This is a genomic window from Clostridioides sp. ZZV14-6153, from assembly GCF_020657855.1.
Classification (GTDB): Bacteria; Bacillota; Clostridia; order Peptostreptococcales; family Peptostreptococcaceae; genus Clostridioides.
Window position 1 is genome coordinate 1 of the sequence record NZ_JAGWCZ010000006.1, and the last position, 57,671, is coordinate 57,671.

Annotated in this window: 44 protein-coding genes, 1 tRNA gene and 3 riboswitches (1 of these 48 running past the window's edge); of the genes, 37 read left to right on the forward strand and 8 right to left on the reverse strand. The window is 27.6% G+C overall.

Annotation, left to right across the window (positions count from 1 at the left end):
* Nucleotides 1-123: 123 nt before the first annotated feature.
* The 4 genes from KGF46_RS09150 (at nucleotide 124) to KGF46_RS09165 (ending at nucleotide 6,633) form a co-directional block, all read left to right on the forward strand.
* Nucleotides 124-1,248: a metal-dependent hydrolase family protein gene (locus tag KGF46_RS09150; protein WP_227830477.1), complete on the forward strand. Its 1,125-nt coding sequence runs from the start codon at nucleotides 124-126 to the stop codon at nucleotides 1,246-1,248.
* Nucleotides 1,249-1,529: 281 nt separating this feature from the next.
* Nucleotides 1,530-2,324, forward strand: coding sequence for an ABC transporter ATP-binding protein (locus tag KGF46_RS09155; protein WP_227830478.1), 795 nt, complete (start codon nucleotides 1,530-1,532; stop codon nucleotides 2,322-2,324).
* Nucleotides 2,325-4,397, forward strand: coding sequence for an ABC transporter permease subunit/CPBP intramembrane protease (locus tag KGF46_RS09160; protein ID WP_227841875.1), 2,073 nt, complete (start codon nucleotides 2,325-2,327; stop codon nucleotides 4,395-4,397). It abuts the gene before it with no gap.
* Nucleotides 4,398-5,088: 691 nt separating this feature from the next.
* A complete protein-coding gene (locus KGF46_RS09165) occupies nucleotides 5,089-6,633 on the forward strand; it encodes a bifunctional diguanylate cyclase/phosphodiesterase (protein WP_227841388.1) in 1,545 nt (514 codons plus the stop codon).
* A gap of 191 nt (nucleotides 6,634-6,824) precedes the next feature.
* Here the strand turns inward: KGF46_RS09165 and KGF46_RS09170 are convergent, their stop codons facing one another.
* Nucleotides 6,825-7,784: a helix-turn-helix transcriptional regulator gene (locus tag KGF46_RS09170; protein ID WP_227829748.1), complete on the reverse strand. Its 960-nt coding sequence runs from the start codon at nucleotides 7,782-7,784 to the stop codon at nucleotides 6,825-6,827.
* 108 nt (nucleotides 7,785-7,892) lie between these two features.
* On the opposite strand from KGF46_RS09170, the gene KGF46_RS09175 reads away from it, so the two are divergent.
* The 9 genes from KGF46_RS09175 (at nucleotide 7,893) to KGF46_RS09215 (ending at nucleotide 17,712) form a co-directional block, all read left to right on the forward strand.
* Nucleotides 7,893-8,345, forward strand: coding sequence for a DUF6194 family protein (locus tag KGF46_RS09175; RefSeq protein ID WP_227829747.1), 453 nt, complete (start codon nucleotides 7,893-7,895; stop codon nucleotides 8,343-8,345).
* Between the two features lie 392 nt (nucleotides 8,346-8,737).
* Nucleotides 8,738-9,106 (forward strand): GntR family transcriptional regulator, encoded by a 369-nt coding sequence (locus KGF46_RS09180; RefSeq protein WP_227829746.1) that lies wholly within the window; start codon nucleotides 8,738-8,740, stop codon nucleotides 9,104-9,106.
* A gap of 1 nt (nucleotide 9,107) precedes the next feature.
* Complete coding sequence (locus KGF46_RS09185) at nucleotides 9,108-9,833, forward strand: ABC transporter ATP-binding protein (protein ID WP_227829745.1); 726 nt, start codon at nucleotides 9,108-9,110, stop codon at nucleotides 9,831-9,833.
* Nucleotides 9,827-10,591 (forward strand): ABC transporter permease, encoded by a 765-nt coding sequence (locus KGF46_RS09190; RefSeq protein ID WP_227841873.1) that lies wholly within the window; start codon nucleotides 9,827-9,829, stop codon nucleotides 10,589-10,591. The genes KGF46_RS09185 and KGF46_RS09190 overlap by 7 nt, the downstream gene beginning before the upstream one ends.
* 258 nt (nucleotides 10,592-10,849) lie before the next feature.
* The gene (locus KGF46_RS09195) at nucleotides 10,850-12,100 is read left to right on the forward strand and encodes an MFS transporter (protein WP_227861943.1); all 1,251 of its coding nucleotides are present in this window, start codon (nucleotides 10,850-10,852) and stop codon (nucleotides 12,098-12,100) included.
* A 184-nt stretch (nucleotides 12,101-12,284) separates the two neighbouring features.
* Nucleotides 12,285-13,169, forward strand: coding sequence for a mechanosensitive ion channel family protein (locus tag KGF46_RS09200; protein WP_227829742.1), 885 nt, complete (start codon nucleotides 12,285-12,287; stop codon nucleotides 13,167-13,169).
* 448 nt (nucleotides 13,170-13,617) lie between these two features.
* Nucleotides 13,618-14,235, forward strand: coding sequence for a PepSY domain-containing protein (locus KGF46_RS09205; RefSeq protein ID WP_227841871.1), 618 nt, complete (start codon nucleotides 13,618-13,620; stop codon nucleotides 14,233-14,235).
* A gap of 107 nt (nucleotides 14,236-14,342) precedes the next feature.
* Nucleotides 14,343-16,874, forward strand: a complete 2,532-nt coding sequence (locus KGF46_RS09210; RefSeq protein ID WP_227861944.1) for an FAD-dependent oxidoreductase — start codon at nucleotides 14,343-14,345, stop codon at nucleotides 16,872-16,874.
* 217 nt (nucleotides 16,875-17,091) lie between these two features.
* Complete coding sequence (locus tag KGF46_RS09215) at nucleotides 17,092-17,712, forward strand: TVP38/TMEM64 family protein (RefSeq protein WP_227829739.1); 621 nt, start codon at nucleotides 17,092-17,094, stop codon at nucleotides 17,710-17,712.
* 127 nt (nucleotides 17,713-17,839) lie between these two features.
* Here the strand turns inward: KGF46_RS09215 and KGF46_RS09220 are convergent, their stop codons facing one another.
* Nucleotides 17,840-18,409, reverse strand: a complete 570-nt coding sequence (locus KGF46_RS09220; protein ID WP_413841334.1) for a metal-dependent hydrolase — start codon at nucleotides 18,407-18,409, stop codon at nucleotides 17,840-17,842.
* A 79-nt stretch (nucleotides 18,410-18,488) separates the two neighbouring features.
* A complete protein-coding gene (locus KGF46_RS09225; RefSeq protein WP_285891640.1) occupies nucleotides 18,489-19,193 on the reverse strand; it encodes a superoxide dismutase in 705 nt (234 codons plus the stop codon).
* Nucleotides 19,194-19,364: 171 nt separating this feature from the next.
* Between KGF46_RS09225 and asnB the strand changes: the two genes are divergently transcribed.
* Nucleotides 19,365-21,248: an asparagine synthase (glutamine-hydrolyzing) gene (asnB, locus tag KGF46_RS09230; protein WP_227861945.1), complete on the forward strand. Its 1,884-nt coding sequence runs from the start codon at nucleotides 19,365-19,367 to the stop codon at nucleotides 21,246-21,248.
* Nucleotides 21,249-21,321: 73 nt separating this feature from the next.
* On the opposite strand, the gene KGF46_RS09235 is transcribed toward asnB, so the two are convergent.
* Nucleotides 21,322-22,758 carry a trypsin-like peptidase domain-containing protein gene (locus KGF46_RS09235; protein WP_227850443.1) on the reverse strand — a complete coding sequence of 479 codons (1,437 nt, stop codon included), beginning with the start codon at nucleotides 22,756-22,758 and terminating at the stop codon, nucleotides 21,322-21,324.
* 328 nt (nucleotides 22,759-23,086) lie between these two features.
* On the opposite strand from KGF46_RS09235, the gene KGF46_RS09240 reads away from it, so the two are divergent.
* The 10 genes from KGF46_RS09240 (at nucleotide 23,087) to KGF46_RS09285 (ending at nucleotide 34,842) form a co-directional block, all read left to right on the forward strand.
* Nucleotides 23,087-23,665 (forward strand): TerD family protein, encoded by a 579-nt coding sequence (locus KGF46_RS09240; protein ID WP_227829735.1) that lies wholly within the window; start codon nucleotides 23,087-23,089, stop codon nucleotides 23,663-23,665.
* A 34-nt stretch (nucleotides 23,666-23,699) separates the two neighbouring features.
* On the forward strand, nucleotides 23,700-24,278 hold the full coding sequence (locus tag KGF46_RS09245) for a TerD family protein (protein WP_227829734.1): 579 nt from the start codon (nucleotides 23,700-23,702) through the stop codon (nucleotides 24,276-24,278).
* Nucleotides 24,279-24,363: 85 nt separating this feature from the next.
* Entirely contained in the window at nucleotides 24,364-24,993 is a 630-nt protein-coding gene (locus tag KGF46_RS09250; RefSeq protein ID WP_227829733.1) for a TerD family protein, read from the forward strand.
* Nucleotides 24,983-27,742 carry a calcium-translocating P-type ATPase, PMCA-type gene (locus KGF46_RS09255; RefSeq protein WP_227861946.1) on the forward strand — a complete coding sequence of 920 codons (2,760 nt, stop codon included), beginning with the start codon at nucleotides 24,983-24,985 and terminating at the stop codon, nucleotides 27,740-27,742. Before KGF46_RS09250 ends, KGF46_RS09255 begins: the two co-directional genes overlap by 11 nt.
* Before the next feature lie 86 nt (nucleotides 27,743-27,828).
* On the forward strand, nucleotides 27,829-29,391 hold the full coding sequence (locus tag KGF46_RS09260) for a YceG family protein (RefSeq protein ID WP_227829731.1): 1,563 nt from the start codon (nucleotides 27,829-27,831) through the stop codon (nucleotides 29,389-29,391).
* A complete protein-coding gene (locus KGF46_RS09265) occupies nucleotides 29,392-30,528 on the forward strand; it encodes a toxic anion resistance protein (protein WP_227838856.1) in 1,137 nt (378 codons plus the stop codon). It abuts the gene before it with no gap.
* A 60-nt stretch (nucleotides 30,529-30,588) separates the two neighbouring features.
* Entirely contained in the window at nucleotides 30,589-31,665 is a 1,077-nt protein-coding gene (locus KGF46_RS09270) for an HpcH/HpaI aldolase/citrate lyase family protein (protein ID WP_227829729.1), read from the forward strand.
* A complete protein-coding gene (locus KGF46_RS09275) occupies nucleotides 31,643-32,881 on the forward strand; it encodes a phosphoribosyltransferase family protein (RefSeq protein ID WP_227841868.1) in 1,239 nt (412 codons plus the stop codon). The genes KGF46_RS09270 and KGF46_RS09275 overlap by 23 nt, the downstream gene beginning before the upstream one ends.
* A 53-nt stretch (nucleotides 32,882-32,934) precedes the next feature.
* On the forward strand, nucleotides 32,935-34,023 hold the full coding sequence (locus tag KGF46_RS09280) for a cysteine protease StiP family protein (protein WP_227829727.1): 1,089 nt from the start codon (nucleotides 32,935-32,937) through the stop codon (nucleotides 34,021-34,023).
* A gap of 27 nt (nucleotides 34,024-34,050) precedes the next feature.
* Nucleotides 34,051-34,842, forward strand: coding sequence for an HAD hydrolase family protein (locus tag KGF46_RS09285; protein WP_227829726.1), 792 nt, complete (start codon nucleotides 34,051-34,053; stop codon nucleotides 34,840-34,842).
* Between the two features lie 100 nt (nucleotides 34,843-34,942).
* Here KGF46_RS09285 and KGF46_RS09290 read toward each other — a convergent pair whose 3' ends face one another.
* A complete protein-coding gene (locus KGF46_RS09290) occupies nucleotides 34,943-35,497 on the reverse strand; it encodes a cupin domain-containing protein (protein WP_227829725.1) in 555 nt (184 codons plus the stop codon).
* A 196-nt stretch (nucleotides 35,498-35,693) separates the two neighbouring features.
* Between KGF46_RS09290 and KGF46_RS09295 the strand changes: the two genes are divergently transcribed.
* From KGF46_RS09295 to KGF46_RS09325, 7 genes are all read left to right on the forward strand, one after another.
* Nucleotides 35,694-36,896 (forward strand): DUF819 domain-containing protein, encoded by a 1,203-nt coding sequence (locus KGF46_RS09295; RefSeq protein WP_227829724.1) that lies wholly within the window; start codon nucleotides 35,694-35,696, stop codon nucleotides 36,894-36,896.
* A 59-nt stretch (nucleotides 36,897-36,955) separates the two neighbouring features.
* The gene (locus tag KGF46_RS09300; RefSeq protein ID WP_227854698.1) at nucleotides 36,956-37,939 is read left to right on the forward strand and encodes a dipeptidase; all 984 of its coding nucleotides are present in this window, start codon (nucleotides 36,956-36,958) and stop codon (nucleotides 37,937-37,939) included.
* A 239-nt stretch (nucleotides 37,940-38,178) separates the two neighbouring features.
* Nucleotides 38,179-39,132 (forward strand): ABC transporter permease, encoded by a 954-nt coding sequence (locus KGF46_RS09305; RefSeq protein WP_227829722.1) that lies wholly within the window; start codon nucleotides 38,179-38,181, stop codon nucleotides 39,130-39,132.
* Entirely contained in the window at nucleotides 39,122-40,078 is a 957-nt protein-coding gene (locus tag KGF46_RS09310) for an iron chelate uptake ABC transporter family permease subunit (RefSeq protein WP_227829721.1), read from the forward strand. Before KGF46_RS09305 ends, KGF46_RS09310 begins: the two co-directional genes overlap by 11 nt.
* On the forward strand, nucleotides 40,075-40,830 hold the full coding sequence (locus KGF46_RS09315) for an ABC transporter ATP-binding protein (protein WP_227829720.1): 756 nt from the start codon (nucleotides 40,075-40,077) through the stop codon (nucleotides 40,828-40,830). Before KGF46_RS09310 ends, KGF46_RS09315 begins: the two co-directional genes overlap by 4 nt.
* An 84-nt stretch (nucleotides 40,831-40,914) precedes the next feature.
* On the forward strand, nucleotides 40,915-41,883 hold the full coding sequence (locus KGF46_RS09320) for a siderophore ABC transporter substrate-binding protein (protein ID WP_227856701.1): 969 nt from the start codon (nucleotides 40,915-40,917) through the stop codon (nucleotides 41,881-41,883).
* 1,411 nt (nucleotides 41,884-43,294) lie between these two features.
* Nucleotides 43,295-45,154, forward strand: coding sequence for a putative bifunctional diguanylate cyclase/phosphodiesterase (locus tag KGF46_RS09325; RefSeq protein ID WP_227838845.1), 1,860 nt, complete (start codon nucleotides 43,295-43,297; stop codon nucleotides 45,152-45,154).
* Nucleotides 45,155-45,397: 243 nt separating this feature from the next.
* On the opposite strand, the gene KGF46_RS09330 is transcribed toward KGF46_RS09325, so the two are convergent.
* The 3 genes from KGF46_RS09330 to KGF46_RS09340 form a co-directional block, all read right to left on the reverse strand.
* On the reverse strand, nucleotides 45,398-45,997 hold the full coding sequence (locus KGF46_RS09330; protein ID WP_227829717.1) for a TerD family protein: 600 nt from the start codon (nucleotides 45,995-45,997) through the stop codon (nucleotides 45,398-45,400).
* 102 nt (nucleotides 45,998-46,099) lie between these two features.
* Complete coding sequence (locus tag KGF46_RS09335) at nucleotides 46,100-46,897, reverse strand: MetQ/NlpA family ABC transporter substrate-binding protein (RefSeq protein ID WP_227841860.1); 798 nt, start codon at nucleotides 46,895-46,897, stop codon at nucleotides 46,100-46,102.
* Nucleotides 46,898-47,010: 113 nt separating this feature from the next.
* Nucleotides 47,011-47,116, reverse strand: a riboswitch (SAM riboswitch).
* A gap of 90 nt (nucleotides 47,117-47,206) precedes the next feature.
* Nucleotides 47,207-48,193, reverse strand: coding sequence for a lipoate--protein ligase (locus tag KGF46_RS09340; RefSeq protein ID WP_227841859.1), 987 nt, complete (start codon nucleotides 48,191-48,193; stop codon nucleotides 47,207-47,209).
* Between the two features lie 168 nt (nucleotides 48,194-48,361).
* Nucleotides 48,362-48,538, forward strand: a riboswitch (Lysine riboswitch).
* 144 nt (nucleotides 48,539-48,682) lie between these two features.
* Between KGF46_RS09340 and KGF46_RS09345 the strand changes: the two genes are divergently transcribed.
* The 6 genes from KGF46_RS09345 to KGF46_RS09375 all read left to right on the forward strand — a co-directional run.
* Nucleotides 48,683-50,413 carry a Na+/H+ antiporter NhaC family protein gene (locus tag KGF46_RS09345; protein WP_227829714.1) on the forward strand — a complete coding sequence of 577 codons (1,731 nt, stop codon included), beginning with the start codon at nucleotides 48,683-48,685 and terminating at the stop codon, nucleotides 50,411-50,413.
* Nucleotides 50,414-50,524: 111 nt separating this feature from the next.
* A tRNA-Leu gene (locus tag KGF46_RS09350) sits at nucleotides 50,525-50,605 on the forward strand.
* 700 nt (nucleotides 50,606-51,305) lie between these two features.
* A riboswitch (glycine riboswitch) is annotated at nucleotides 51,306-51,410 on the forward strand.
* Between the two features lie 206 nt (nucleotides 51,411-51,616).
* Complete coding sequence (gene gcvPA / locus KGF46_RS20055; protein ID WP_255287808.1) at nucleotides 51,617-54,091, forward strand: aminomethyl-transferring glycine dehydrogenase subunit GcvPA; 2,475 nt, start codon at nucleotides 51,617-51,619, stop codon at nucleotides 54,089-54,091.
* A complete protein-coding gene (gene gcvPB, locus KGF46_RS09365) occupies nucleotides 54,091-55,548 on the forward strand; it encodes an aminomethyl-transferring glycine dehydrogenase subunit GcvPB (protein ID WP_227829713.1) in 1,458 nt (485 codons plus the stop codon). The genes gcvPA and gcvPB overlap by 1 nt, the downstream gene beginning before the upstream one ends.
* A 168-nt stretch (nucleotides 55,549-55,716) precedes the next feature.
* Nucleotides 55,717-56,664, forward strand: a complete 948-nt coding sequence (locus KGF46_RS09370; protein ID WP_227841857.1) for a DMT family transporter — start codon at nucleotides 55,717-55,719, stop codon at nucleotides 56,662-56,664.
* 236 nt (nucleotides 56,665-56,900) lie between these two features.
* Nucleotides 56,901-57,671: the beginning of an HAD-IC family P-type ATPase gene (locus tag KGF46_RS09375; RefSeq protein WP_227829711.1), read on the forward strand. Its footprint extends 1,587 nt past the window's final position; 771 of the gene's 2,358 nt are visible here — the first part of the coding sequence; it begins with the start codon at nucleotides 56,901-56,903; its stop codon lies beyond the right edge, outside the window.

Sequence of the window (57,671 nt, forward strand, 5' to 3'; positions counted from 1 at the left end):
CCGTAGGAACTACGGGGATAGCCTGTGGAGAATTGGTAAGACATATTTTAGTATGCAAAATTCTATGAAGCAGGAACTCTGTGACTTTAGTCATAGGAGGTTCAGGGAACAGGAAATAGTATTATGAAGGATAAAGGTATAATTATTGATGAAGATACTATACTTGAAATTGAAAATATAAGAGAAGATTTAAGTGGATATGATGTATATGATTACCTAGATAAAACTGTTATGCCAGGAATTATGAATTGTCATGTGCATTTGACAATGGAGCCAGTAGGAAATCCAAAAGTTTATTATGAGAACGTATCTGATGTAGAGCTTGTGGTAAATACAATAAAACAACTTGATGCATATTTAGATTCAGGAGTAACATATATTAGAAGTCTAGGTTGTCCAAAATATGTGGATGTGCAGCTTAAAAATCTTATAGACAAAGGGTCTATAGATGGTCCTGGTATAGTTACTTCAGGTCCAGTTATATGTATGACAGGAGGACATGGATACTATTTTGGTATTGAAAGTGATGGAGTAGATGAATGTAGAAAATCAGCTAGAACAGTTTTAAAAAATGGAGTAGATTGTGTAAAGATAATGGCTACTGGAGGTGTAACAACTGATGGTGTTGAGCCAGGTTCACCACAATTGACTTTAGAAGAAATGAAGGCTGCTATAGATGAAGCTATAAAAGCAGGGAAAATAACTGCTACACATGCACAAGGAAGAACTGGTATAAAAAATGCAGTGCTTGCAGGAATCACTTCTATAGAACATGGTGTTTATTTAGATGATGAAATAATTGATTTGATGCTTGAAAGAGGAACATATCTAGTTCCAACAGTTGCTGCACCATATTTTATTTTAAATGCAGGAAAAGAAAGTGGAATAACTGAGGCTACTCTTAGAAAGTGCGAAATTGTTGCTATTCCACATAAAGAATCATTCTTAAAAGCGTACAAAAAAGGAATTAAAATTGCAGTTGGTTCTGATGCAGGAACTTCTTATAATGAACATGGAAAGACATATTATGAAATGAAGTTAATGTCAGATTATGGTATGGATAATATGGATGTAATAGTAGCAGCTACAAAAACTGCATCTGAACTTTTAAGAATTGATAAAAATTATGGAACTTTAGAAAAAGGAAAGAAAGCAGATGTGATAGTTGTAAATGGCAATCCTATAGATAATATAGATGTAATGTCAGATGTTTTAGCAGTATTTAAACTTGGTAAAAAAGTTAGATAATAAAATAAAAGAGAAATTAGAAAAAAGTGTCTGAAAGATTTTTAAATGATTAGAGACACTTTTTTTATTGATAATATTTATTAATACTTTAAAAATTAATATGTTATTTTATATCTATTAGTTAATACATATTATAAAAGAATAAAAAGTAATAATTTGTCATGTAAATAGATATGTTTTTATAAATAAGATATTTTAAAATAAAAAATAGTATATAAAAAAGGTTTATATGTTATATTTATATAAATATATCTATAAATAAGAAAGGAGCAAATTGGTAAATGATAGAGGTAGATAAGTTATGTAAATCTTTTACAAGAGTTATAAAAGATGATAAAAATAAAAGTTCAATAAAAAAATTAAAGAAAATTAAAACTAAAAAAGAAGACTTTCTTGCTGTAAATAATGTTTCTTTTAGTGTTGAAGAAGGTGAGATAGTCGGAATATTAGGACCAAATGGTGCTGGAAAGACAACTTTACTTAGAATGCTAGGAGGAATATTAACACCAACATCAGGAAATATAAGTGTTTCTGGATATGATTATTCAATAGATAAAAATTCAGCAAAAAAAGAAATAGGATATCTATCTGGAAATACAAAGCTATATGGAAGACTTTCTCCTAGAGAACTTTTAACAACTTTTGGAAGTTTATATGAAATGACAAAAGAAGAAATAGAAGAGTCGATTAAAAATGTTGTAAAAGTAATGGATATGAATGAATTTATAGACAATAGAATTGAAAATCTATCAACTGGTCAGACACAGCGAACATCTATAGCTCGTTGTTTAATACATTCCCCAAAAGTGTATATTTTTGATGAACCAACATTAGGTCTTGACGTTTTGAGTAGTGCATCTATAATAGACTTTATGAAAAACGAAAAGTTAATAGGAAAAACCGTACTTTATTCAACTCATTATATGGAAGAAGCAGAAATTTTATGTGATAAGATTTTAATGATTCATAATGGAAAAATAATTGCATCAGGAACACCGAAAAGTTTAAAAGAAGAATCGGGAGTAAATAATCTGAGAGATGTGTTTATAAATCTTTCTAGAATGGAGGAGGTTTAGATGAGAAGTAAAATTGTAAAATACATATTCAAAAAAGAAATGTTAGACATACTAAGAGACAAAAAGACCTTATTTATGATGATTGTTATACCACTTCTTTTATATCCTTTGCTTATGTTGTTGATGATTCAAGTAATGAATATGTCTGCAAATAGTATGAATAGTAAAGATATTAATATAGCTTTTGATAGTACACCTAATAAAGTGCTTGTATCAATGATTGAAGAGGAGAATAATTTAGAGGGCGATACTGGGACTAATAAAGATACTACAAATGATAAAGGCAAAATAAAAATATTAAGTGTTGATAATTATAAGAAGTCTTTAGAAGAAAATAAAATTGATGCTTACATAAAAATAGAAGAAAAGCAATCATCTACGAGTTATAAAATATATATGAATTCATCTCAGGAAAATTCGTCTAACTCTGTAAAAAGAATTGAAACTGTTTTAGATAAATACAAGAGATTTACTATAGAGAATACTTTATCTGAAAAAGGACTGGATGTACAAAGTACATTAGAACCTATAAAGTACAGTACTATAGATGTTGCAAAAACAGAAGAAGTAGCAGGCTACTTCTTAGGACAGATATTGCCATTTATATTAATAATAGGAGTTTTGCTTGGTTCAATATATCCAGCAATAGATGTTATGGCTGGAGAAAAGGAAAGAGGTACACTAGAAACTTTATTTACACTCCCAATATCAAATTTAGAATTAGTCATGGGAAAATATATGGCTGTTTCCCTTAGTGCAATAGTAACAGCAATTTTAAATATTTTATCTATGGGCTTAACGATGGCATTTATTTTAGTGAGTGGGGGTCTTAGTAGCCAGTTTGGTTTTGGAAATTTTAATTATGGAGATTTAATTTTACCAATTGCTACTACTTTAATATGTGTATGTCTGTTTTCAATGGTAGTTGCAGCAATAAGTATGTGTGTATGTTCACTAGCAAAAAGCTTTAAAGATGCTCAAAACTATATAACTCCTCTTATGTTGGTTATTATGATACCATCTTATGTTTCTATGATACCAAATATAGTATTGGATAGAGTAACAGCTGTAATACCTGTGGTAAATATATCATTACTTATAAAAAGTGTATTATCTTTTAAAAGTGATTTAAATCTGATAGCACTAGTTTTAACATCGAATATAGCTTTTGTTATATTGGCAATTATACTTCTGTCTAAAATGTTTAATTCTGAAGAAATACTTTTTGGAAATAGTAAGAGTTTTTCTTTCTTGGAGAAAAGATGTAATATAAAAAAAGGGTCTATACCAACTGTGAGTGATGGGATTATTTTGTATGCAGTAGGATTAGTTCTTTTAATTTATGCTGGTTCTTTGGTTCAAATTAAATTTGGAACAGCAGGTATTGTAATGACACAAGTTATGATAATTGCTTTACCACTAATATTTGCATATTATATCAAAGCTGATTTTAGAGAAGTATTTAGTATAAAGATTCCAACATTAAAACATCTCTTAGGAGGAGTTGTTCTTTGGATTGGTGGATACATCATTATTATGATTATAACTCAGTTAATTTTATTTTTATTTCCTCAAAATATGGAAGTGGCTGAGAGTTTAAATAAATCTCTGTTTATGAAGGATAAATTTTTATTGAATTTATTGATAATAGGATTATTACCAGCTATATGTGAAGAAATATTTTTTAGAGGTTTTATATTTTCTGCATTTAGTAAATCAAAAAATGGAGTTAAGTCTGTAAAGTTAGCAATAATCTGTAGTGGAGTATTGTTTGGTATTATGCATATGGATTTTATAAGAATAATTCCAACATCAATATTAGGAATCATATTTGCATACAGTGTATATAAGTCGGGCTCTATATTTGTATCAATGTTATTACATTTCTTAAATAATAGTGTAGCAGTTATAGTAAATCATTATGCAACAGGAAATATAGCTAATTTATATAAGTTTATTGAGGTTGATTTTTCAAATTTAAATATGTTTAAATTTGTTTTAATTCTTGTAATAAGTTTTATATTGGTTATATTAGGAAGGAGACTTTTATATAGAAAAGATTTAAAAAATTAAATATAAATTTCTTAAATATATTGAGATAATAAATAACACTAAAATATATAAGTATTACTTTATTTATATATACTTTAGTGTTATTTTATTTATTTCTTCATTATATAAACTCTTTATAAATTCATTTATATAATATTTTAATTATATAAATGAATTTATAAAGAGTTTATATTTAAAAAATGACCTTAAAAAATTAAGTGAAAGTAACATATTAAAAAATTCAAATTAAATATTATTCAATTTAGTTTGTTATGAAAATTAAGTGTTGATTTGTGGAAATGAATAGAAGAAGAAAAATAGAATAGAATTTTAAAGGTAAATATGTTGCAAATACTGTATTTTAATAAAAAGTAGTCATTTCTTGTAAAATGGATAGTTTATATTTACTTTAAAATTTGTAAAATTTTGTTATACTATATATATAGAATATGTTATATTAGTTGTCTTTCCTATTGATTTATACATTTCATATCGGTATAATAGAAAATAAATTGGATTATTTTGGCATATAATTATTGATAAAAAGTCAATCTTTTTATATGAATTTTCTGAAAAGTTTTATTTTTATATTATAATTATATTGATTTTTACTAAAAACTATCCATTTTACAAGAAATGGAAACTTTTGGAATGTGTTTATTTGCTAGTGGTTTATAATCAAATAGAGGTGCTTTAATGGGAGGAAATTTTTATGAGGAAATTACAAAAAAAATTAATGGTTTTTTTATTTATTTGTATAATTTTACAAGTTAAATATACAACACCAGTCTATTCTTTACATAAGCTTTATAAAAATAACTCCATAAATAACTTTGAATTCAACTTATTTAATAAACAATTTATTAGCTACTATGCATTGCAGATAATATTTACTATGACGATAATATGTCTAGTACTTATTTTTTATATAGTATATGATAAATTAAGTTTAAGAGTTAAATTACAAAATATCGTGTATACAGATGGTCTTACAGGAGCAAGTACTATGGATAAATTTGTAATTGATGCTAAAAAAATATTAAGCAAAAACACTCAAGAGAAATATGCGTTATTATATATAGATATTGATAAATTTAAGTATATAAATGATTTGTTCGGATATGAAGTGGGAAATAAAATTTTATGTAGTTTAACAAATATTATTAAACATAATATATTTGAAGAAGAAATATTTGCAAGGATATCTGCTGATAATTTCACAATAATTATGAAATATAGAGAAGAAGAAGATATAATAAATAGATTAGAATGTATATTTAAAGAATTGGATTTATTTAATAATAATCAGGAAGAAAAATATAAATTGGTTTTAAGCTGTGGAATATACTTTATACTTCCAGAAGATAAAGATATCAACCCAATAATAGATAGAGCTAATATACCTCATAAAATGGCAAAAGGAGGACATAAAAGTTCATATGCATTTTATGACAACAAGATTCATGATCAAGAAATAAAAGAAAAAGAGATGGAAAATACAATGTTCTCAAGCTTAGAAAATAAAGAGTTCATAGTATATTTGCAACCTAAAATAGAACTAAATACAGGAGAAATACAAGGTTCGGAAGCACTTGTACGATGGAAAAATCGTGATAAGGGATTAATTCCTCCAAGTGAGTTTATACCATTTTTTGAGAAAAATGGTTTTATAATAAATTTAGATTTATATGTACTAGAAGAAGTTTGTATACAGCTTAGAAAATGGATTGATGCAGGTATAAACCCAGTAACTATTTCAGTTAATGTCTCAAGAATCCATTTATATTGCAATAATTTTATAGAAACCTATAAAAATATAATTGATAAGTACAATATACCTGCAAAATATATAGAACTTGAATTAACTGAGAGTATTATATTTGATAATTTTGATATTTTAATTGATATAATGAATAATTTAAAAGAGATAGGCTTTTTAATATCTATGGATGATTTTGGTTCAGGGTATTCATCATTAAATATGTTAAAAGAAATTCCTATGGATATCTTAAAACTTGACCAAAAATTTATCATGGAAACATATAATAGTAAGAGAAGTAAAATAATTGTTACTAAAGTTGTAGAGATGGCAAAGGAATTGGGGATGAAAGTAATATCTGAAGGTGTAGAGACAGAAGCACAGTTTAAACTTTTGAAGGAAGTCAAATGTGATATGGCACAAGGATATCTATTTGGAAAACCAATGCCAATTGAAGAATTTGAAAAATTGATTGCATACACTTCAGCAAAAGAATAATCAATTTACTTTATAAAAAATAAATAAGTTATATTAAAAATGAACTCTAATCTAGTGTTCATTTTTTATGTGGATTTTTATACATCTATTTATTAAAATATGTAAACATTAACAAATATAAATATAGTCTTACCTCATATAGATTAACTAAAACACTAGAATGTAGTATCTATTGGTGGCATCTATTGAAATTACATTTCAGTATTTATTTTGCAGTAATGATTGTATAATTCCTGAACTTTTGATTTTATCAATGTTTTAAGCTCAATTGGTTCTAGTACTGTGGCCTCTTTTCCAAATGACAAGAAATATTCAGCTACCCAGTTTAGTGTTGTTTTTGAGATATACATATCTATGTAGCCACCATTAGGAAAAATAGTCAATCCTTTTGCTAATAGAAATTCTGTCTCACAGCGTTTTACTCCTATATCTGTTAGTTGAATTTTAATATGATAATCTTTAGCAACTTCTAAATTTTCAAGATATTCATGTATTGAATTTGGAATACTGTATTTTGAACTTGTTATATTTTCTATATTTACAATCTTTTCAATTCTGTCTACACGAAATTCACGGATAGATTTTGACTTTAAGCAATACGCTGGACAGTACCAAAGACCATTCATTGCATATAAACCAACAGGGATAATAGTTCGGATACTTTGGTTTTTATTTGATGAATATTGAACTGTAAGAGCAGAATTATTTGTAATTATGTTAAATAGTTCTTTCAACAAAGGAGAAGAGCAATGTCTATCTGGTGTCCAGAATACAATTTTATTTTGTATTTGAGTAATATTATGCTGTACATCTGCTGGTAGACAATTTAAAAACTTCTTTAATACAGAGACTCTCTCTTGTTCAAATGGCAAATCACTATAAAAAGCTAATGATTGATAGGCAAAAAATATTGCTTTTGCTTCACTTTCTGAAAAGGTAATTGGTGGTAGTATACGTTCTTTTAACATATGATAACCACCTGTTGCCCCTGTTTCTGAATATAGAGGGAATCCCATGCTTTCTAAAGCTTGTAAATCCCTAAGTATCGTTCGTTTTGATACACAAAATTCTTCAGACAATTCTCTCAAGGTAAAATTTCTTTTTGCATTTATAGTTATTATCAATTCAATTAAGCGCTCAGCCTTTGACATTTTTCTACTCCTTTTTTTATAATAGTGACAATTATTGTCACCATTATATGATAGGATATTATCATGTTGAAAGCAATATAAATATTATAGAAAGGATGGATATTTAATATGAAAGTTGATGATATATTCAATTACTGTGTATCAAATTTAGATGATGTTGTTTTAACAGACAATTGGGGGGAAAGAGGTATATTTTATAATCCTAATGGTATTTTAAAGAAAGGAGTATATGTTCTTACTATCAAAGAAAAAGATGGTGAAAATGACAAAAGTTCATCACTCAACCGAAGTAATGTTTATCGTGTGAATGTATGCTTGAAAAAGGAAACATTTATTAAAATGTTCGATTATATTCCAAAGCGTCCAGAGGCTGGGCAAATTGTGAAAATGGACTTTGATTTTAAAAAAATGGATACAATTATGCCTCATCCTGTTTACGCATGGATGGGATGGGTATGTGTCTTAAATCCTTCAGAAAAAACATTTAAAGAATTAAAAGTAATGATACAAGAGTCATACGATTTTGCTAAGGAAAAATTTGCTAAAAGGATAAAAAAGTAATAGCATGTGAACATAATTATAATAAAGGCTACCAAGACCTAAAAATACAATTATATTTTTTCACTTCATATATTCTTATAGATTCACATAAAATTTGGTAGCCTTGAATGAAAATCTCTAAACCAGACAAGAGAAAAATAAATACCAAATGAAATATCAAAAAACATAGTGATTAAGGAAATTTCTTGTATTATACCTATTCAAACCTGAAGATTTTGAGATTTAATAATAGGTTTTAAAATGCTATTTTTTATAAAAACTATATTTAAATGAAAAAGCTTGTAGATATTTATAATTTTATCTAAAAATAGTTGACATATGAGCTGTATTATTATATTATTGTATTAGGTTATTAATACAATAATATGATAACACAATGAGGAGGCATGAATATGGAATGGGAACTTGATAATAACAAACCTATATATATACAATTAGTAGAACATCTAAAGTTAAAAATAGTTTCAGGGGAAATAAAAATAGGTTCTAAATTAGAAACAGTAAGAGCACTTGCAGAGGATGCTGAAGTTAATCCAAATACAATGCAAAAAGCTTTAACAGAACTGGAAAGACAAGGATTGGTTTATAGCCAAAGAACAAAAGGAAGATTTGTAACAGATGATAAGGAAAAAATAAAAGCTATGAAAGAGGAAATAGCCAATGTTGAAATAAACACATTAAAAGAAACTTTAGTAAAACTTGGATATGACAAAGATGAAATGTTAAAACTTATAACAGAAAATTTGAAAGGGGAATTATAAAATGGATAAAAATATAAATAATGTTTCTCAAAATGACATAGTTGAATTTAAAGGTGTAAATAAAAGCTATGGAACTAAAAAAGTTTTAAAGAATGTTGAATTGAATATACCAAAAGGAAAAATAGTTGGCTTGTTAGGTCCTAATGGAAGTGGTAAAAGTACAATGATTAAATTGATGAATGGATTGTTACAACCTGATGATGGTGAAATTATGATAAATGGAATGAAGCCATCTATAGAAACAAAAAAAATAGTATCATACTTACCAGAAAGAACTTATTTAAACGACTGGATGAAGGTATCAGACTTACTTAAATTTTTCTATGATTTTTATAGTGATTTTGATGTTAGAAGAGCAAATGAAATGATTAAGAGTTTAGATATTGATGTAAATGAAAAATTAAAAACAATGTCTAAAGGAACTAAAGAAAAAGTACAACTTATTCTAGTCATGTCAAGAAAAGCAAATATATACATTTTAGATGAACCTATTGGAGGTGTTGACCCAGCTGCAAGGTCATATATACTTAAGACTATACTAAAAAACTATTCTGAGGATAGTACTTTGTTGATTGCAACTCATTTAATAAGTGAGATAGAGAATATATGTGATGAAGTAATATTTATATCTAAAGGTGAGATAGTATTACAAGGAGATGTTGAAGCAATAAGAGAGGAAAAAGGTAAATCTATAGATGCATTATTTAGGGAGGAATTCAAATGTTAGGAAAACTATTAAAATATGAATTAAAGGCAAGTGGAAGAACGTTTATACCATTATATATAGCTATAATAGTAGTGGCTATATTAAACGGAATATTTATGAAGATTGATATATTCCAAATACAAGGAATAGGAATACTTGTACTTACAAGTCTTTTTATGGCACTAGGTGTTTTAACTATTGTAGTTACAATTCAAAGATTTAGAAAAAATCTTTTGGGAGATGAAGGTTATTTAATGTTTACTCTTCCTGTTAATACTAGTTCGCTTATATTATCCAAATGTATAACAGCACTTATATATGCGGTACTTAGTTTTATAGTTGCAGTAGTTACATTTTCAGTACTAATGTTTTTTAGTGCTTCTGGAATTGAATTTGCTGAGATTTTAGATTTTTTTAATAATGTTTTTAAATTGGGATTTGAAAACTTTTTAGATATTTTCTTGTTATTATTAACAATGCTTATTTCATATACTTCATTCATTTTATTGCTATACACAGCAATTTCAATGGGGCAATTACCAAGATTTAATAAACATAGAAATGTATCCGCATTTGTTTCTTTTATAATTATAAATATGATAATATCAACTGTTGGTAATACAATTGAAAGATTTTTACCAAGAGAAAATACTAATATGATTTATCATTTATATCAAAGCTCTCATTTTATGTTTGCTATACTTGGTAGTATTATACTTTTAGTAATATTATTTGTTGCTACAAAATATATACTAGATAGAAATTTAAATTTAGAATAGATATTTTTATAAAGAGCCATCTTTTAGAGCTACCCTAAAAGATGGCTCTTGTTTACTTTAATAAGTAACCAATTGAGTATTATGTAAACAGGAATAAATTCTTATATATGGTTAAATGTGTATGTGTATTATATAATAGAAATGAATGCTAAAAATTTTGATAAATAATTACAAAATTATTATAAGCAAATACTGCAAATAGAAAGTCTACAAACAGAGTAATAAAAGTTAAAACTACATGGATTTGAGGGAGAAAATATGAAAAGTTATACAAAGACTAAATGGAGTGTTTGGGGCATAATTACATTTTCATTTATTTTAGTCTTATTTTTAAGGATGTCAACTGCTGTTGTCTCAGATAATTTAGCAAAAGAGTTAGGGTTTAATTCTATACAAATATCAAATATAGCATCATTTTGCCTTTACTCATATGCATTTATGCAAATACCAGCAGGTATATTAATTGATAAATATGGAGCAAGAAAAATTAGTAGTATTGGAATAATAACAGCGAGTGTAGGTTCTATATTATTTGGATTAATACAAAATATAGAATTAGCATATATTTCTCGTATAGTTGTAGGAGCAGGAACATCAGTAATACTACTTTGTATCTTAAAAATTCAAGGTAGATGGTTTGATAAATCAGAGTTTGCTTCTGCAACAGCTAAGTTCTCATTTGTTGGAAATGTGGGAGGAGTTCTTGCTACTTTTCCGCTAGTATTTTTATCTGAATTTATTGGTTGGAGAAATTCATTTTTATTAATAGGTATAATAGGTGTTTTAATTGGATGTTGTATGTATATTATTGTTAGAGATACACCAAGAGAATATGGATTTAATGTAAATGTTGATATTTATGAAGAATCAGAAAAAATTAGTATTATTGAGGGGATTAAGTCTGTTATAGTCAACAAGTCAACATGGTATAATTCAATAATAATGTTTTCTTTTGTAGGTTTAACAAGTGCATTTACAAGTCTTTGGGGAGTAAGATACATAATGGACGTTTATGGAGTTAGCAAGAGTTTTTCTGCATTTATAGTATCATTTTTTACATATGGATTTATATTTGGCTCAATAATTATGGATTTTATGTTTGCAAAAATAAAGTCTAGCAAGTTTAACATAATAAAATATGGTGCAATGATAGACTTATTTATATGGATAATAATTGTAATTGTTTTCAAAGTAAAACCACCAATAATGTTTTTACCAGTAGCATTTTTTATAATGGGGTGTATAGTCATGTCACATTTACAAGTATTTAATGATGCTAAATATAAGAATAAAGAGATTTATTCTGGATTAGCAACTAGTGTTATTAATACCTTTGAATTTATAGGAAGCGGTATTATTAATTTAATCATAGCTATATCTTTACAAATAAATTTCTACAATACAGTTGATGGATACAAAAGAGGATTTATTATATTTATAGTATTAAGTATTATAACTATAATAGCATCTCATATTGGTGTAAAAAATGATGATTTTAAAACTAAGTAGCATTTTCGGAGTGACTTAGCATAAAGTTCTGTAAATAATAGAGGGTTTGGATTTAGAAAAAAGAGCTAACTGGAATATAAATCTTGTTTACTATGATTAAATGATATTGTATCATATTAAATAGAAAAATAAGAACTTTAAACTATAATATTGGTTCTAAAATATAAAGTAAGGAGTTTTTTCTATGGATACAACAAAAATAGATGATATAAGTAAGTTAGATTTAAATAATCTAGATATTAATAAAATGGACATGGGCGGTTTGATGGAAAGCCTTTTGGAATGGGCAACTACAAGTGGAGTAAAACTTATAATAGGTCTACTTATACTTTCCATTGGATTTAAAATAATAAAAAAAATTGTAAACCATGTCATGACAGTTCTTGGTAAAAGAGATGTTGATTTAACGTTAAGAAAGTTTTTGAAATCTCTTCTTTTAAGTGTACTTAAAGTTGCTGTTATAATAGTTGTTCTTGAATACTGGGGTATGAGTTTATCTAGTTTTGCTGCTGTAATAGCTTCAGCAGGGGTAGCGATAGGTTTGGCACTGCAAGGTAGTTTATCAAATTTTGCTGGAGGATTTATTATACTTCTGATTAGACCATTTAAAGTAGGAGATTACATAGAAGCAGCAGGTCATGGAGGAACAGTTGAGCAAATAGGTCTTTTTTATACACAATTAGCTACTCCAGATAATAAACAGATACTTATACCAAATGGTTCTGTATCAAATGATAGTTTGATAAATTATTCTGCAAAAAATACTAGAAGGGTTGATTTGGTTTTTAGTGTAGGATATGAAGATGATATATTACATGTTAGAAGAGTCTTAAAAGAAATTGTAAACAAACATAAATTAATAATAAATGAACCAGAACCATTTATAGGAATAGTTGAACATGGAGATAATGCAATTAAATTTGCAATTAGGGCTTGGTGTAAGACAGAAGACTATTGGACAATTTACCTGGATTTATTAGAAGAGGTTAAAGTTAGATTTGATGAAGAAGGAATTACAATACCATATCCTAAAATGGATTTAACAGTCAGAGAACTAAATAAAATTTAAGTTTTTAATTATATAAAAGGGATGCTTTAAATAGCATCCCTTTCAGTTGTATTTACTTTATGTAGATTTTTTATATTTATGTTTAATTAATAATGATTTTTACTATCTTATAGATTTAAATTTTAAAATTCTGGTATAATAAATTATATTATATAGATTTTAAAAATATTTCATCTTTGAGCGATATATTCAACATTTCTATTCTTAAGAATAATTATGATTTATAAACAGGTATTATATTAGAACTTTAAAAATTTATACTCATATCTTATTATTTAGGTTAATTTTCATATAAGTAATATTAAAATAGATTTTTAGCTTCTTAAGTATAGATTGTAAAGCCTTGAAACTATTAAAATAAAGTAAGAAGTATCTGCAATATAAAAGGGTAAATAAAGGATTTAAAGGGTATAATATAGAATAAATTAATTATTTAAGGAGGATTTTTATGTGTAAAAAACTATATTTATTAGTAGCAAGTATACTTATTGCAGGTTTATTAACTGCATGTAGTGGAAATTCAAATTCAGGACAAGCGCCTCAAAATGGTGACACAAAAAAAGAAGCAAATGCATCAAATAGTGATTTAAAAGATGGCAAAATGGATGAAAGTTTAATGGAGCAAGATTTCAAAGTACCTTACACAGATGCAATAAATATATTTAAAGACAAATATAAGGATGCTGATATAGTAGATTTAAGTCTTGAAAGTGATTTAAATAAATATGTTTATACGGTTGAAGGTGTAGATGATAACAATGAGTATAAGATGAAAATAGATGCTAATACAAAGGATGTATTACAAGATAAAACTGAAAAATTGGATTCAGAAGATTTAAATGGTAAAGCTAGAGAAGAAAAATTAGATTTAAATGATATAATAACACCTCAAAAAGCTATGGAAATTGCATTAAAAGAACAAGATGGAATAGTAAAAGAATGGAGTTTAGATAAAGATTTAGATGCTACTTTTTATAAAATAAGAATAGATAAAGAAAAAAATGAATATGACATAAAGGTAGATTCTAAAAAAGGAACTATACTGGAGGTAGAAAAAGAAGATTAAAAGTTTTAAGTTGCTTTTAAAATAAATTCTTTTTTAAATAAAATTTGTTTAAAATATAACAAATAGGGTATAAAAAGGTTAAATAATTATTTTAGGAGGAGTACGGTATGTCATTAAAATCACTGAAAATAAAAGAAAATTTATATTGGGTAGGTTCGCTCGACCCTGATTTAAGAGTATTTGACATAATTATGTATACACCTTATGGAACAACTTATAATTCATATGTTTTAAAAGGAACAGAAAAAACAGTTTTATTTGAGACAGTGAAGGATAAACATTTTGACAAATATATTGAAAGATTAAATGATTTAAATATAGATTTTGAAAAAATTGACTATATTGTGGTAAGTCATACTGAACCAGACCATGCAGGAAGCGTTGAAAAACTTTTAGATTTAGCAAAAAATGCAAAAGTAGTAGCTTCAGAAACTGCCATTAAGTATCTAAAGGAAATCGTAAACAAAGATTTTGAATATATTGCAGTTGCAGATGGAGATGTGCTATCAATAGGTGATAAAACTTTAGAATTCTTCTCTGTACCTATGCTTCATTGGCCAGATACTATATACACATATATAAAAGAGGATAAAACCCTTGTAACATGTGATTCATTTGGAAGTCATTATAGTAATGATAAGATAGTAAACACTCTTAATGAAGATGAAGAAAAGGATTACTTAGATGCTTTAAGATATTATTATGATTGTATAATGGGACCATTTAAACCATCTATGGTAACTGCTATAGAAAAGATAAAAGATTTAGATATAGACACAGTGTGTCCAGGTCATGGACCAGTATTGACTGAAAATCCTAGAAAAATTATAGACCTTTATTATAATTGGAGTGTAAATGAACAAGTAAAATTAGAAAAAGAAGTTACAATTTGTTATGTTTCTGCACATGGATATACAAAAATCATGGCAGAAGCTATAAAATCATATATTGAAAAAAATAGCAATTATAAAGTGAATTTATTTGATGTAATAGAACATAAGCAAGAAGAAATTCTAGCTAAAATAGCAGTATCACAAGGTGTATTATTTGGAACACCAACAATATTAGGAGATGCGTTAAAACCTATATGGGATATATTAGTATATTTAAATCCAGTTCTTCATGGTGGAAAAGTTGCATCAGTATTTGGTTCATATGGATGGAGTGGAGAAGGTATAGAAAATGCTATGGAGAGAATCAATCAGCTTAGAATGACAACAGTGAAACCATTTGCTGTTAACTTTAAACCATCAGGAGAAGAAGTTGACAAATTATATGCTTATACAGGAAAATTCTTAGATAAGTTAAACTCTACTTTTGGAAGTAAAAAGAAAACTAAAAAGTTTAAATGTGTAATTTGTAACGAAGTATTTGAAGGAGATAGTGCTCCTAGTATATGCCCTGTATGTGGAGCTAAAGAGGACCAATTTATAGAAGTTGAAGAAGATGAGGTTACTTTTAGAAAAGATACTGATGAATATTTTGTTATAGTAGGAAATGGTGCAGCTGGTTTCTATGCAGCAGATGCTATAAGAAAAAGAAATAAGACTTGTAAGATAACTATGATTTCTAATGAGGAGGAGTTAACTTACTACAGACCTGCACTTTCTGATGGTATAAATGAAGAACTTAATTCTGATTTCTATATGGAAGATAAAGCTTGGTATGACGAAAACAATATAGTAGTAATATTAGGAACAAATGTAGATAAATTAGATGAAGCAAATAAAACTATTGTAGTAAATGATGGTGCTATTAAATTTGATAAGCTTGTAATAGCTACAGGAAGTAGAAACTTCATACCACCAATTAAAGGTCATGATTTAGAAAATGTATTTACACTTAGAAATATAAAAGACTTATATAATGTAAAAGAAGCATTAGAGAAGTCTAAGAAAGTTGTAGTAATTGGTGGAGGACTATTAGGTCTTGAAGCAGCATGGGAATTCAAATTAAAAGGCTTAGAAGTAGTAGTAGTTGAAGCAATGGATGGTATATTATCAAAACAACTTGATAAAGAAGGAAGTAAAATACTAGAACAATGTGTAAGGGATACAGGCATAGATGTAAGATTAGGTGTGGCAGTTGATGGTATTGATGGTGATGGAAAGGCTCAAAAAGTTGTATTTAAAGATGGCAATAGTGTTGACTGTGATATGGTAGTCTTTTCAATTGGAGTGAGAGCAAATACTCAAATGGTTCAAGATACATCTGTAAAAATTGATAGAGGTATTGTTGTAGATAATACATTACAGACAACTGTTAAAGATATATATGCTTGTGGAGATGTTGCACAAGTAGGAAATACTAGTCTAGCAATATGGCCATCTTCAGTAGAAATGGGAAAAATAGCAGGAGCAAATGCAAGTGGAGATAGTTTGAAATTTGAAAGTGATGTATATCCAGTTTCATTAGATGCAATGAATGTTAAAGTATTTAGTATTGGTAATATACAAGATTTTGATAAAGAAATTTCATCAAAAGATGAAGGTAAAAGAGTATATAAAAAGTTATTTATGAAAGATGGTTCATTAGTAGGAGCTATACTTATAAATGATTTAAGTTGTACTGTTAAATTGATAAGATTGATATCTGAAAAAGGGGACTTTGAAGATATTATGAAGTCAGATATACTATAGTTTAAATATATCCAGATAAAAAGAAAAAGTCTTGAAATATGATAGATTCATATTTTAAGACTTTTTTGTTATAATATATAATAAAATAAATATACCTTAACTGTAAATTTACATAAATTATTTACTTTTGAATATTAGATTCCTTTTTGAAATTGGTATGTAATAGTAATATAGAGTATATAATAATAGTTAAAGTTAAAAAAAGGGGAAAAGCAATATGCAGTATATACAAGAATTACTTGATTTAACTCAAAACTATTGGGTGTTAGCCACAATAATTGGTTTATTAAGTGCATTTATAGAAAGCTTTATACCAGCCTTACCACTTGTGGCGATAGTTACAGCAAATGCTGCGATACAAGGGTTATTACTTGGGTGTTTGTTATCATGGATTGGCTCAGGGCTTGGGACAACCTCATTATTTTTATTAATAAGTAGATTTACTGATAGTAGACTTTTTAATAAGTTGAGAAATAGTAAAACTGAAAGAGCAATAAGTTGGATGGACAAACAGGGATTTAAACTGCTATTTATAGCATATGCTTGTCCATTTATGCCTGGATGTTTAGTTACTGTTGCATCAGCTTTTTGTAAAAAAGATATAAAAGATTTTGTTCCAGCAATGTTGGCAGGAAAATTTGTAATGTTTATAGTAATAAGTTATGTGGCAAGTGATATAGAAGGATTTATAACAAGCCCACTAAAGATAGCATCATTTATACTACTAGTATTTTTATCATGGAAAATTGGAAGTAAAGTTAATAAAAACCTTGAAAATCATAATTATGAATTTCATCATAAAAAACACGATAATGATAGAAATAACAAAAGAATTTAACTTGTCAAAAAAATAAAATTGTCTTAAAAGAATTAGATTTAAATAAATTTTAAATTTAAAAGTATTCTTTTAAGACAATTTTTTTAATTTATTAATTGATTTATAAATATATAGCTATAAAAATATATTAAAATAAAATGTAAAATTGATATCCGATTAAAAAAATAACTATGAAGTTTAAAAGTTTAGATATGAATTTTTCTGTTTTCGAGCTAGTTTTTATAGGGAGTAAGGAAATGTTTATAGTAATGGGAAAAAACAATTCGATACCTTCTTTCGTAATAAGGTCAAGACACATGTGAGAAAAATATCCTATTATAAATCCACTAGACAGACATGAAAAAACTATATTGTTGTTAGTAAAGATTGTTAGAGACTTAAAAAAACTACCAATGAGTAATAAGGCAAGAAGACTATGAGTAAACCCTCTGTGTCTAAACCTACTTCCAAATAACTTGTAAATTAATATAAACTTTTTGCTTATGTAAGAACCTCTCATATCTATATCTGGAAATAATGAACCTAAATATGCAAAATATATATAGACTATAATTAATACTATTTTATATGTAGTATCGTATTTGACTAAATATATATTATTTATAAAGGGGAGTATCAAAAGTGCTAATATATATCCTCCCCTTTCATGTGTTTCTTTTATCATATAAAAATCCTCCTGAATCGTCACTATAAACATAATATTGGTAAATTTAGACTATCTTTTATTATATTATATAGCAAACATAAGTTTTTTTCAAAAGGATTTTAATATTTAATTAATCTTGAGATTTTAAATTTTTGTAATTTTCTAAAGCTCCATTCCAATTAACTACATTAAACCAATTGTTAATATATTCATTTCTTCTGTTTTGATATTTTAAATAGTAAGCATGTTCCCAAACATCAAGACCTATGATAGGAGTCAAGTTTTTACTTACAGGACTATCTTGGTTTGGAGTAGTTATAATGGACAATTTACCATCTTTAGTAGCTACTAGCCAAGCCCAACCAGAACCAAAAACATCTAAAGCTGCTTTTTGGAATTCTTCTTTGAATTTTTCAAAAGAACCAAAATCTCTGTCAATAGCTGCTTTTAAAGATTCAGAAGGTATAGTTTTTTCAGGAGTCATTATATCAAAAAAGAATTTATGATTGTAAGCACCACCTGCATTATTTCTTACTGTTGTAGCAATATCTTTAGGTAAAGAATCTAAGTTTTGTAATAATTCACATAAAGAATAATTATAAAGCTCAGGATATTTTTCAAGAGCTGCATTTAACTTATCAACGTAAGCTTGATAATGTTTATCATGATGTAAAATCATAGTTTCTTTATCTATATAGGGCTCAAGTGCATCATAAGCATAAGGTAATGGTTTAACCTTAAACTTGTTATTTTCGGGTGTAAAAGCAAATAAAGTTATACACTGTGAAAGTATAAATAAAGACATAATAACTGGTATTAACATTTTTTTCTTCATAAAAATCACCTCCTAATATAGTATTTCTAGAAATTAAAAAATTATGAAAGATTAGCAGATAATTTATAAAAATTTGATAGTAATTTTTTTAAAATTGAATAAGTTTTGAAGGCAAAGACAAAACTATGAAATACAGGATAATACTAAAAAATAGGAAGGAAATTTGATAATATGTGTGGCAATATTTCAATTTATTATAAAGGAGATATATCTGGAAAAGAAGATATTAAATTTAAAATAAAAGAATCTGTAAATAATATAAATCATATAAGTCTTGATAGTAGAGAATACTTAAAAGGTGAGGAAAAAGAGTTTGATTTTAATAGATTTGATGTAATAGATGTTATACATGGAGTTAAACCATTTGAAAAAGATGGAAAGGTTATAGTTTTAAATGGTGAGATATATAATAGTTGTGAGATAAAAGAAGAATTGATTAAAAAAGGGTACAGCTTTTCTACAGATAGTGATATTGAAATCTTATTAACATCTTATATAGCATTTGGAAAAAATTGTGTACATAAGATAAAAGGGATGTTTAGCTTTATAATATATGATAAAAAAGATGAAAGTATATTTGGGGCAAGAGATTTATTTGGAATAAAACCACTTTACTATATAAATAAAGAAAAAGTGATAATCTTTGCATCAGAATATAAATTTATACTGGAGTATATTAAAAAACTAAACATAAATGAACGAAGTTTACAGAGTTATTTTTCGTTTCAATATGTTCTTCCTGAAGATACTATGATACAAGGGATAAGATTGATACCAGCAGGACATTTTTTTAGAGTGGAAAATGGAATACTATCTTTAAAGAGATATAATAAACTTGAATTTAGGAGTAGTACAAAATTTTTTTACAGTAAGAACCATTTAGGAAATAGAGATATAGGCGAAGAAGAAGTGAGAAATGTAGTAATAGATTCGGTAAGAAGACAGGTATCAGAAAATAAACCTGTTGGAACATTTTTGTCTGGTGGTATAGATTCATCAATTATAACATCTATAGCTTCACAAATTAATCCAAATATAAAGTCTTTTTCACTAGGTTTTAATGTTAAAGGATATAGTGAATTGGAAATAGCTAAAAAAACAGCTGATAAATTGGGCATAGAAAACATTCCACTTAACATAACACAAGATGACTATATAAAAGCATTGCCTAGTGTAATTTATTTTTTGGATGACCCTGTGGCAGACCCATCAGGAGTAGGTCTTTATTTTTTAATTAAAGAAGCTAGTAAATATGTTAAAATAGCGTTGTCTGGAGAAGGTGCTGATGAATTATTCGGAGGATACAATGTATACAAGGAATATAATAATGTGAAATCAGTTATAAACTCACCAGTGTATATTAGAGGTGTATTAAATAGAGTTTCAGAGCTTATGCCTAATATAAAAGGCAAAAATTATCTTTACAGAGCTACAACACCTTTAGAAAAGAGATATATAGGAAATGCGAAGATTTTTGAAAATAATGAAGTGAAAAGATTCTTTTTTAAATATAAGGAAAAGAATATACATGAGTATTTATTATCAAATTTATACAGAGAAGCGCAGAAAAATAATTACGATTATATAAGTAAAATGCAACATATAGATGTAAATACATGGCTTCAAGGTGATATACTTCAAAAAGTTGATAAATTCTCTGTAGCTGAGCATCTAGGACTTAGAGTACCTTTTTTAGATAAAGATGTATTTGATGTAGCAAAAAATTTAAGAGTTGAACAAAAAATAACAAAAAATAATACAAAAGTGCTACTTAGAGAGTCCTTTAAAGATATAGTACCAGAACATGTTATTCAGAGAAAAAAATTAGGATTTCCAACGCCAATAAGAGTTTGGTTAAAAGATGATTTAGGCGATGTTGTAAGAGATACTATTTCTAATGCAAATGTAGACGAGTTTATTGATAAAAAATATATAATAAAACTTTTAGATGAACATCTAAAAGGTCACAAAGATAATTCAAGAAAAATATGGACTATATTTACATTTTGTCTATGGTATCAATTGTTTATAGAGCATAAAAACATCAAATATTAATTTTTGCATGACATACAGAGGGCGAACATATATAATGTTCTCGCCCCCTCTATTGGCATGAAGCAAGAGCAAATTAGTTTATTATTTCGATAAAATTACTGGCAAATATTTTGACAAGATGACTTTCCACTGCTAGATTTAAGTTTTGTCCATCATCGTACCCAGCAGAAATTAATCCAAGTAAATTGCCAAACATATCTAAAAGAGCCCCTCCAGAACTACCACTAGAGATTGGAGCTGTAAATTGTATCATTTGAACTGTTTCAAAGTCACGAAAAGCAGAGATAATTCCATCTGAAACTGTATTGAAAAGACCTAAAGGGCTTCCAATCGCAACTATTTTTTGACCTCTTACAGGTTTTTTGCTGACCTTGACTGGTATCGCTTTACATTTTCTATCAACTTTTATTACAGCTAAATCATAATCTGAGTGGTACTTTATGATTTGATACGATGTATAAACTTTATCATCATTTTCAAATCTAACTAAAAATGAATAGCCTTCATTAACTACATGGAGATTTGTAAGTATATAACCTTCACTATTTATGACTACTCCAGAACCACTCTTGAATGGTTTATTTTCATTATCACACACAACAATCATAACAACAGAAGTTGATAATTTTGCGAGTTCTTCATATGTAAGTTCTATTTCTTTATCTTTTTTATTTTTTCCAGATGTAAAGCTTGTGTCAACAGAAGTTTGTTCAGATTGAGGTTTATTTATAGGCGTATAAGTTTTGTTATTATTGATATTCTTATTTATATCTGTATTTAATTTTTCTAAAGGTATATCTAGCATAGTTGGACTTTTTTTAGAAAGTTCAACTAAAGTAGAAAATCTAGAACATTCAGGATATAAATCAAGGATATCTTTATGAGGATTTATGTACAAAATATCACATCCAAGCTGTGATAAAAAATACAAGAAAAAAAGTTCCTGTCTTTTAATATTTCCAAAATACACTACTTTGGGTGAAACATCAATTTTGACTTTATTATAAAATAATTTGGGTAGAAAATAATCTATCCAACATAAAAGTTTAACAGCAAAGTTTTTAACAATAGAAGGTGTTGAATTTGGTGTGTTTTTAGAAAACAACTCTAATGTACTTTTAAATGCAATTTTTTTTGTCCAATCTAAGGTATCATTTTCTATTTTACAAGGAAATTCAATATTGTATAAGCTCCAACTGTTAAATTTAGCATCATTATAAGTATTGAAAGTATTGAGCATCTTATCTGTTTGGGATTTATCAAAATTTATATTTAAGTTGTTTAGCCTAATATAGGGAACAGTTGTATTATTAAAAAGATGAGTATCTATATTTTTGATGTTTTTTATGTATTTATCAATAGAATCTTCAATACCTATATATCGTGTAAAGTAGACTTCTTTAATATAAGAAGAACTCTTATTTGTATAAGACTTACTAGACATAAATTCATTTAAAGGCTCTTTTGAATTCTTTATTACAACTTTTAATGGTTTAATAGTACAAATCATATTTTTTCTCCTCTAATAAGATGATATAATCTATTATAAAACATCTTAAAACAATATAGTACAAGAATTTTGTAGTTTCAAAATAAAATGTATACTTGTAGATATAAATGATATATAATTACATATTAAACATAGATTTTATCTCTTTAAAAAAATATGTAAAATCTATGTAAAAAGTAAGAAATATAAACATTTTTTTAATTATATTTTAAAAATATCAACTAAGTTTTATTCACAAATGAATAAAAAATGTTATAATATGATTAAAGAAAAAGATAAATAATTAGCAAGATTTGTTTAGCTAAAATTAACAAGGGAGCGATAAATTATGGGTATAACATTATCAAAAGGCCAAAAGGTTGATTTAACTAAAGGAAACCCAGGGCTTAAAAATATTTTAGTAGGGTTAGGATGGGACACTAACAAGTATGATGGTGGATTTGACTTTGACTTAGATACAGCAGCATTTTTAACAGGAGTAAGTGGAAGTGTTACTAATGATGGAGATTTTGTATTTTACAACAATTTAAAGCATACTTCTGGAGCAGTTGAACATTTAGGTGATAATAGAACTGGTGAAGGTGATGGAGATGATGAGCAAATAGTTGTTGATTTATCTAAGATTCCTGGAGAAATAAGCAAAATTTCTTTTACAGTTACAATTCATGATGCAACAGAAAGAACACAAAATTTTGGGCAAGTAAGCAATTCTTATATAAGAATAGTAGATAAAGATACAAATGAAGAACTAATAAAGTATGAATTAGGTGAAGATTTTAGTATAGAGACAGCTATAGTAGTAGCCGAAATATATAAACACAATGGAGAATGGAAATTTAACGCACTAGGTTCTGGTTTTGAAGGTGGCCTTGCTGCTTTATGTGGAAACTTTGGAATAAACTTATAATTTTAAATATAATAAACTAGAGGGGGTATTTTCCATGGCTATAGTATTAAAAAAAGGACAAAAAATTGATTTAACTAAGGGAAATCCAGGTCTTAAAAATATTAAACTTGGATTAGGATGGGATACAAATTCATTCGATAGTGGTTATGATTACGATTTAGATGTCAGTGTTTTTATGGTAGGAGAATCTCAAAGAGTTGAAAGAGATGAAGATTTTATATTCTATAATAACTTAAAACATTCATCTGGAGCAGTTGAGCATTTAGGTGATAATAGAACTGGTGAAGGTGATGGAGATGACGAAGAAATATTAGTAAACTTAGATACAATGCCAAAGCATATACAAAAAATAGCTGTAACAGTTACAATATATGAAGCTGCTGAAAGAAAACAAAACTTTGGACAAGTAAGCAACTCATATATAAGAGTTTTAAATTCTGAAAATGACGAAGAAATATTAAGATATGACTTAGGCGAAGAATTTAGTATAGAGACTGCAATTACAGTATGTGAGATATATAAATATAATGGAGAATGGAAGTTTAGTGCAGTTGGAGCAGGATTTGAAGGTGGCTTAGAAGCACTTTGCAGAAACTATGGATTAAGTGTTTAGTATGAGTAACACAGTATATTAAATATAAGTAGCCTATACAAATAATGTATAGGTTATATTATATAAAATTTTATGGAGGTTTAGTATGTCGATTAATTTATCAAAAGGTGATAAAATAGATTTAAAAAAATCCAACCCTGGATTGAGTAGTATACTTGTGGGCTTAGGATGGGACCCTGTGCAACAATCAGGTGGAGGATTCCTTAAGTCTTTATTTGGCGGAGGACAAGCTGATATAGATTGCGATGCATCTGTATTTATGCTAAATCAGGAAGGAAAATTAAGTGGTATAAAAGACTTAATTTATTTTGGAAACTTAAAAAGTGCCTGTAAGTCAGTTTTACATACAGGAGATAACCTAACTGGTGAAGGTGTGGGTGATGATGAACAAATTCTAGTTAATTTAGATAAAGTTCCATCAAATATTCACAGATTATTATTTGTAGTAAATATATACAATTGTATAGACAGAAAACAACACTTTGGGATGATAAAAAATGCCTATATAAGAGTTGAGGACCAAAGTAATAAAAAGGAAATAGCGAAGTATAATTTATCTGATAATTATTCGGAAAAAACTACTCTTATAGTAGGGGCTATATATAGAAAAGATGGAAGTTGGCAGTTTAAAGCAATAGGTGAAGGAACAAAAGATGCGGGTCTTAAAGAAGTAATGCAAAATTTAGACAGGATTGAGTGTGTATATGGAATTTAATAATGATATCAAATATTATAATGTTGACAAAGAAGACGTAACTAAAGACTTATCTGTTAACCCTGACAGAGGTTTATCAAAATCAGAAGTCAAGACTAGAAGAGAAAAGTATGGTTTAAATGAATTTACACCAAAAGAGGAAGGAAGCTTTTGGGATGATTTAAAAGACAGTTTAAGTGAACCAATGATAGTTATTTTAATTATTGCAGCAGTAGTAAGTGCAGTAATTGGAGAAACTCATGATGCAATCGGGATTGTAGGAGCTATAGCAATAGGTATAGCAATAGGTATGATTACAGAAGGTCGTTCTAAGAAAGCAGCAGATGCTCTTTCTAAGATGACTGAAAATATTGAAGTTAAAGTACTAAGAGATGGAGAAATACATCAAATTTCTAAGAGTGAACTAGTACCAGGAGATATAGTATATATTGAAACTGGTGATATGGTACCTGCTGATGGTAGACTTATAGAAACTATAAATCTTAAAATTAGAGAAGATATGTTAACAGGCGAATCAGATGATGTATCTAAAAAATGTGATGTAGTAGTTCCAATGGAAGAAATAGAATCTAAAGGAGCACTAGTGGTACAAGAACCAATTCCTGCAAAACAAATAAATATGGTATTTGGTGGTACACTTGTTGCTTATGGTAGAGGAATATTAGTTGTAACTTCAATTGGAGATAGTAGTGAAATGGGTAAAATTGCTCAAAACTTATCAGACGCAGATGAGCAAACTCCACTTCAGATAAAGCTTGGAAATTTAGGTGGATTGATAGCTAAAGTTTCCAGTGCAGTAGCAGGATTATTATTTATATTCATGGTTTTCCAAATGGTAAGTAAGAATGTATTAAATGTTGATATGTCTGGAATTTTACCATTTTTAGAATCGATAGACCCTGTTAAAACAGCATTTACAGTATGTGTTGCATTAATAGTTGCAGCAGTTCCAGAAGGTCTGCCAACTATGATAAATATGACACTTGCAATAACTATGCAAAAAATGGCTAAGATAAATGCCTTAGTTACTAAAAAAGAAGCTTGTGAAACTATAGGTTCTGTTTCTGTAATATGTTCAGATAAAACCGGTACATTAACAGAAAATAGAATGACAGTAGAAGTTGCATATATTGATGGAAGATATATTGAGAGTTCAGAAGAAGAAATAAATAGTTATTTTGAAGAAAACTGTATGATAAACTCTACAGCTGATGTAGAGCATAATGATAGTGATGTTAAGTACCTGGGAAGTGCTACAGAATGTGCACTACTTCTATATTATAAAAATGTAGATTACAGACAAGTTAGAAAAGAATCTAATATAGTAGCTCAAAACCCTTTTACTTCTGATTCAAAGAGAATGACATCTGTTATAGGTCAAGATAATAATCATGTGTTGTTATCAAAAGGAGCACCAGAAGTCTTGCTTGAGCTATGTTCATATATCCAAAGAGGAAAAGACATAGTTCCAATAACTGAAGGTATAAAACATGAGATTTTAGAAGAAATAAAAAAATTACAAGTAAAATCAATGAGAACTTTAGGTTTTGCATATAAAGAAATCTCGCAAGCTGAAGAAGAAGCAGCAGTAACTGCTGAAAGTGATTCTATGAATGTGAGTGCAATGGAAAGTGAGTTAGTATTTAGTGGTTTTGTTGGTATAAGAGACCCACTTAGAAAAGATGTTATAGAATCTGTAAATACAGCAAATAAAGCTGGTGTTTCTGTAAAAATGCTTACAGGAGATAATATAAATACAGCAAGAGCTATAGGTGAAGAGTTAGGTCTATTAAAAGGAAATATGAGAGCAGTTGAAGCTTCATATATAGATACTTTAGATGATGAAGAACTAAAACAAGAAATACAAACTATTTCGATTGTTGCAAGAAGTAAGCCAGATAGTAAAATGAGAATAGTTTCAGCTCTTCAAAAGAGTGGAGATGTTGTTGCTGTAACAGGTGATGGTATAAATGATGCCCCAGCGCTTTCAAAGGCAGACGTTGGTATAGCAATGGGTATATCTGGTACAGAAGTATCAAAAAGTGCAGCAGATATAATTTTAACTGATGATAGCTTTAGTACTATTGTAAAAGGTATTAAATGGGGTAGAGGAATCTATGATAACTTCCAAAGATTTGTTCAATTCCAATTAACAGTAAATGTAATTGCATTTTTAGTGGCTATAATATCTCAGGTTATGGGACAAGAAATGCCATTTACAACAATACAATTGTTGTGGGTAAATATAATTATGGATGGTCCACCAGCACTAGCATTAGGTTTAGAGCCTGTTAGAGACCATGTGTTAAATAGAAAACCTGTTGATAGAAAAGCAAATATAATATCTAAGTCAATGGTATATACAATAGTATTAAATGCATTCTATATAACAGCAATACTAATGTTACAGTCTACATTTAACTTCTTAGGTGTTGATGAAGCTCATAAGGGAACTGTAATGTTTGCGTTATTTGCTTTTAGTGCATTATTTAATGCATTTAACTGTAGAGAATTTAGTGCAGATAGTATTTTCCCAAACTTTACACATAATAAACTAGCATTACAAATAATAGTTTTAACAGGTATTGCACAAGTAATATTTACTCAGTTATTCCAAGATTTCTTTAACTCTGTAGCTATGGATGTTATGACATGGGTAAAAGTTTTATGTGTTGCAGCAAGTGTGGTTGTAGTCAATGAAGTTGTAAAATGTGTAATAAGATTAGTAAAATCAAAGAAAACAGCTTAAAATAAATTTTATAAAAAATAACAAACTGGCTCAAAATATATATTTTGAGTCAGTTATCAATAAACAATTAAATTGGGAGGATAATTATGGGTGACTCAAAGGTATTTGAAAAAATATTCTCCAGCCAATCAGATAGAGGAAATTACACTCCTTCAAAGGGATATCTGAGTTATTTTATTTCATATATTGGTTTAGAAGATGAGATTTTGTATAATCTTGAAATATTTAAGACTAAGCAAAATATTGATAGTAGAAAAGATATTGCCTTATTTACTGATGCTATAGCAAATCCTAGTGATTTTGACATTATTAATTATTTTAAAAATGGACTTAAAAATTATAAAAACAGCACAGAAGATACAAATATAAGTATTTTAGGGTTTGAAGAAATAGATTATAAAATAAAGCAAGCAATAGATAGAGTATTAAAAGAGGAAGAAAAAGACTTTACTAATGATAGAGTTAAACAAAATTTTATAGTGAAAATAATGGCATGGATAAAGACTTATATTGGTGCCTTAGATATAAATAAAAATGATGCTCCAAAAATAATATTTTATGGAGACATAAAAAAGCATGAAGTTTATTTACTCTTAATATTGTACTTAGCAGGATTTGATATATTATACCTTAATCCAAACTCAAAGAGTAATATAAGTATCTTAAATTTAGAGAAATATAAGATAGAATTAGAAGAGGCTAATATAATAGAAGAAAATGTTTCTTTTGAAGATAGAGTTGTTTCAGGTGAAAAGATAGATAAAGGTTCTGTAAAAAAAGCTTTTACTGTTGGAGCAGAAGCATCAAAACGAATAAGTGAAGAATTGCTAAATGATTCTGGATTTATAAAACCTTGGCAACTTCAAGATAGAAAAATAAAAAGCTTGCTTTTAAGTTCAACTATTGATGAAATATCAATATATTGGAATCAGCCATTAAAATTGAGACCAGGATTTAAGTTTAATGATACTACAGTAGAAACTCCAGTTTTCTTTTCTAAAATCAATGGAATATATAATGATAAAAATGAATACATTAAGTTTTTAGATTTATTAAGAGATTCAGAAAGTTCAGCATTCATTGAATTTAATGGAGATATAGATAGATTTTCAAAAGAATTTACGAGAGAAGCTTTTAGCCTATCATTTGTATTAAATTCAAAAGGTATTATAGATAAAAATTCTGTTTTAAATAATAAAGAGTATTCTATTTCAACATTATCATTAAATCAACAAATTATGATTTTAGAAAAAGTGGAAGAACTTATAGAAGGTAACATGTTTTTAAATGGACTAAGTGGAGAGGATAAAATAAAAGGCTTATTCACAGTACTTCATATGGATAAAAAGCTTGTTCACATGATGAATAATTTCGATTACTCTCTCATAAATCCAAAGTTGGTTATATATATGTATAAGAGCATTGTGTTTGATAAAGAAGTTGTATTTCTAATGCTTTTACTTAGTAAAATTGGATTTGATATTATTATATTATCTCCAGGCGGAGAAAATAATATAGAAAATGTTATAAATAACCAATTGATTGATATACACAGGTTGGATAAAATGGTATATGACCTTAGATTGAACTTACTTGAAGATGAAATACCTTTACTTAAAAAAATTTTTGGCAAGAGGAGACGATTTTAAATGGGGATAAATATAAATAATTTTTCAAAAGATAATAATTCTGTAGAAACTGTTGAAAATTTACCTACGACTGTACAAGAAGAAAAATTTGATATAATGGAATATACAAATAATAAAAAAATTGAACTTAGAAAGTCTAAAGAGGTTGAGGCTTTAACTTCTCTTATAGAAGTAGAAAATCCAGATACAATTTTACAATTTGGTAGAAAAGCATCTGAAGGAGTAGCGAGAGTTTCTGATAGCCTATTAAACACGATAAAATTAAATAGAAATGAAGAAAATTCTAAAATGCTTGTTCACTTAACTAAAATAATGGATAAATTTGATTTAGATGATTTTCAAGAAACTAAGGAACCAAATTTTGTTCAAAAACTTTTCAAAAAAGCTAATAATGCCATTGAAATGATGTTTCAAAAGTATGAAACACTGGGAGGAGAAGTTGAAAAGATTCAAATTGAACTTGAACAATATGAAAGAGATATAGCACTTTCTAATAAGCAAATTGGTGCTATGTTAAATGAAAATTTTGACTTTTATAACGAACTTCAAAAATATATTGTTGCTGGAGAAATGGCAGTAGAAGAAATGGATAATGAAATATTACCATATTTCAAACAAAAATCAGAGACTAGTGGAGACCAAATGGATATTGTCAACTATCAAGAACTATTAAAAGTCTATGATATGTTAAATCAAAGAGTCTATGATTTAAGAATAGCAGAAAATATAGCTATTCAGACTATACCTATGCTTAGAGGTATGCAACATAATAACTATGGTTTAATTAGAAAAATCAATAGTGCATTTGTTGTAACTTTGCCAGTATTTAAACAATGTTTATCTCAAGCTATATTACTTAAAAAGCAAGAATTACAAGCAAAGTCTCTAAAAGCTCTTGATGATAAAACTAATGAATTATTGCTTAGAAATGCACAAAATGTAAGTTCTCAAAGTGCACAAATAGCTAGAATGGCTGGAACAAGCTCTGTGCAAATAGAGACATTAGAAAAAATGTACAATACAATTAAATCTGGTATAGATGAAACTCTGAGAATAGAAGAAAATAATAGAGTTACAATCAAGGATAATACAAAGAGATTAGAAGAATTAAATACAGCTATAATTTATAATAAGTAGTATATTAGGGGCTAATTTGGATAAAGTTGGCCCTTTCTATGTATATGAGGAGGCCACACATTGAAATATTTCGATTATATCTGCAAAGAGGATTTAGAGAAAATTTTTTTGAAAGTGCCAGAAGACTTTAATGCCAATACTGAAAAAGATGTACTGAAATATGCACTGGGTGCTTTTTTATACGTTCCAGCTACTCAATATAATATGATTTATAAGAGTATTATAGGTGATGTTAAGGGAGTTAGACCACTAGCTATTTGTTTAGAAGATGCTGTTGGGGCAAATGGAGAATCTGAGGCTATAGAAAATCTTAAATTGATTTTGAAAAATATTAGCAATGAAAATATAACTAATAAAGATGGAATACCATTAATTTTTGTGAGAATAAAAGATGTAGAGCAATTGCTAAGAATTAAAGAGATTATAATTAAAAACAATAATACTATAACAGGAATATTGATTCCTAAAGCAAATTCGAAGTTAATTGAAAACTGTATAGAAGTTTTGAATTCTATAGGTCTTCAAAATATGTATGTTATTCCAATAATAGAAACAAGAGAATTCATATATAAAGAAAATAAAGAATTAAGCTTCAGTAATTTATATAATACTATTTTAAGATATAAATCAAGAATACTTAGTATTAGAATAGGTCTAACTGATATATTAGGTATGTATGGTATAAGAAGAGATAAAAATTTTTCTATATATAATAATTTGATTTGTTCTTCGTTTATATTAGATGTAATTACATATCTTCAAAGACCAGAGATAGATATACCAATAAGTGGAGGTGTATCGGAATTTTTTGATATGACAAACGAAGAGATAAGAAAGAAGTATATAGAAGAAATACTATTGGATAAATTTCATGGATTAGTTGGAAAGACAGTAATTCATCCAATGCAAATTCAAATTGTACAAGCTTTATCTGCAGTATCATATGAAGATTTTACTGATGCTTTGGAGATACTTGATAGTGCAAATAGTAAATATGGTGTGAGTAAAGGCATATTAGGTGAGAGAATGAATGAAACTAATCCTCATTTTTTATGGGCTAAAAAAACATTAATTTTATCTAAAATATATGGTGTATTAAATAAAGGAGTAGACTATGAAGAATTGCTTAAATTTTAATTGTGAGATTGACATTGTTGATAATCCATTAAACTTAGATTTAAATGATTTTTTAGATATAGGAATAAGAAATAACAGTAAGAGACGTTTTTTATTTATATCAAAAAAACTTGGAAAACATTTAGCTTGTAAACCAAGTGAAATGGATAATTTAGGAAAGCTAATGGCCACGATTTATAATAAAAAAAATAAGGTAGCATCAAATGGGACTGTAATAGCTTTTGCCGAAACTGGTACAGCTGTTGGACATAGCTTTTTTGATTACTTATCTGGAGATTATGAATTTATTCATACCACTAGGGAGCAATTTGATGAGCTAGAAAATTTAGACTTTTTAGAAGAACACTCTCATGCAACAGACCAAAATTTATATTTTGAAATGCTAGATAACTTTAAATTTGGCGATGAAGTAATTTTGGTAGATGATGAAATTACTACAGCTAATACGTGTATGAATATAATTAGAAAGATTCAAAGTATTTATCCTAAAAAGAAATATACTATATGTTCTATACTTAATTGGGTAAGTGATGAAAATTTAAAAAAAATTAGTAGTCTGGAAAAAGAACTTGGATGTAAAATAGAATTTGTGTATTTATTTAAAGGAGACTTTAATTTTGATATAAATGAAGATATTGTTGCAAATTACAATGATAATTGTACTATTAGTCAATCAAGTATTATGAAGGATGATAAAATAAATTTAATAGTAAATCATGTCAATGTTGATTTAGAAGATTATATTGGAAATAAAAAATATATAAGATATACAGGTAGATTTGGAATTAACAAAAGAGAACAAATTAAATTAAAAGAAATTGTAAAAAGAGAAAGTAAAAAAATAGTTATAGAAAGTAAAGAATCTTTAAAAAAGAAAGCAGAAAAGGTTCTATTTTTAGGTACTGAAGAATTCATGTATATACCAATGTTATTTGCAAAAGAAAAAGAAAATCAATGTGATATATACTATCATTCAACAACTAGAAGTCCAATAATTAATATTGATAAAAACAATTATCCTATTAGAAGTAAGTTTAAATTAAAGAGTTTTTATAATTCTGACGTTCAAAATTATATTTACAACATAGATAGACATGATTTTTCTGAGTGTTATTTATTTGTTGAGTTAGATAAAAGCGAGAATTCTTATCTGGAATTTATTGATATAATTAAAAAAACAAGCATAAAAAAATTGACTATAGTATGTTGTAGCTAAAATGTTTTATCAAGATAAAATATATCACAGTTTTAAGGTAGGAGTTGAGTCATATGGGAGAATTTAGCACATATTCTAAAGATGATGTTGTCTTTTTATTAAAAGATATATCAAATTTAATTGAAGAAGAAGGAAACAAAGAGAGAGAGTTAAAAATACAAAGTGGCAGACATTATTCAGAAATGATACCAGTAGAGTATGAGGTTAGCGAAGATTATCTGAAATTATATCATGATAAACTAGAACAAAACAAGAATAAACTGGCATTTTCTATAGGTGTTATGTGTGAAAAGATAATTAAAAAAAATGGAAATGATGTTGTACTAGTTTCACTTGCTAGAGCTGGAACACCAATTGGTATTTTGGCAAAGAGATATCTAAGAAATAAGTATAATTTAAATTTACCTCACTATACAATATCTATAATAAGAGATAAAGGAATAGATATGAATGCAGTTGAATATATAATAAATAGTCATCCAAATTCAAACATACAATTTTTAGATGGATGGACTGGTAAGGGAACAATATCAAGAGAGCTAGAAAAAGCATGTGATGAGCTTAAATTTAAATTTAAAAAGAATTTTGATTCAACTCTTGCTGTATTAGCTGACCCTGCTGGATATTCTGGACTTTATGGAATTAGAGAAGACTTTTTAATACCAAGTGCATGTTTAAACTCAACTGTTTCTGGGCTAGTGAGTAGAACTGTGCTAAGAGACGATTTGATTGGTAAGGATGATTTTCATGGTGCTAAGTTTTATAACCACTTAAAGGATAAAGATGAGTCTATAAATTATATAGAAACTATAGAGGCATGTTTCAAAAACCAATTTGAAAATATATCTGATGAAGTTGAAAAATGGAAAAGTGATATTATAACTAAAGATGGTTATTTTGATGTTTTAAATATAAAGGAAAAGTACGATATAAAAGATATCAACTTTATCAAGCCAGGTGTAGGAGAAACAACAAGAGTTTTACTTAGGAGAGTTCCATATAAGATACTTGTTAAAGACTTAAATGATAAATCTTTAGAGCATATATTTATTTTGGCAAAAGAGAAAAATGTTGAAGTTGAAGAAATGAATTTAAAAGCTTACAAGTGTTGTGGCATAATAAAAAATATGAAAGATATTTAGAAAATATATTTGACAGGAGAATACTGAATGATTGTTTTTTCAGACTTAGACAGGAGTATTATTTACTCTGATAAATTTTTAAATACTGATAAGAGATATACAAATATAGAAATCTATAAAAAGAAAGAAATCTCTTATATATCTTTAAATACCATAAATTTAATAAAACAAATACAATATTATGGTATGTTTATACCAACTACCACTAGAACAATAGAACAGTTTAAGCGTATAGAATTTAATAAATATGGCATTTATTTTCCATGGAGTATAACTTCAAATGGAGGAGTTATACTTAAAGATAATGAAATATTGAAATCATGGAGTGAAAAGATAGACAAATTAAAATCTAACTATGAGCCTATTGAAAGCATGGTAGATAAATTTAAAACGTATTTGAATGTAGAAGGAATAACTAATTTTAAAGTTGCAGAGGATACATTTTTTTATATAGTTGTAGATTTTAAAAAATTTAATTTAGATTCAATTAGAGAGTATATAAATATATTGGAATCAAAAAATTGGAGATTGTATGTAAGTGGTAGAAAAATTTATTTTATACCAAAAGAAATCTCAAAAGAAAATGCTATCGAATACCTAACCAAAGAATTAGGAATAGAAAATTTTTATGCAATTGGGGATTCTATTATGGATTATGGAATGCTAGATATTTCAAATAAAGCTTATGTATTGAAGCATGGTGATATAAATAAAAATGAAAGAAAAAACACATTTATATCAAGTAAATTTGATGGAATGAGTGGAACTGAAGAAATACTATCTAAAATTTTAGATGAAAGTTGTCTACTTAATATATAACCAATAAACTAGAAAAGTCTGAAATAAATTAGGATAAAATTTATCATACTAATTTATTTCAGATTTTTATTAATTTATACTTAAACAAGAGTCTAATATATTAAAATGAAGGTGGAGTCATTGCCCAAACTGAAATACATTCATCATTATCACAGTTTTCATATATATGAGGTATAGTGCTGTTAAAATAAAAACTGTCCCCTTCCTCTAATATATACTCTTTATTACCAAGTGTTATTTTCATTTTTCCTTTTATTATGTACCCACATTCTTCTCCTTCATGTGTTACGAATTCGCTACTTTTTTTTGTATGTCCATTTAATGTAACAAGTATGAATTCTATTTTTTTTCCAATTAGATTAGGAACAAGAAGCTCATAAAATTTTGTAGAATCGTTAGTTACTATTTTCTTTCGATTGTTTTTCTTTACTACTATATTAGAATCATCCTTCCCAATATCATCAAAAAAATAGCCTATGTTTACATCAAGAGATTTTGCTATTTTCCACATTGCTATAATTGATGGAACAACCATATTACGTTCAATTTGACTTATTAAACCTGTACTTAAACCTGACTCTTTGGCTAAAGTAGCTATACTTATATTTTTAGATTTTCTAAGAGCTCTAATTTTGCTTCCAACATCTATGTCCATTAGATAAAAACCCCCTCAAACATGATTATAACATATATAGTTTCCAAAATTAATAAAATAAAATAAAAGTTATGTAATGCATGTATTTACATCGTTATATTGAATTTTCTGAAAAGATGAATTATAATAGTATTAATATTCAATATATTGAATATTAATATTGATATTTTAATTTAATGAAATGGAGGCGGTTGAGATGAGGAGTTTTGTAAGTCCTGATAATATTTGGGTATTATGGGCAATTGTAACTGGATGGGCAGCATTTAGTATTTATTTAGAGCAAAAGTATAGTTGGGCATCAAAAATATCAGGAGCAATAATAGCCCTTGTAGGGGCAATGTTATTATCAAATCTAAATATTATACCAGTAGAGTCTGTTGTATATGACCAAGTCTGGGGTTATGTTGTACCTTTAGCCATAGCTTTGTTGTTATATCAATGTAATATCAAAAAGATATGGAAAGAGAGTGGAAGATTACTTGTAATATTTCTTGTAGGTTCGATAGGAACTGTACTTGGAGCTATGATTGGATTCTTGGCATTAAAAAATGCAGTACCAGATTTAAATATTGTTGCAGCTATGATGACAGGTTCTTATATAGGTGGAAATGTAAACTTTGCAGCTATGTCAGGAGCATTTGATGCACCTGGGGAATTGGTATCAGCAACTGTTGTAGCAGATAATCTTTTGATGGCATTATATTTCTTTGTTTTAATAGCTATCCCATCTATTGGATTTTTTAGAAAACATTTTAAACATCCACATGTAGATGAGATGGAAAGCATAGGTGTAAATGAAGGCGAAACAATAGCAGCAAATTATTGGGGAAGAAAAGAAATATCTTTAAAAGATATAGCAATAGCCATTGGTAGTGCTTTTATAATAGTTGCAGTATCAGTAGAATTGTCAGGTTGGTTTAAATCTATAATACCAACGTCAAGTCCATTTTTAGCAATGTTAAATACTTTATTTGGCAATCAATATCTAATAATAACTACTTTAACTATGATATTTGCTACCTTTATGCCTAATTTCTTTAGTGATATAAAAGGAGCTCAAGAGCTGGGCACATTTTTAATCTACATTTTCTTTGTTGTAGTAGGTGTTCCTGCTTCAATCACATTAATAATTCAAAAATCTCCATTATTACTTTTATATTGTGGAATAATGGTACTTATAAACATGTTAGTTACATTTATAGTTGCCAAAATATTTAAGTTTACCTTGGAAGAAGCTATTCTTGCATCTAATGCAAATATTGGTGGACCTACAACAGCAGCAGCTATGGCAATATCAAAAGGGTGGTCTAAGTTAGTAGGGCCAATACTTATAGTTGGGACATTTGGATATATAGTTGGTAATTATTTTGGTCTTTTGGTAGGAAATATTTTAATATAAGTTTTATAAAAAGTGAAAAACAAACGTTTGAAAAAAACTTTATTTAATTGGAGGTTGTCATGATTTTTGATGGACATTCAGATACTTGGTCAGATGTAACGATAAGAAGGCTTAATGGAGAGAAAGATGTATTTAGAAGAATCCATCTTGAAAATTTTAAAAAAGCAAATATTGAAGGGGCTATTTTTGTAATATGGATAGACCCGCCATATGATAAAAAGCCGGAAAAGAGAGTTAAGCAGATAATAGAATGTGTAAAAGAAGAAATTGAAGATATGAAGGATATTGTAAATATAGTAAAAAAATATTCTGATATAAATAAAGGTCTAAATGAGAATAAAATAAATATTTTAATAGGTCTTGAAGGTTTAAGCCATGTTGGAAAAAATTTAGACTTAATCGAATATTATTATAAAGAAGTTGGAGCTAGACATGCATCATTAACTTGGAATGAACAGAATGAACTTGCTACAGGGTGTTTAGGAGATGAAAACAGAGGATTAACTGAAATAGGAAAAAAAGCAGTAGAGAAGTTAGAACAATTAGGTATGCTAATAGATGTATCACATCTAAATGAAAAATCATTTTGGGATTTGATGTCTGTTGTAAGTAAACCAGTTATAGCATCTCATTCTAATGTTAAAAATCTATGTGATGCAAAAAGAAATCTCACAGATAATCAATTAAAAGAAATTTCAAAAACAGGTGGATTAGTGGGAATAAATAGCTTTAGAGGATTTACCAATATTAATCCGAAAAAGCAAGATTTAATACACTTAGTTGACCATATAGATTATATGGTGAATCTTATAGGTATAGAGCATGTATCTTTTGGTTTTGATTTTAGTGATTATCTAGGAGAAGAGACTATAGGCTCTTTTACTGAAGAAAATTCCAAAAATCCAAGTGTAGATGGGCTTAAAAGTACATATGAAGCTAAGAATATAATAGTAGAGCTTGAAAAAAGAGGATATAAAAAGAGTGATATAAACTTAATATCTAGTGGAAACTTTTATAGAGTATTTAAAGAGATACTAAAGTAAGATAGTAACTAAATTAGGTGTAGAAAATACTATACTTAATAATAAGCATTCATATATATAGGTTTATATATGGTATATAGATTATATTAAATTTAAATGTTACTAGAATTAAAAATTCTAGTAACATTTTTTATATAAAAAAACAAATATCTATATATATTGACAATGATAATTATTATTGATAAACTATAAAAGAAATGATAATTATTATCATTTTTAGTAAAAACTAAGGAGGGAGAATGAAAAAGAGATATTTAATTATAGGAATAATAATTTTATCTTATTTTTCCTTATTTATAGGAGCAGAAGATATAAACATAATGCATATATTTGCAAAAAATCAGCATAAACTTATGATATTTGTCATGAGTAGAATACCAAGATTAATAAGTATATTGATTGCAGGTATAGGAATGAGTATAGCAGGCCTTATAATGCAACAGATAAGTAAAAATAAATTTGTATCGCCTACTACAGGAGCAACAATAGATGCGGCTCAATTTGGTATAGTAATTTGTATGCTTTTAATACCAAGTGCATCGATTTTCATGAAGACTATAATAGCATTTATATTTTCTCTTATAGGAACATTTATGTTTATGAAAATAATAAGGAAGTTACAGTTTAAAAGTATAATATTCGTACCATTAGTAGGTATAATGTTTGGAAATATAATAGGTTCTATGACTGATTTTATTGCATATAAATATGATTTGAGTCAAAATGTAAGTTCTTGGATGCAGGGTGATTTTTCTATGATACTTAAAGGAAATTATGAAATATTATACATAACAATACCTCTCATAATAGTAGCATATATTTATGCAAATAGATTTACTGTTGTTGGAATGGGGATGGATTTTGCAACTAACTTAGGGCTAAGTTATAAAAAAGTCGTCAATTTAGGTTTAATAATAGTAGCTCTTGTCACAGTATGTGTAGTTGTTACTGCTGGTAATATACCTTTTATAGGTCTAATAGTTCCAAATATTGTATCTCTGTATATGGGTGATAATATAAGAGATAGTATATGGCATACGGGATTATTTGGGGCAATATTTGTACTTATATGTGATATTTTTGGAAGGATTATCATTTATCCATATGAAATATCTATAGGGCTTACAGTTGGCGTTATAGGAAGTATACTATTCCTTTACTTAATACTAAGGAGGAATATAAATGAAGCTTAGTCTTAATAAAAAAATTTATTTGATGACTGCATTACTCTTGATATCAATGGTGCTTTTTTTAACCTATGGAATAGACATGAATAATCTAGATTATGCATTATCACAAAGAATACCAAAAGTACTTGCGATGATACTTGGAGGAGGATGTATAGCATTTACTACTGTAGTATTTCAAACAATTACTAACAATCAGATATTAACACCAAGTGTACTAGGCTTAGATTCCTTATATGTAATGATTCAAACTATAATAGTATTTATATTTGGAGCAACCAGTATTCTTATCATAAATGAAAATTATAATTTTATCATTAATGTTACTATAATGATTGTAGCTTCAATGCTATTGTATAGAGCATTGTTTGAAAGAAAAGAAAATAATATTTTCTTTTTAATCCTAGTAGGAATGGTATTTGGAACTTTATTTAAAAGTGCAACAACATTTATTCAAGTAATGATAGACCCTAATGAATTTCTAGCACTACAAACTAGCATAATGGCTAGTCTAAATAATATAAATACAAATGTATTATTAATTGCATTTATAATAGTTATTGCAACAATACCTTTTATATATGATGATATAAAATATTTAGATGTACTGTCATTAGGTAGAGAGCAAGCGATTAATTTAGGTGTAGATTTTGATAAAGTAGTAAAAAAAATGATAATCCTAATAGCAATTTTAGTTTCAGTATCAACAGCACTTATTGGACCTATGACATTTTTAGGTCTTTTACTAGCCAACATAGCTAGAGAAGTTTTTAAAACATATAAACATACGTATTTAATTTTAGGTTCTATATTGCTAGGAATAATTACATTAATAATAGGTCAATTTTTTATACAACATATATTCAAATTTGATACAACATTAAGCGTAGTAATAAATTTTATAGGAGGAATTTACTTTATCCAATTATTATTAAAGGGGGCAAATAGATGATAGAAATAAAAAACATATTTAAAAAATATAAAAATAAAAATGTTGTAGATAATGTTTCTTTTAATATAGAAAAAGGGAAAATAACATCTTTTATAGGTCCAAATGGGGCTGGTAAAAGTACTGTATTATCAATAGTAACAAGACTTATAGGAGGTGATAGTGGAGAAGTATTGATAGAAGGAAAAAACTTAAACTCTTACAATAATAAAGAACTAGCTAAAAAAATAGCTATACTTAAACAATCTAATAATATAACTTTAAAACTCACAATAAGAGAATTAGTTGGATTTGGAAGATTTCCATACAGTGAAGGAAATTTAACTCAAGATGATGAAAAATACATTAATGAAGCTATAGAGTATATGAAACTAACTGATATACAAGACAAATATTTGGATGAATTAAGTGGAGGTCAAAGACAAAGAGCTTATATAGCAATGGTAATAGCCCAAAATACAGAGTACATATTACTTGATGAACCACTTAACAATTTGGATATGAATCATTCAGTACAAATGATGAAGGTACTTAGAAGTCTTTGTGATGAATTAGGTAAGACTATAGTGTTGGTCATGCATGATATAAATTTTGCTTCATGCTATTCAGATAATATAGTTGCACTTAAAAATGGAAAAATTGAAAAGGTAGGTCGTACAGATGAAATAGTCAATGAAAAAGTTTTAGGAGATATTTACGAAATGAACTTTGACATTAAGCATATAAATGGAAATAGAATATGTGTTTATTTTTAAGACACTATAGATAGGAATCTATGAATTTTCTAATCAAAATTTAAACTAAGACGAATATTAATAAAAAATGAGGGAGACATTAAGATGAATAAAAAAGCAGCAATAATAGCAACAGTGGCTATAGTAGGATTAGTAGCAGTATTTGCATTAGGTGGGAGTAAAAAAGGTGAGAAGAAAACAGCAGATGCTTCAGATGCTACTATAAAAATAACTCATAGCTTAGGAGAAATAGATGTAAAGTTAAAGCCTAAAAAAGTAGTAGTATTTGATTATTCAGCACTAGATACAATGGATGCACTAGGTGTCAGTGAGAGTTTAGTAGGACTTCCAAAATCAAGTTTGCCAGCATCTTTAGAAAAGTATAAAGATGAAAAATATGCAGACTTAGGTGGATTAAAAGAACCAGATTTAGAAGGTATAAAATCAACAAATCCAGATTTAATTATAATAAATGGAAGACAAGAAGATTTTTATGAGCAATTATCTAAGATAGCACCAACAATAAGTACAAGTAAAGATGATAAGAAGTATTTAGAATCTGTCAAAAGTAATATAAATAAAATAGCTAAAATATTTGGAGTAGAAGAGAAAGCTAATCAAGAATTTGCTAAAATTGAAAAGAAAATAGAAGTTTTAAATAAAAAAGTAACAGAGAAAGACTTAAATGCTTTAACTCTTATGGTAAATGAGGGGAATTTAAGTGTATTTGGTGAAGAGTCTAGATTTAGCATATTATACAATAGTTTTGGATTTAAGAATAAGGATAAAGATATAAAGGAATCAAGTCATGGTCAAAATATTACTTTTGAATATGTAGCTAAACAAAATCCAGATATTATGTTTGTTATAGATAGAGGTATAGCTACTGGTAGTGATGTGAAAGCTGGTTTAACAGCTAAATCTGTTTTAAACAATGACGTAATAAAATCTATGGATGCTTATAAAAATGATAATATAATATACTTAGATGCACCAATATGGTATGTAAATGATGGTGGTCTTACATCTTTAAATAAAATGATAGATGATGCTTCAAAAGCAGTTAATAAGTAAGCATATTGTTTATAGCAAATGTGCTTTATATAATGATTATATTAATCAGCCACTTTAAAGTGGCTGATTTTTTATGATTTAAATATTTCTGTGGTTAATAACATTATAAGCTTTGCTTTATATAGTTTATTTAATTGAAAGATATAGCTCATTATGTACAATACTATTTAACATAAATATAATGTTGTGAAAAAATTTCTTTGATTATAAGGATTTTATCATTCTATGTTTAAAAAACTAGCTAGAACTTGTGGTTTATTAGTTATTTTGATACAATTAATCCAATATATACATGAACAAGGTTATGTTATTATATTAATAATTCAATGGATATATATTTATTTATTATATAATTTCCCAGAAGGGGGGTTAAATATAAGAAGAAAATCTCTAAAAAAACGTTTTTTTATTTTTAGTACTAATTATTGCTTTTATCCATATAACACCTACAGCATATGCACTAAAGAAAGAAGGTAGAATTGGGCTAAATTGATTTAATGGGAGCTATAATTTAAATGATGACTTTGGAAAAATATATAACTATTCAAGTCATAGTTATGTAGTATCTGACACTGTTTTACAAGTATTGTATGATGATACAAAAGACATTATTATTGACGCTCAAGCTACACAGACATTGAGGGTTGTAGTAATTAGAAATAACAATAAAATGATAAAAGATTTAGAAGCATATTGTAAAAGAAGTCTTTATACCACAATATGTATATTGTGATAGTGAAAAAGAACAGATACAGGCTATGCAAGATGGTTCTCAGAAGACATGCTTAACTATAATACGAATTATATTGAAAATGTAAAAACAATTGCCAAATTTTCTCTAAAACCCTTCTATTTCATGACTGGCCGAGGCGATAATAATGGTTTGATTAAAGAACTAGATTAAGCTATTTCTAATATTTATCAAATAGACCCTTATTTCTCAACTAGTTTACATGAAAAATACTTTGTACAACAGAACTTGAAAAACATTTACGTGTGTATGAACTTATGGATGATTATTTTATTGAGTATGATTATAAAAAAACACATTGATGTTTTCAATACCACCTACAAACGAGAATGAACAACCTAGATTAATTACATATGATTATTAAAAATTTAATAAAGCTGAAAGTTCTACTAAACAAAGAGCAGAATTTTTAAATGTAATTAAGTCACAAGAAGATGGAATTAAGGAAGCTTATTTATATTTTAAGTGATAAGAGAATTTTATTAAAGTTTAATACACGTTATTTGAGAAAAATGATTATACAATATTTTTACTAAGTTGGTTATTAAAAATGTTTAGAAAATTGAAATCATACTAATTATTTATAACATATAAAAAACCTAGTTAGCATAATTGTAGAATATCTGATAAACGTGAAAATATAGGGGATAGAGGTATTTTATGAAGAGATTTTTAAAGATGACTATCTTAGTTTTATTTGTTTTATTAATTTCTATAAGTTACATTTCTGTTCAATTAATTCACAACATTGGAGATTATGGAAAGTTGATTAATTATGTTGGTATTGTTCGTGGAGCTAGTCAACGTCTAACTAAATTAGAAATGAATCTTCAACCAAATGATGAACTAGTAGAATATATCGATGAAATTTTACATGAATTAAATACAGGACATGGAAAATATGGTCTAGTAGTCACTGACTGTAAAAAATATAATGAGTATTTATCTTTACTAGAAAGAAAATGGGAAGATTTAAATATTGAAATTAAAAAAGTAAGGATGGAAGAAGATAGTAGTCAGTTATTACAAACAAGTGAAGAATTTTTTAAGATTGCAAATGACACAGTATTCGAAATAGAACATTATTCTAAAGAAAAAAGCAATTACTTAATGACTTTAATAATTATAATATCGATTGTAGGCATAGTAGCATGGATTATATTGATTATACAGTACAATAGAAGATTAATTAAACTTGAAAAACTAAACGTAGATTTAAAAAATATTGCATATAAAGATGAACTTACAGGAGCAAATACTATAGAAAAGTTTAAGTTGGATGCAGAGCAGTATATTTATAAGTATAAAGATAAGAAATTTGCTATATTTTATATCGATTTTGAAAATTTTAAGTATATCAATGATATATTTGGATACGATTATGGTGACATGATATTAAAACGCTATTCTAATATCATGATGGATGATATTGGAAAATACGAAGTATTTGCAAGAGAGATTGCAGATAGATTTGTTGCATTAAGATGTTATGTAGATAAGGAGACTTTGCTAAGAAGACAACAAGTTGTAGATGATAAGTTGATTAACATTACAGATGAAATTAAAAATAAATATAGTATTACTATTGTTAGTGGAATTTGTTGTATTGAAGATGTGAATGAGAAATTAAATATAGATGATTTGATAAATCGTGCAAACTTTGCACAAAAGACTGTCAAAAATAAACCAGGTACTAAGTATGCTTTTTATAATGAAAATATTCGTAAAAAAATGATTGAAGAAAATACAATTAAGAGTAGAATACATGAAGCACTCAATAGAAGAGAATTTGTTGTTTATTTTCAACCTAAAGTTAACTTACATAATCAAAAAATAGATTGTGCAGAAGCCTTAGTACGTTGGATGACACCAGACAAATGTGTGATATCTCCAGCGATATTTATTCCAATACTGGAAAAGGAGTTTTTTATTAGTTTGGTAGACCAATATGTGTTTGAAGAGGTATGTAGATGGATTAGAAAGAGATTAGATGAAAATAAAACAATTGTTCCTATCTCAGTTAATGTTTCTAAGATTCAATTTTATAATGCTAAGTTTGTAGAAACTTATTCGCACATACAAAATAAATATAATATACCTAAAAATACTATAGAAATTGAATTTACAGAAAGTGTTGCTTTTGAAAATCAAGAGCATCTTTTAGAAATTGTACATGACCTACATGAAAGTGGCTTTACTTGTTCTTTGGATGATTTTGGAAAGGGATACTCGTCTCTAAGTGTTTTGAAGGATTTACCATTTGATGTTTTAAAGCTTGACTCGATGTTTTTTAAAGAGAGTTTAAACAAAGAAAAAGAGAAGATAGTAATAAAAAATATTATACAGATGATAAAAGAGTTAAATATTATAACTGTTGCTGAAGGTATTGAATATAAAGAACAGGTTGAGTTTCTTAAAGAGATTGGGTGTGATTTGGTTCAAGGGTTTGTCTTTTATAAACCAATGCCAATGTTAGAGTTTGAAAAAATATTAGATAAAGAAATTGTTTATAGTTTATAATAGTTAAAGTATATTTTAATATATAATAATCTAATAAAGTACTTATATTATAAGTACTTTATTAGATTTTGTTAACTATTTAAAAACGTATAGTGGTATAAGTACTGAGAATAACATCAATATATATGATATACGATTTTAAATAAATAATTATATGAAAACTATAAATTCTTATAAAGTTTTATGTGAGGTGTAAATAATATGAAGTTATGTTTTGGATAAGATGAACCTTCTTAAACATTATTATTTTTTTCCTGCAACCCATTTTAAGCCCCAGTTAAACTCATTATCCATTTCTCTATGTCCTTTAAAGTATTTAACTACTTTTTCAACGCTAAATGTTTCATCATTTACATTTTCTATTAATGCTATTGAACACATATTATAGCCATTTTTATGCTCATCAAGCTTAACCACTAAATCAGAATCTTGTTTTTGTTTAATAGTTACAATTCCATCAGCTTCTGACCAATTAGCCACACCTTCATAAATAAAAGCATAAATCAATATTCTTTTTATTTCTTTTATCTTGTTACCGTTGATTCTTATATTTTCGCCTTGTGTATTGCTTCCTGTTCGGTCATCTCCATCTAGTTGAGCAAAAGGAGGATGTTCTAAATTACCAAAGGAATTGCCCAATGCTTGAACAGCACCTTTTGCACCATTTTTCATTTCAAACAAGCAGCCTAAATCTAAATCTATATTACTACTTCTTAGAGCTCCAAAAAAGCCCTTTTTTTGTACTTTTTGATTCCAATTTAAATTAACTAAAATCTCACCTAAATCGGTATTTTCTTTTTTTGTAAGATTTATTTTTTGTCCTTTTTTCAATTCTATAGCCATAGTAATCTTCCTCCACAAACATAGATTTATTTAAATGGTAGCACTTAATAAGTCAATATTCAACAAGATTACAATAATAATGTTCAAATTATACTAATTCTACTAAAAAACAGGAATTACAATTCCTTTATATTTTTCTTCAATTAAGTTTCTTGCTTTATCTGATGTAAGAACTTCTTGTAGAACTTTAATTTTTTCACTATCTTTATCTTCAGTTCTAAATGCTAAAAGATTAGCATACTCATCATTCACTGGTGCTGTGTAGATTCCATTTTTCTTAGCATTAAGACCAGCAGGTACTGCGTAAGTAGTGTCTATAAATGCAGCAGTTACATCTGGAAGAGAAGATGGTATTTGAGCAATATCTAATTCTTTGAATTGTATGCCCTTTGGATTTTCAATTATATCTTTAGGACTAACTAAATTATTTTCTTTAGGTAAAGTTAAAAGTCCCATACTTTCAAGATATCTAAGGTCTTTAGAACAAGAAGATGGATTGTTGCTTATTGCAATTGTATCTCCCTTTTTAAATTCATCAACAGATTTTATTTTGTAAGAGTAAAGTATGGCTGGGCATACATATAGTTTAGTTCCTGCCATTATTTTATAGCCTTTAGCTTTAACAGCTTCTTTTAGATAAGGTTCATGTTGAAATAGATTTGCATCAATTTCGCCATTATTTAAAGCTTCATTTGGAAGTATGTAATCGTCAAAGTTTTTAACTTCTAAAGTATAACCTTTTTCTTCAATAAGTGGTTTTAGTTCTTCTAACAACTCTCCACCTGGAACTAAAGTAGCACCAACAACAATTTTTTTATCGTCTTTAGATTTTGAACATCCAACTACAGATAAAGTAAATACTAGACATAATAACAAACTTAATAATTTTTTGAATTTCATAAAAATTCCCTCCTGAATATAATTGATTAGTTAAAAATAAAATACCCTCTTTTTATCACATTGTGAAAATAAAATAAGCCTGAGTATAAACTCAGGCTTTAAAAGCTAATTTAAACTCATCTTTCAGTACAATACTGCAGGATTTAGCACCAATGTATATTAAAATATACTGGTTGCTGGGTTTCATAGGGCCAGTCCCTTCACCACTCTGGATAAGAAGTATTAATTTTTAATTATGTTATAAATATTAGCATGATTTTTTGTATCTGTAAACATAATTTTATAAATATTTTAAAATTTTTGTTATTTTTACTTAACACCTAAAATTCCAGAAACTAAAATATTAGTATCAGCACCCAAGAAATAGTCATTTATTTCAATTGTATCTAAAATAGTTCTCAATGAATTTTCCTCATGTTTTGTACCGATAAGTTTATCTTCTACAAAAGATACATCGTACTTCCCAAAGAAATCTCCAAAAAACTTTATACTAGTTATTATACCTTTATCAACATTTAAATTAAATTCTACATTTCCACCAACATATTTTAATTCATTTGAAAGAGAGTATTTCGGTGAATTACCAAAGTTCCAATCCCAAGTTTCATATTTTGATTTAGTAAGTTTTTCTATTTCCTCTATGTCATGTTTACTTAGAGAATAATTTGTATTATCAGCATTTGTCGCAGAAAGATAATTCATTATAGCATCTTTAAACTCAAGTATATCCATATCAGACTGTAAATGTTCACTTATATTGGTTACACGAGACTTTACAGATTTTATACCTTTACCCTCAAATTTTATGGGTTTTACTTTTAGTGCATTTGAAAGGTCATTTATCTCAGATGAAAATAAAAGTGTCCCATGATGCATTACTTTATTTTTATAGTTATGTTGAGCATTTCCAGAGAATTTTTTGCCATCTATAAGAAGGTCATTTCTTCCAGAAAACTCAGCACTGACATCTAAGGTTTTAAGTAAGTCTATTATTGGTTGAGTGAATCTTCTGAAATCACTAAAACTATTATTATTACAAGCTATAAATGTAAAGTTTATATTTCCTAAATCATGAAATACAGCTCCTCCACCAGATTGTCTTCTAACAACTGGTATTGAATGTTCTCTTATATATTCTAAGTTTATTTCAGAAAGTGTATTTTGATTTTTTCCAACAATTATAGATGGTTCATTCCTCCATAAAATAAATAAATCTTCGTCAAAATTTTTAAGTAGATATTCTTCCATTGCTAAATTGAAATAAGGGTTTGTTTTTTCATTGTAAATTAATAACATTAAAGTAATTCCTCCATATAATTGATAAAATTTTTTTAGCTGATTTTAGTACAATTAATTTTATAATTCGACAATGATATAAAAAATCCTTTAAAGTAAAATTTTTAAAACTTCCTTGCAAAGTTTAAATAAATAATATATACTCAAAATATATTTAATAAAAGTGAATAAAAGGGTAGAGGCGCAATAATCTATCAGTACTAATAAGGAGTTAAGCACAAAGAATTATTGGGAAAGGGGATATTGCCGAAGTTTTATAATCGATGCTTTAAGATTATATTGCTGGGGGTACATAAAATATATGTACAACTGTCACAGGTTTATTTGTGGTGAGCTATCATTTAAGGAATTATATTATATTTGTTTTTTAGTATTATCAATGTATGTAATGTTTAAGCCTTGAGTGTTTACCACTCAAGGCTTTTTTATTTTATCATAACCCATAATACCCTATATAATTCACAAAATTAAAAAGAGAGGGAGATTTATATGAGAAATAAAAAATTTAACATTATTTTTCTGACGACAATTATGTTTATAATGTCAACTGTAATGGTATTTGCAGAGGAAGATATAGATACTATTGCATTAGCTAACGCAGAAAAATTTGGAATCTTAACTTTAATACCACCATTAGTTGCTATAATACTTGCATTTATAACTAAAAATGTAATAATTTCTTTGTTGCTAGGAATTCTTTCTGGGAGTTTTATAATTCAAGTCAGTGGCGTTAATGTATTTGCTGCATTTATACAAGCATTTTTAGACTTAGTAGATAGAGCTTTAGTATCTCTATCAGACCCGTGGAATGCGGGGATAATACTACAAGTCTTAGCAATTGGGGGAGTAATAAATCTTGTTGCCAAGATGGGTGGTGCCAAGGCTATAGCTGAAGCACTTGCAAAGAGAGCAAAATCAGCTAAAGGGACACAGATTATAACTTGGTTTTTAGGTCTTTTAGTTTTCTTTGATGATTATGCTAATTCATTAATTGTAGGGCCTATGATGAGACCTGTTGCAGATAAAATGAAAATATCAAGAGAAAAATTAGCATTTATAATAGATGCTACAGCAGCACCAGTTGCTGGGCTTGCCATAATATCTACATGGATAGGTCTTGAAGTTGGTTTAATACATGATGCTTTTGAAAGTATAAGTGTAGATGTTGATGCGTTTGGCATATTTTTAAATACAATACCATTTAGATTTTATAACATATTAATATTAGCATTTATTGTAATTTCAGCGTTATTATTAAAAGAATTTGGACCAATGAGAAAAGCTGAAATAAAATCTAGAAGTAGAAAAATTGGCACAGACCTTGATGAAGGCGTTGAAGAATTGGATGATTTAGCTCCAAAAGATGGAGTAAAATTAAGTGTATGGAATGCTATAATTCCAATAGGTACATTGATAGTAGTTGCACTAGCATCATTCTATTATAGTGGATATACATCTATAATGGGAGGTGAAGATAAGACTTTAATACAATTATTTACAAATTCACCATATTCTTTTGAAGCAATAAAAGAAGCATTTAGTGCATCTGATGCATCTAGAGCATTATTCCAATCTGCATTAGTTGCAAGTTTAGTTGCTATTATAATGGCTGTAGTTAAAAAGATTTTTACAGTATCAGAAGCAATTGATGTTTGGATAGATGGAATGAAAAGTTTAGTAATCACTGGTGTAATATTAATACTTGCTTGGTCATTAAGTTCAGTAATAAAAGAGTTAGGTACAGCTAAATTCTTGATACATTTATTATCTGGTTCATTGCCTCCATTCTTGCTACCAAGCTTAATATTTGGATTAGGAGCAATAATATCTTTTGCTACTGGAACAGCTTATGGAACAATGGGTATACTTATGCCACTTGCAATACCACTTGCATATTCACTAAATCCTGATATGTCTTATGTAATAGTAAGTACAAGCGCAGTTTTAACAGGTGCAATATTTGGAGACCATTGTTCCCCAATTTCAGATACAACAATACTTTCTTCAATGGGAGCTGGATGTAATCATATAGACCATGTTAATACTCAAATGCCATATGCCATATTTACAGCAGTAATTACTATTGTATTTGGATATATACCAGCTGGATTTGGATTGCCAATATATATAGTATTGCCAGTTGCTATAGTAGCTGTATTTGTAGGTCTTCAAATTATAGGTAAGAAAGTAGATGAAGTAGAAGTAGAACTTGCAGAATAAGGCTGTAAATGAATTTCACCTTCTATTATCATTATTTTATTTATTTTTAGATAATTTAAAAAAGTTATTGAAAATAATAGCGAAATATAGTAAAATAAAAGAGTGATATAAGCGGATGTGGCGGAATTGGCAGACGCACTAGACTTAGGATCTAGCGCCATTGGCGTGGGGGTTCGACTCCCTTCATCCGCACTTTACAGTACTTAGTTGTGCTGAAAAAAACTGGGGTTGCTGGCTTTCGGAGTGGGCTATCCCGTTTTTATTTTTTGATAAATAACTATCTTAAAACATAATGCAAACATTTCTACTTTTTTTTTAAATCGAAAAAATAACTAAAAGTTAGATTATCCACAGAAAAATTGAAATTATAAGCAGTTACAAAGGATTTAAGAAGTTATTTTACCATTAATTTACTACTTATGAATGAGTCTTGATACGATGAAAAATACTAGAAAAATCAATATATGATAGATTGGCACTTTAATATGAGGTGCTTTTTTTAAATGACTAAAATTTTAAAAATATTCAAATCACATAACCATTCAATAGTTGTAATTCTATTAAAAATATTCTATTTTAAAAATCTTATTTTTCACAAGTTTAAAATTGTAAACGATTTCATCAAGTGTATGAATATACTTTTAACATGTTATAGTAAATCTCAATACAAATTTACATTTGGTTATTTGTGTGTTATTTTAATAATAAATTAAGTGAAAATGTTATTTTGCATTAATATATAATATCTTTGCAGAAGAGTGAATAATATAAAAGAGAAATGATTGATAATAAAAACTTAACAAAAAAATTAATACATAAAAAAAAATAAATATAATGTGTTGACATTTGATTTAAATATTCATAAAATAAAATTGAAAATAAATATTTCCAAGTGAGATTAGCGAGAGAGACCTTTATACAAAAAGGCGCCGAAGAAGAAATTTAAGAAATGCCAATCCTTAGAGAAGCTTTCAGGCAAAAATATCGCTAATTGATGGGACTCTGGAGAGACTTAAGTTAAATACTATAAGTCACCGAAGAAGCAGAATAATATTAAATTATTAAATCTTTCAGGTATACAAACAGGGATATATAGGCTAGGATTATTTTCTATGCTTATATATTTTTTTTATGAGAAAATACAGGACATAGTGGTGAAGTTGCTTAAATATAATAGGTTTAATTTTATGGGGAGGGTTATATATGAATGAATTAAAAAGAGTGCCTTTGTATAATACACACAAAGAGCTTGGTGCAAAGCTTGTTGAATTTGCTGGCTGGGAGATGCCTTTGGAATATGAAGGAATAAACAAAGAGCATAAAATGGTTAGAAAAAGTGCAGGTATATTTGATGTATCTCACATGGGAGAAGTAGAAGTAAAAGGAGTAGAATCAGAAAAATTTATACAAAACCTAGTTACGAATGATATAAGTGGATTAAAAGTCAATGACATCATATATACACCTATGTGCTATGAAAATGGTGGAGTTGTTGATGATTTATTAATATATAAGTTTGGGGAAGAAGATTATTTGTTAGTAATAAATGCAGGAAATATAGACAAAGATGTTGCCTGGATAATCAAGCAAAGTGAAGGATATAAAGTAAATATAAAAAATATATCTAATGAAGTTTGTCAATTAGCAGTTCAAGGACCTAAAGCAGAAAAAATTCTTCAAAAAATCACAGACATAAATTTAGAATCAATAAAATTTTATAAGTCAATGCCAGAGGTAAAAGTATCTGGATACTCTTGTTTAGTTTCAAGAACAGGATATACTGGAGAAGATGGTTTTGAAATATATTGCAAAAATGAACATGTAAAAGCAATTTGGGATGAAGTCCTAAAAGTTGGAGGAGAAGATATATGTCCAGCTGGTCTAGGTTGTAGAGATACTTTAAGATTTGAAGCAGCCTTACCTCTATATGGACATGAAATAAATGAACACATATCTCCACTTGAAGGAGGATTATCTATTTTTGTAAAAGTAAATAAGGAATCATTTATTGGCAAATCAATCTTAGCAGAAGAAAAAGAAAATGGGATTAAAAGAAAATTAGTAGGATTTGAAATGCAAGGCAAAGGGATGCCTAGAAATGGATATGATATAAAAGTTGGAGATAAAACAGTTGGTTTTGTAACTACTGGGTGTGCATCTCCAACAACAGGGAAAATCTTAGGTATGGGAATTATAGATGCTGAATATGCAAAAGCAGGAACTGAAATAGGTATAGCCATTAGAAAAAAAGTTGTTCCTGCTATAACAGTTAAGAAGCCTTTTTATAAAAAACAATATAAAAAAGATAATGTTGTAGTAAATAAAGAAAATAAATTTTCATATATACCTGCTACAAATGAAGATAAGATAAAAATGTTAAAAGTAGTTGGATTAAACTCAGTTGATGAATTATTTTCAGATGTACCAGATGAACTAAAATTAAAAAGAGATTTAAATCTAGACAGTGGAAAATCTGAATTAGAAGTTAGTAAAATAGTAAAAAGATTGTCAGAGGAAAATTTAAGTCTAGAAGATTTAACTTGTTTTCTTGGAGCTGGTGCGTATGACCATTATATTCCATCAATTATAAAACATATAACTTCAAGGTCAGAATTTTATACAGCATATACTCCATATCAAGCAGAAATAAGTCAAGGAACTTTGCAAGTAGTGTTTGAGTTTCAATCCATGATTGCAGAAATTACTGGTATGGAAATTGCAAATGCATCAATGTATGATGGAGCTACTGCTGCAATAGAAGCATGTATAATGGCAATGAATCAAACTAGAAAAAGTAAAATAGTAGTATCAAAGACTACACATCCAGAAACTTTATCAGTACTAAGAACTTATTTACAATATAAAGATTGTGAAATAGTAGAAATTGATTTTTGTAGTGAATATGGAACTACAGATATAGAAAAATTAAGAGCTTCTGTAGATAAAGATACAGCATGTGTCCTTATACAAACTCCTAACTTCTTTGGGATTATTGAAGAAATGGAAGGAATAGAAAAGATAACTCATGAAAATAAAGCCATGTTAATTATGAGTGTTGACCCAATATCATTAGGTGTTTTAAAAACACCAGGTGAAATAGGAGCAGATATTGTTGTTGGAGAAGCTCAATCACTAGGAAATCCTCTTAATTTTGGAGGTCCTTATGTAGGATTTTTGGCTAGTAAATCTAAATATACAAGAAAAATGCCAGGAAGAATAGTTGGGCAAAGTTTAGATACAGAAGGGAAAATTGCATATGTATTAACTTTACAAACTAGAGAGCAACATGTAAGAAGAGAAAAAGCAACTTCTAATATATGTTCCAATCAAGCTCTAAATGCTCTTGTAGCATCAATATACATGGCTACTATGGGTAAAGAAGGATTTAAAGAAGTTGGTATGCAATCAATGAAAAAAGCACACTATGCTTATAATAAACTTGTGCAAACAGGAAAATACAGACCTATATTTAAAGGCCGATTTTTTAAAGAATTTGCAGTACAAGGAAATCATAATATAGATACTATAAACGATAAACTTTTAGAAGAAAATATATTAGGTGGTTATAATTTAGAACACAATTATCCAGAATTAAAAAATTCAACTTTACTTTGTGTAACTGAAAAAAGAAGTAAAAATGAAATAGATAAGTTAGTTGGAATAATGGAGGGGTTATAATGAAAGAATATAATAGTTTGTTGATAGATATATCTAAAAAAGGCAGAAAAGCATACTCAATTCCAGAGTTAGATATAGATGATATAAAAATAGAAGATATGATTGACCCAAGTATGGCTAGACAAAATGAATTAAACTTACCAGAAGTTGGTGAATTAGAATTAGTTAGACATTATACTTTATTGTCAAATAAGAATTTTGGTGTTGATACTGGTTTTTATCCCTTAGGTTCTTGTACAATGAAATATAACCCTAAAATTAATGAAGATATGGCAGCACTTCCAAACTTTACTGGAATGCATCCATATCAATCTCCAGATACAGCACAAGGGTCTCTTGCTCTTATGTATGATTTATCAAATAAGCTTGCAGAAATTACAGGTATGGATGAAGTGACACTTCAACCTTCAGCAGGTTCACATGGTGAATTTACAGGTCTTATGCTGATAAAGGCGTATCATGAAAATAGAGGAGACTATAAAAGAACTAAAGTAATAATTCCAGATTCTGCACATGGAACAAATCCAGCAAGTGCAGCTATGGCGAATTTTGATGTAATTCAAATAACATCTGATAAAAATGGTGCTGTAGATATAGATGCGTTAAAAGAAGTTTTAAATGATGAAGTAGCAGCCCTTATGCTTACAAATCCAAGCACTCTTGGGCTATTTGAAAAAAATATAAAAGAAATAGCTGACCTTGTACATGAAGCAGGTGGTCTTTTGTATTATGATGGTGCAAACATGAATGCTATTATGGGAATAACAAGACCAGGAGATATGGGATTTGATGTAGTCCATCTTAATCTTCATAAGACATTTTCAACTCCTCATGGTGGCGGTGGTCCAGGGGCTGGACCTGTTGGAGCAAAAAAAGAGTTAGTGTCTTTTTTACCAATTCCAGTAATTGAAAAACAAGAAGATAAATATGTATTAAATTATGACAGACCAAAATCTATCGGAAAAATTAAAAATTTTTATGGAAATTTTGGTGTCCTTGTAAGAGCTTACACATATATATTAACAATGGGAAGAGATGGACTTAAAGAAACTAGTGAAATGGCAGTTCTAAATGCTAATTATATAAAAGAAAGTATAAAAGATGATTATATTTTACCAATAGATATTTTATGTAAACATGAGTTTGTATTAGGCGGATTACCAAGAGGAGAAGCAAATATAAAAACTATTGACATAGCAAAGCGATTGTTGGATTATGGATATCATCCTCCAACAATGTATTTCCCTCTTATTATAAATGAGGCGCTTATGATAGAGCCTACAGAAAGTGAGAGTATAGAAACATTAGATAGTTTTATTGAAGCTATGAAGAATGTCGCAAAAGAAGCTAAGGAAGAACCAGAATTACTAAAAACTGCTCCACATAATACTTTAGTTAAAAGAGTTGATGATGCAAGAGCAGTGAAAAAGCCTATATTAACATGGTCACAAAGATAAATAATAAAAATAATAAATAATTTAAATATACAAAAATTTTATATTTGTATTAAAAAGCTATCTAAACTATCTTAAATTAGATAGCTTTTTTGTGTATATGTTGACATACATGGTATGTACTGTTAAAGTTTTTTATATATTATTAGAAAATGTGAGGATGTTAAATTTATGAACAAGGTAAGTGATGTAACAAAAGGTTATACTTTAGGGGTATTGGCAAATATTCTATTTGGTTTTTCTTTTTATTTTACTAAGACAGTATTAAATTTGGTTGACAATAAGGTTTTTACAGTATTATCATTAAGATTTACAATTGGATTGATAGCAGTAATAGCATTATATAAGTTTAAATTTATAAGCTTAAACTTTAAAGGTAAAGATATTAAATCACTTTTGATTTTATGTATGTTTCAACCATTTCTATATTTTATGCTTGAGACACTTGGAGTTAAGTATACATCTACATCAGAAGTTGGTGTTATGATATCTATGATACCAGTAGTTACAGGAATTATGGGAATTATATTTTTAAATGAAAAAATGAACTTGAAACAAGTAGTGTGCATCGCAATTGCAGTTTTTGGAGTTATAATAGTAAACTTACAAAATACAGGGAATCAAACAAGTAGCATGCTTGGAAGAATAATGATACTTGGGGCAGTAATTTGTGCTGGTGCATATGGTGTATATGTAAGAAAATTATCTAAAAGCGAATTTACACCAATTGAAATAACAGCAGCAATGCAACTAATTGGAACAATATCATTTACATCAATATCTGTTGGTGGTGAATTGATATCAGGGAGTCTAATAGAATATGCAAAAGGATTATTTAATATGGAGATTGTATTTCCAATAGTTTATTTGGGTATGGGGTGTTCTTTGTTAGCTATGTTTTTAAATAACTACTCAAGGTCTAAACTAGAGGCTGTAAAATCATCAATATTATCAAACATAGCTACAGTGGTATCTATATTTGCAGGAGTATTTCTACTGAATGAAGAGTTCAATCTTTATAGTATTGTAGGAAGTGTGCTTATAATAATTTCAATTATAGGAATGGTTATATATGGTAAAGAAAAATGTGAAGATTTGGAAACTGAATATACAGAGTAGTTTTATTTTATAGGATATAATAAATCTACTTATTCTTTTAACTTAATTTAAACTTAATAAAAATATATCGAAATTCATAAAAAATTTAGGAAATCTTAAGAATTATGATATTTAAATCTTTAGATTTATGTTTTATTATATAAACTATAATAAGATATATTAAACTAAATTAGAATTTTACAATATATTTATAGATATTAATGTTAAAGAAAAAGTTAAGTTGAAAGGAGTATAATATGGATAAAGTTAACCTAAAAAGATATAATTGTGATATAAATGTTGGATTAAACAGTGAACAACTTCAAAGTAGAATAGATGATAATTTAATTAATGTATTTGACAATGGAAAAACTAAAACATACAAGCAAATTTTTAAAGATAATATATTTACACTTTTTAATCTTATAAATATTGTTTTAGTTTGTTTGCTAGTTTCAGTTGGCTCTTTTAAAAATACCTTATTTATATTTATTGCTGTAATTAATACTATTATTGGTGTTATTCAAGAAATAAGAGCAAAAAGATTGTTGGACAATCTATCTGTTATAGTATCAAGCAAAGTATCTGTTATAAGGGAAAAAGAGAAAAGAGAGATTGATGTTCAGGAATTAGTGCTAGATGATATTATGATTTTAAAAACAGGAAATCAAATCTGTGCAGATTCAAAAGTTTTAGAAGGAAAGTTAGAGATAAATGAATCTCTAATCACAGGAGAATCTGATATTATTGTAAAAAACAAAGGCGATTTTTTATATTCTGGTAGTTTTGTAGTTTCTGGAGAGGCATTTGTAAAAGTTGAAAACATAGGAAAAGATAACTATGCAAATAAGATAGCTAATGATGCTAAAATTTCCAAGAAACACAATTCTCAACTTAGAAATTCATTAAATGCAATATTAAAAGTTGTTGGTGTAATAATTATTCCTTTAGGAATTATATTGTTTGTAAAACAACATTTTGGAAATGGAGATTCTATAGCAACATCTGTAGTAGGTACTGTGGCAGCT

What these genes read in the sequence shown, in the direction of transcription:
- KGF46_RS09150 (WP_227830477.1), top strand. Translation starts at nt 124, where the DNA reads ATGAAGGATAAAGGTATAATTATTGATGAAGATACTATACTTGAAATT.
- KGF46_RS09155 (WP_227830478.1), top strand. Translation starts at nt 1,530, where the DNA reads ATGATAGAGGTAGATAAGTTATGTAAATCTTTTACAAGAGTTATAAAA.
- KGF46_RS09160 (WP_227841875.1), top strand. Translation starts at nt 2,325, where the DNA reads ATGAGAAGTAAAATTGTAAAATACATATTCAAAAAAGAAATGTTAGAC.
- KGF46_RS09165 (WP_227841388.1), top strand. Translation starts at nt 5,089, where the DNA reads ATGAGGAAATTACAAAAAAAATTAATGGTTTTTTTATTTATTTGTATA.
- KGF46_RS09170 (WP_227829748.1), bottom strand. Translation starts at nt 7,784, where the DNA reads ATGTCAAAGGCTGAGCGCTTAATTGAATTGATAATAACTATAAATGCA.
- KGF46_RS09175 (WP_227829747.1), top strand. Translation starts at nt 7,893, where the DNA reads ATGAAAGTTGATGATATATTCAATTACTGTGTATCAAATTTAGATGAT.
- KGF46_RS09180 (WP_227829746.1), top strand. Translation starts at nt 8,738, where the DNA reads ATGGAATGGGAACTTGATAATAACAAACCTATATATATACAATTAGTA.
- KGF46_RS09185 (WP_227829745.1), top strand. Translation starts at nt 9,108, where the DNA reads ATGGATAAAAATATAAATAATGTTTCTCAAAATGACATAGTTGAATTT.
- KGF46_RS09190 (WP_227841873.1), top strand. Translation starts at nt 9,827, where the DNA reads ATGTTAGGAAAACTATTAAAATATGAATTAAAGGCAAGTGGAAGAACG.
- KGF46_RS09195 (WP_227861943.1), top strand. Translation starts at nt 10,850, where the DNA reads ATGAAAAGTTATACAAAGACTAAATGGAGTGTTTGGGGCATAATTACA.
- KGF46_RS09200 (WP_227829742.1), top strand. Translation starts at nt 12,285, where the DNA reads ATGGATACAACAAAAATAGATGATATAAGTAAGTTAGATTTAAATAAT.
- KGF46_RS09205 (WP_227841871.1), top strand. Translation starts at nt 13,618, where the DNA reads ATGTGTAAAAAACTATATTTATTAGTAGCAAGTATACTTATTGCAGGT.
- KGF46_RS09210 (WP_227861944.1), top strand. Translation starts at nt 14,343, where the DNA reads ATGTCATTAAAATCACTGAAAATAAAAGAAAATTTATATTGGGTAGGT.
- KGF46_RS09215 (WP_227829739.1), top strand. Translation starts at nt 17,092, where the DNA reads ATGCAGTATATACAAGAATTACTTGATTTAACTCAAAACTATTGGGTG.
- KGF46_RS09220 (WP_413841334.1), bottom strand. Translation starts at nt 18,409, where the DNA reads ATGTTTATAGTGACGATTCAGGAGGATTTTTATATGATAAAAGAAACA.
- KGF46_RS09225 (WP_285891640.1), bottom strand. Translation starts at nt 19,193, where the DNA reads ATGAAGAAAAAAATGTTAATACCAGTTATTATGTCTTTATTTATACTT.
- asnB (WP_227861945.1), top strand. Translation starts at nt 19,365, where the DNA reads ATGTGTGGCAATATTTCAATTTATTATAAAGGAGATATATCTGGAAAA.
- KGF46_RS09235 (WP_227850443.1), bottom strand. Translation starts at nt 22,758, where the DNA reads ATGATTTGTACTATTAAACCATTAAAAGTTGTAATAAAGAATTCAAAA.
- KGF46_RS09240 (WP_227829735.1), top strand. Translation starts at nt 23,087, where the DNA reads ATGGGTATAACATTATCAAAAGGCCAAAAGGTTGATTTAACTAAAGGA.
- KGF46_RS09245 (WP_227829734.1), top strand. Translation starts at nt 23,700, where the DNA reads ATGGCTATAGTATTAAAAAAAGGACAAAAAATTGATTTAACTAAGGGA.
- KGF46_RS09250 (WP_227829733.1), top strand. Translation starts at nt 24,364, where the DNA reads ATGTCGATTAATTTATCAAAAGGTGATAAAATAGATTTAAAAAAATCC.
- KGF46_RS09255 (WP_227861946.1), top strand. Translation starts at nt 24,983, where the DNA reads ATGGAATTTAATAATGATATCAAATATTATAATGTTGACAAAGAAGAC.
- KGF46_RS09260 (WP_227829731.1), top strand. Translation starts at nt 27,829, where the DNA reads ATGGGTGACTCAAAGGTATTTGAAAAAATATTCTCCAGCCAATCAGAT.
- KGF46_RS09265 (WP_227838856.1), top strand. Translation starts at nt 29,392, where the DNA reads ATGGGGATAAATATAAATAATTTTTCAAAAGATAATAATTCTGTAGAA.
- KGF46_RS09275 (WP_227841868.1), top strand. Translation starts at nt 31,643, where the DNA reads ATGAAGAATTGCTTAAATTTTAATTGTGAGATTGACATTGTTGATAAT.
- KGF46_RS09280 (WP_227829727.1), top strand. Translation starts at nt 32,935, where the DNA reads ATGGGAGAATTTAGCACATATTCTAAAGATGATGTTGTCTTTTTATTA.
- KGF46_RS09285 (WP_227829726.1), top strand. Translation starts at nt 34,051, where the DNA reads ATGATTGTTTTTTCAGACTTAGACAGGAGTATTATTTACTCTGATAAA.
- KGF46_RS09290 (WP_227829725.1), bottom strand. Translation starts at nt 35,497, where the DNA reads ATGGACATAGATGTTGGAAGCAAAATTAGAGCTCTTAGAAAATCTAAA.
- KGF46_RS09295 (WP_227829724.1), top strand. Translation starts at nt 35,694, where the DNA reads ATGAGGAGTTTTGTAAGTCCTGATAATATTTGGGTATTATGGGCAATT.
- KGF46_RS09300 (WP_227854698.1), top strand. Translation starts at nt 36,956, where the DNA reads ATGATTTTTGATGGACATTCAGATACTTGGTCAGATGTAACGATAAGA.
- KGF46_RS09305 (WP_227829722.1), top strand. Translation starts at nt 38,179, where the DNA reads ATGAAAAAGAGATATTTAATTATAGGAATAATAATTTTATCTTATTTT.
- KGF46_RS09310 (WP_227829721.1), top strand. Translation starts at nt 39,122, where the DNA reads ATGAAGCTTAGTCTTAATAAAAAAATTTATTTGATGACTGCATTACTC.
- KGF46_RS09315 (WP_227829720.1), top strand. Translation starts at nt 40,075, where the DNA reads ATGATAGAAATAAAAAACATATTTAAAAAATATAAAAATAAAAATGTT.
- KGF46_RS09320 (WP_227856701.1), top strand. Translation starts at nt 40,915, where the DNA reads ATGAATAAAAAAGCAGCAATAATAGCAACAGTGGCTATAGTAGGATTA.
- KGF46_RS09325 (WP_227838845.1), top strand. Translation starts at nt 43,295, where the DNA reads ATGAAGAGATTTTTAAAGATGACTATCTTAGTTTTATTTGTTTTATTA.
- KGF46_RS09330 (WP_227829717.1), bottom strand. Translation starts at nt 45,997, where the DNA reads ATGGCTATAGAATTGAAAAAAGGACAAAAAATAAATCTTACAAAAAAA.
- KGF46_RS09335 (WP_227841860.1), bottom strand. Translation starts at nt 46,897, where the DNA reads ATGAAATTCAAAAAATTATTAAGTTTGTTATTATGTCTAGTATTTACT.
- KGF46_RS09340 (WP_227841859.1), bottom strand. Translation starts at nt 48,193, where the DNA reads ATGTTATTAATTTACAATGAAAAAACAAACCCTTATTTCAATTTAGCA.
- KGF46_RS09345 (WP_227829714.1), top strand. Translation starts at nt 48,683, where the DNA reads ATGAGAAATAAAAAATTTAACATTATTTTTCTGACGACAATTATGTTT.
- gcvPA (WP_255287808.1), top strand. Translation starts at nt 51,617, where the DNA reads ATGAATGAATTAAAAAGAGTGCCTTTGTATAATACACACAAAGAGCTT.
- gcvPB (WP_227829713.1), top strand. Translation starts at nt 54,091, where the DNA reads ATGAAAGAATATAATAGTTTGTTGATAGATATATCTAAAAAAGGCAGA.
- KGF46_RS09370 (WP_227841857.1), top strand. Translation starts at nt 55,717, where the DNA reads ATGAACAAGGTAAGTGATGTAACAAAAGGTTATACTTTAGGGGTATTG.